We start from the raw sequence: 57,671 nt of genomic DNA on the forward strand, positions 1-57,671 counted from the left end.
TGAGGCGAGCTGGCGCGGGTTATGGTATCTCGTGTCGCGCTCGGGTGAGGGCGTCCTGATCGACGTACTCAGCGTCACGAAGCGGGAGCTTCGGAGCGACTTGCTCGGCGTCCAGGGTGTCGAGGAGAGCGCGCTGTTCGAGAAGATCTATACGGCGCCGCTGGCCTCGGGAGATATCCCGTTCGCGACACTCGTGGGCGATTACGAGTTCGGGTGCGATTATCGGGACCCCCCCGAAGTGCTCAGTCGCCTTGCGCGCGTGGCGGCCGCGGCGCACGCGCCGTTCATCTCGTCGGCGTCGCCGAAGATGTTCCTGGCCGACCGCTTCACCGACCTTGAACGGTATCCCGATCTGACCAAGATCTTCAACGCTGCGTCGTACGCGCCGTGGAAGGCATTTCGGCGGACCGAGGAGGCTCGGTACGTGGCGCTAACGTGCCCGCGCGTGCTGCTGCGCGAGCCGTACGGACGCGACGCCATGGCGGATGGTCGTCCGTACGACGAGGGCATCGACACCGATGATTTGCGCACTTACTTGTGGGGAAACGCGGCGTACGTGCTCGCCGCGTGTATGTCGCGGGCGTTCACGACACACGGCTGGTGTGCGGAGATCTGCGGCGTCGCGCGCAGCGGGCTGGTGGATGGCCTCGCGGTGCACCATGTAGGCGGCAAGACGGGCGAGCCGGCGATAATCGGCCCCACCGACTGGGACGTCTGGGATGGGCGCGTGCGCGATCTACACGAGCTTGGCTTTGCGCTGCTGCAACAGTATGGGCCGGCGCCGCGGGTGCGCTTCTTCAGCGTGCCGTCCACGCAGCACCCAAAGGTGTACCTTGAGCCCGAGGCGACCGCCTTCGCGCGGACCGCAGCCGACCTGCGGTACGTCTTGGCGGTGTCGCGGTACGCGCATATCATCCGAGTGCTGATGCGCGCTCACGGCAGCAAGCTCACGTCAGCCAGCGAGGTCGAGTCGTTCCTGAATGCGTCGCTCCAAGATCACGTGGCCCCTCCGGCCGAGCACGGGGGGGCAAACGCGAGGCGCCCGCTGGCCGAGGCACGCGTCGAAGTGCTCACGATCCCGGATCAGCCCGGCCGGTATCGCGCAGTGGCGTTTCTCAAGCCGATCTTCCAGCTAGCGCCCACAGCGCTTGCGCATCGCGTCGTCGTCGATCTCCCAGCGGTGGGAACTAGCGTGGCAACGGGGGGCTCCCTTGGCCAGTTGCCGTGATTTGGGACTCACACGACTAAGAAACGTCCGCCTGGCGCAGAGGCCGAGCGCTGGTATGCGGCGAGCTCGTAGCACTCGTCCGGTTGGGCGCTGGCTCGTTACAGACGCTGCGTGCGAAGCGTTTCCGCTCCGCCCTGGCAGCCTACCGAGCGTTCGGCAGCACACTGGTGAGTGAATGTCTGCAGACTGGTATGCCACCGCCTCGGGGCGCACCGTGCTCCTCGAGCAGTTCCGCCTCGAGCGCTTCGCGCTCGGGGTGCTCGAGGGGCGGCCCGACATCATCCGCGCGCGCCAGCTCGCCGAGCTCCCGGCACGAATGCGGAAGGCCTTCCCAGGGAACGCCGGTCAGCTGATCCTCGAGCCGCCACCCGCCGACGAGGTCCCGTACCCGCCCTGGGTGCTTGCGGCTTCGCTCCACTCCTCCGAGCCCGTCGGCGCCGACGCCGACTGCTCGGCGCTAGTGGTGGTGTGGTTCGCCACCGACGTGCCAACGGACTTGCGGGCGATGCTCCGCGAGACGCTCCGGCACGTAGCGTGGGAGGCGCACGCCGCCGATGGGTGGTACTAAACGCTGCGAGCCCGCCAAGTCCCACGCGTGTTGCCGAACGTGGCGTTGCAGCTGACATAGAAGCCAGGGAGTTGCCTCGCCTTTGACTCGGCAAGTTGCCTTGCTACGCAGCTGAACTTGCGGTGTCAGGTGCCACCACACTCGTTCGCGGCGTCGTGCTGTCCGCGGCGTACTTCCCTCTCAGGCATACATGCGGCCCTCGACGCTCCGACGTCTCAGCGGGATCCTGGTTCTGCTCTCGGGCGCCTGTGCCCGTCCGTCGCGGCTCCCGGCGACCATCCCGGCGGCCAGCGGCGAGCCCCGCGTCGCGTACGCGCTTCGCATGCTCGACCTCGCGGAACGGCGCGGCGCGGCCGCCGCGCAACTCGAGCGGCAGTACGGGTCGTGCCCAGCGAAGATGGGCGACTATGACGGCTGACGCGGACGCTGCGGCGCAGGTCGGGGCGCTGGTCCGCGTAGCGGAAGGCGGCGACGCTCGCCGCGCTCACCGTCATGCTTCCCGAGTTGCAGGCCACAGCCGCCACGGGCAGTCGCATGCACGCGCTCCACGCGTACGCGACGATTCGCATGCTGATCGGCGACCTAGATGAGCTAGGCGCGAAGGACTGCGAACTGGCTGGCCGTATCACACATCCGGCCGCGCTGGTGAGCGAGAACTTGTTCCGCTCGGATGCGTCCTACCGCGTGCTCGCAGAACTCGAGTCCACCGGGCACTCGATGGCACAGCCCGCGGCCGAGGAGAGCGAGGCACTGCAAACTCTCGCGGGCGCTCACGCGCTCAAGAATCGCTGACATGCGGTTGATGCCAGACTGGCTACGCGTCGACAGACGCGCCCATTGATGGGGCGGCATTTCGCTCTTGGTGGCGTTCGGGCTCGTCTCGACTACCTGTGGGGCACAGGTGCTAGTGCCTCCCCGTGCCTCGCCGCCGACTGCGCCCATCGGCGCACCCGCGCCGGCGAGCCCCGCGCCGGCTCGTGGTCCAGGTGCGGCGGAGGTGCTCGCGAACCATCTGCAGTGGACCACGACGTCGCCGGCGACGCGTGCGCCGTACGCGGACGGCCAGTGCTCCTACGAGCTGGTGCTGCCGGACTCCATCGGACTGGCGATCACGACGAGCCCCAACACCACGGTCCGCGTTGCGGCGGCGGGCGACTGGTGGCCGCGCGAGCTTGTTGCCGCGCGGGACTCGGTCCTCGTGGTACGCGTCCTTGGAGCGCTCTGTAGCGGACCTGACGCGCTGAACGTGAACGCGCAGGTGGCGCCGGCGCTGGTGGTGTTCCAGCACGCGGACCGGTACGGCATGGTGCCGCTGGAGGTCCCGCAGCCGTTCCACCTGCCGCTGCCGGGGCGGGTGCCCGTGGACGGTGGGACGTGGCAGACGCGAGGTGGCCTGTTCCAGGCGCGCCCCGGCGCGACGGCACAGCTGGCGAGTGCCGACACCACCGTCGAGCGCGTACCCGGGGTTCGCGTGCAGTGGGGAAATCCCACCGTAGCGACGGCGCCGGCTGCCGTCCCGCCACAGCCAGCGGGGCGACTGGCCAGGGCCGCCCAAGGACCTCACCGCGTGGGTGGAGGAGATGGCGCGCCGGTGACGGTCACTGCCCTGGCCAGGACGCCCTGATCCGCGCACCGCGGTCGCCGAACGCGCGACGGCCCGCTCTCCACGTGGAGAGCGGGCCGTCGCGCTTCTTCAGAGGCACCGGTCGGAATCGAACCGACGAATAGCAGATTTGCAGTCTGCTGCCTTACCACTTGGCCACGGTGCCGCACGCCCGGTCGGCCGACCCCCTCGGGGCCGCCAGCCGTTCACGGCGGGCATGCAAGATCGCCCGCCCCGCCCCCGCCACACAACCCCCACCGCGCGCACGCGGGTGGCACCGCCCGTGCCTCCCGCACCGGCGATGACCGACCCCGCCCCGCCCGCCGAGCGACGCACGCCGCCCCCGCTGCCGACCGGGCCACTCCGGCCGGTGCTCGTCGGGGCCATGCGGCTCGCCCGCGCGCGCTTCCACGACCTCCGCGCCGCCATCGGGCTCGTCGTCCTCGCCGGCGCCGCCCTGGCCGCGCTCCTCGGCGTCACCTTCGCCTGGGTCGCGCACCGCGTCCGCGCCGGCAGCACGCAGGCGTTCGACGAGGGTGTGCTGCGCTGGGTCGCCGCGCACCGCATCCCGTGGCTCGAGTCCACGCTGCTCGAGCTGACCTTCCTCGGCACCGGCACCGTCGTCGTCACCATCGCCGGCGTCGCGGCGCTCTTCCTCACGCTTACCCGCCAGCGCACCGCCGCCGCGCTGCTCCTCTGGTCCACGCTCGGCGCCATCCTGCTCAACAACGTGCTGAAGGCCGCGTTCGTCCGCCCGCGCCCCGAGCTGTTCACCTGGGGCACGCACGTGCGCACGACGTCGTTCCCGTCGGGCCACGCGATGAGCGCCGCGGCCATCTACGGCACCGTCGCCTTCCTCGCCGCGCGGCTCGCGCCGCAGCGCCGCACGCGGATCGCGATCTACGCCGTCGCGGCCGTCCTCATCGTCCTCGTCGCGGCCAGCCGCGTCTACCTCGGCGTCCACTACCCCACCGACGTCGCCGCGGGCCTGCTGGTCGGCTTCGCGTGGGCGGCGTTCTGCACCGCGGCGCTCGAGGCGGGGCAGTTCCTGGGCGGACGCCGCCGCCGCACCGGCGACGATGGCGGCGAGACCGGCGAACGTCAGCCCGCGGCCAGCACCCGGTCGAACACGCGCTCGAAGTAGGACGCCTCGTCCACCGCGGGCGTCCAGGGCTCGGGGCCTTCCAGGAACGTGGGGTCGGCCTGCCACCGCGCCACCGCGCGCGCGCACGCCGCCTCGTTCTCCACGAACAGGCGCGTCAGCGCGTCCGCGCGGTCGCGCACCAGCGAGTCGCCCGCGCGCGAGTCCTCGTCGGTGCGCGCGGTGATCTCGTCCACCAGCTCGCGCACGGCGGTCACGCTGCCCTGCGTCAGCAGCAGCATCGCCAGCGTCGCGCGCGGCGACAGCTCGCCGTCCAGGCAGCGCAGTAGCGTGCGCCGCGCCGACTCCGGCCCGACGTCGCGCGTCAGCCGCGCCACCAGCTCCGCCTCTAGCCCCTCGCGGCCCGGTTGGTCGCGGCGGAGCGGACGCGTGGTCGCGTGCCCGGGATCGGGGAACGGCGTCGTCATCCGACCGTCCGCTCGCGACCGCGCACGCCGCGCCGCGCCGTCCCACCATGCTGTCGCATCGCCGGCTCCTCGCCCCCTGGGGATGTCCACCCGTACCGATTCCGCGATGCGCGAGCAGGCCGCGTGCCGTGCCGAGCGCGGGATGCGCGCGAGGCCCGGTCGGCAGCTGCCGACCGGGCCTCGCGTCTCCGCGTCACGCCGGGCTCAGAAGCCCTGCAGCGCGTCGTCCGAGTCGTCGTCGTCGAACGGGATCAGGCGCGCCGGGTCGGCGCTCAGCCGGCCGGTGGGCAGCTGCACCTGCGGGGCCTGCGGCGCCGCCGCGGCCGGGCGGGCCGGCGGGACGGGGGCGCTGCCGCGCACGGGCGTCGGACGGGCCGGCGCCGCCGCGCGGCGCGGCGGGGTCGCGGCCTGACGCGCGGCCGGGCGCGCCGGACGGGCCGGACGCGACGCCGGCGGCTCCGCGCTCGGCGCGGCCGGCGCGGCGGCCGGCGCCACGCGGCGCACGGTCGTCTCGGAGAGCTGGAACGTGCCCACCAGCTCGCGCATCGCCTCGGACTGGCTCGACATCTCGATCGCCGCGCTCGACGACTGCTCGGCGCTCGCCGCGACCTGCTGCGTCACCGTGTTCATCGCCTCCAGGCCGCCGTTGATCTGGCCCACGCCCTGGTCCTGCTGCTCGCTCGCCGCCGCGATCTCCGCCATCACCTCGCTCACCTTCGCGACGTCGGCGTTGATGCGCTGCAGGTGGTGGAGCACCTCGGCGTTGAGCGACACGCCCTCGTCCGCGTTGCGCACGCTCTCCTCGATCAGCGCGCCGGTGTTGCGCGCCGCTTCCGCGCTGCGGAGCGCGAGCGCGCGGACCTCTTCCGCCACGACTGCGAAGCCGCGCCCCGCGTCGCCCGCGCGCGCCGCTTCGACGGCGGCGTTGAGCGCGAGCAGGTTCGTCTGGAACGCGATCTCGTCGATCGTCTTCACGATCTTCGCCGTCGAGTCGCTCGACTGCTTGATGCGCGTCACCGCGCCGCTGAGCTTCTCCATGCTCGACACGCCGGCCGCCGCGCCGCTGCGCGCGTTCTCCGCCATGCCGCGCGCCTGCTGCGCGTTCGACGCGTTCTGCTTCGCCGTCGACGCCAGCTCGTGCAGGCTCGCCGACACCTCCTCCAGCGACCCGGCCTGCTGCGACGAGCCCTGCGCGAGCGCCGCGCTGCCCGACGCGATCTCGCCGCTGGCGCCCGCCACCTGCTCGGCCGACGCGGCCACCTGCGACAGCGCGGCGTCGAGGTTCGCGACCGTGCGGTTCAGGCGGCCCTTCAGCGCCTCGAACTCACCCGAGTACGTGCCCGTCATCCGCGCGCGCATGTCGCGCTCGGCCACGCGCTCCAGCACCGCGTTCACCTCGGCCACCGGCGCCGCGACCGCGGCCAGCGTGCCGTTCATCCCCTCGACCAGCTCGCGGTACGCGCCGGCGAACTTCTCCGCGTCGCCGCGCGCCGACAGCTCGCCGCGCTGCGCCGCCGCCACCACCGCGCCGCCCTCCGTGATGAGCGCCTGCAGCGACGTCTGCACCTGCGCGAACGAGTGCGACAGCACGTCCGCGTCGCTGCGCGGCGTGATCGGCACGCTCACGTCGCCGGCCGCCACGCGCTGCGCCGCGCCCGCCAGCTCCACCTGCGCCGCCACGATCTCGCGGAACGACGCGGCCAGCATCCCGACCTCGTCCTTCGTGTCGATCTTCACCTGCTGGTCCGTGTCGCCGAGGGCCAGCAGGCGCATCTTCGCGGTGATCTCGCGCATCGGGCGCGAGATGTCGCGCGACAACCCGAACGCGACGAAGACGCCGAACAGGATGCAGAACGCGACCGCGCCGACGACGCTGCGCTGCGTGACGGTGAACGTCGCCGCGCCGAACGCGACCTGCTTCTTCGAGCCCTCCTCCGCCGCGTCCACGATGCGGCCGAGCGCCGCCGTCGCCGCGTCGAACTGCGACTGCGAGTCGCCGCTCAGCAGCTCCAGCGCCGACGTGTCGGCGTTCGCCTTCGCGAACTCGACGACCTTCGCGCTCGTCTCGCGGTACGCCGCCCAGCTGGTCTTGAAGTCCGCGAACGCCGCCGAGTCGTCCTTCGACGTCAGCGTCGGCCCCAGCTTCTTCAGCTCCGTGTCGATCGTCTCCTGGTACACGCCCATCTCGGCCGTGTAGCCGTCGATGTCGACCGACTCGTGCGAGGCCACCGTCAGCGCCTCGGCGCCGCGGTAGTCGGCCGACGCCTTGCTCACCGCGAGCGAGTAGCGCACGCTCGGCAGCCAGTGCTTGCCGAGATCGACGGCGACGTCGTTGACGCGCGAGGTGCCGCGCAGCGCGAGAACGCCCAGCGCGCCCGTGAGGGCGATCAGGACGGCGAACGACGCGGCGAGCTTCCTCGCCAGGGGCAGGTTGCGGAACCAGCGCATGGGACCGGACGTGAGCAGGGACGGACGACTCGTCGTGCCGGCGGCGGCACGGGCGGGATCTGGCGGGCGATGACCAGCCCACGGGCCAGTATCGACGGCCCGCCCGCGCAGCTTGACGATCCCGTCACGGATCGCCGGCCACACGGTTCGGGCACCAGGGTCGAGTGTCGGCACGACCGTCGCGCGACTCCAACATGACATTCGACTCACAAACGCCCGTCACCGAACGACTTCCGGCATCCGTCCTGCACCCCGGCCGCGCGTGCCCCGCGCCGCGCGCTCCGCCGCCCCCACCGACGACGACCTGCCCCCGCCCGCCCGGCGCCCGTTCGACGTGAACGTGGCGCTGCGGCGCATCGCGCGCGCGGTGCAGCCGTACGCGCCCGCGGCGATGTTCGCGCTGAAGGAGGGCGACGACGCGCACCCGCCCTACGCGACGCTCTTCCAGCAGCTCGTCGCGTGCATCCTCTCGATCCGCACGTACGACGAGGTGAGCCTGCCGCTCGCCCGCCGGCTGTTCGCGCGCGCCGACTCACCGGCGGCGATCGCGGCGCTCTCCATCAAGGAGCTCGACGCGCTGATCGCCGAGTCGACCTTCCACGAGGCGAAGGCGCGGCAGATCCACGCGCTGGCCGCGCGCACGGCCACGGAGTTCGGCGGCACGCTGCCGCCCGACGCCGAGATCCTCACGAGCTTCGCCGGCGTGGGCCCCAAGTGCGCGCACCTCGCCCTCGGCGTCGCGGCGGGCGTCCCGCTCATCAGCGTGGACATCCACGTGCACCGCGTCACCAACCGCTGGGGCTACGTCGCCGCGTCGACGCCCGAGCGCACGCTCGCGGCGCTGGAGGAGGTGCTGCCGAAGCGCCACTGGATCGGGATCAACCGCCTGCTCGTGCCGTTCGGGAAGCACGTGTGCACGGGCGTGCGGCCGAAGTGCTCGACATGCCCGGTGCTGGACATGTGCGCGCGGGTGGGAGTCACGTCGCACCGTTGACCGGAACGGCGGAGGACGGAACGGCGAAAGACGATGGAGCGGAGGACGGAACGGCGTGAAACGGAAAGGCGGACCCTCATGGCTTGAAGCTGCAAGCCGAGAGGTCCGCCCTATCGTTTCACGCCCTTCCGTCCTCCGCCGTTCCGTTCTCCGCCTTATCGGCGCTCGCTGTACTCGACGCAGGCCCTGACGAAGGCCTCGAAGAGTGGCTTCGAGGAGGGATCGTCCGCATCGAACACCTCCGGGTGCCACTGCACGCCCACCACGAAGCCCTCACCCGTTCCCTCGACGGCTTCGACGACGCCGTCCGGCGCGACCGCGGTGATCGCCAGCCCCTCACCGAGGGTCTTCACCGACTGGTGGTGCATGCTGTTCACCTGCACCGACGAGCGCTCCAGCGCCGCCTCCAGGCGCGAGCCCGGCGTCACCGCCACCGGGTGGGCCAGGTGCGTGCGCGTGAAGCCGCGGGTCGGGTAGCAGTCGTGCTGCAGGTGCGTCCCGAGCTGCGCGGGGATGTCCTGGTAGAGCGATCCGCCGCAGGCGACGTTGATGACCTGCGCGCCGCGGCAGAGCCCCAGCACCGGCATCCCGTCGGCGATCGCCCAGCGGGCCAGCTGCAGCTCCACCGCGTCGCGCGCGGCGTCCAGCCGGCCCACCTCGGGGCGCATCGGCTCGCCGTAGTTCACCGGGTCCATGTCCACGCCGCCCGGGATCAGCAGCCCGTCCAGGTGCTCGTAGAGCGCGCGCACGGTCGCCAGGTCGTCCGCGAACAGCGGGATCATGAGCGGCACGCCGCCCACCATCGTCACCGCCCGGAAGTAGCGCTGGTTCATCACCCAGCTCTCCGGCAGCCCGTCGGGGATCCCCTCGATCGCGTGGAGGGTCTGCGTGGTGACGCCGATGACGGGGCGCCGGAGGGCCGGCGACGCCGCCCCATGGGCGGTCCCGAGAGCGGGGGCGTCGAACATCGCGGGGAGCGTGGGAGCGTGCGTCATGACCTGCGACACGGGTACCGCCATATAAGGAGCGGGCCGGCACCGGGTGCCGGCCGCGAGACTACGAGCTGCGAGGCGGGACTGCTGAGGATGGGACAGGGCACGGTCCGCGCCGTCGGGGCGCGACGGCGCCGACGACTCGTATCCTACCCCGTCGGCCCCGCCACTTCCCGTGACACTTTCGTGGAGCGGGACGGAGCGTGACCTCAGGGCTGCGGCCGGGCCTCCGGCGCCGGCCGGGCGGCGGGCGCGACGGGCCCACCGATCCCGCCGTTCCCGTCGGGACGCTCCGGCCGCTCGGCGCGCGAGGCGGCGGCCGCCACCGTCGCCGTCTCCACCGCCACCGGGACCGCGCGCCCGTGGACGCCGTCCTGTCCGGTCCCCGCTCGCCGCCCGGCCGCCGTGGCGTCCGTTGCGGCGGAGTCCGTCTCGGCGGGACGATCCAGGACCTCGTCCGTCACGCCCTCGGCCGTCTCGGCGATCAGCTGGTCGACCACCGCCTCCAGGCTCCCCGTCCGCTCGAAGGTCCGCAGCTGCCGGTCGGCGCTCGAGCCCTCCTCCAGGATGCGGTAGACGTACTCGACCTCCTTCCGCGTCCCCAGCTCGTCCACGACGTCGCCGAGGAACCACTCGACCAGCTCGCGGATGAGGACCGGCGCCGGCTGCTCCACCCCGCGGCCGAAGTCGATCAGCTTCCCGGAGAGCCCGAAGCGCATCGCGCGCCACTTGTTCTCCTCGATCAGCCGCGACGAGTAGTCGCGCCACGCGAGGTTGTCGCGGCGCAGCTTCCACAGCTTGTACGCCAGCGCCTGCACGATGGCGGCGATGCACACCGCCTCGTCCACGCGCGTGCACGCGTCGCAGATGCGGAACTCGATCGTCGGGTACTTGTAGTGCGGCCGGACGTCCCACCAGATCTTCGAGCCGTTCGGGATGCAGCCGGTCTCGGTGAGCGTCTGCACGTACTGATCGAACTCGCTCCACCCCGAGAGCCGCGTCGGGATGCCGGTGCGCGGGAAGCCGCGGAACACCGACGAGCGGTACGACTTGAGCCCCGTGTTGCGCCCGATCCAGAACGGGGAGCTGGTGGAGAGGCAGAGCAGGTGCGGGAGGAAGTAGCGGACGCAGTTGACCAGGTCGATGGCCAGCTCGCGGTCCTCGATCCCCACGTGGATGTGCATCCCGAAGATCAGCAGGCGGTGGGCGAGGTCGCCCATGTCCTGCTTCACGCCCACGTAGCGCTCCAGCGGCGTGATCTCCTGCTCCCACCAGTGCGTGAACGGGTGGCTGCCGGCGCTGGCGATCGCGAGGCCGTCCTTGGCCAGCAGCCGGTTCATCGTCCCGCGCAGGCGCAGCAGCTCGCGGCGCACCTCGGCCGGCGTGCGGCAGACGGGCGTCGCGACCTCCACCATCGACTGGTGCAGCTCGGGCTTGAGCTCCAGCTCGTCGAAGGCCTGGTCCTCCAGCATGCGCCCGATGTGGCTCCGCAGCGCGCGCGACTGCGTGTCCACGATCTGGTATTCCTCTTCGACGCCGAGCGTGAACGACGGCTGCTGCATGCGAGCTCCTGGAGCCCTCTCGGTCCGCGTGTCGCGGGATGTGGCGGGCCCCGGTGGCCCGGCCGGTCTCGGTGCGGTGCTGCGCGCTGGACGTCCGCGGCGCCCCAGGAACGGATGGCGCACGGCCCGTGCCGGGGGCGGCCTAGCGGGGCTCCACGACGAACGCGGGGACCTGCGAGCCGCCACCCGCGGTCACGTTCAGCAGCGCGGCCGTCGAGAGCCGCGTCAGCATCCCGTCCACCGCGGTGCCGTAGGTGACGAACGGCGCGGTGTCGATCATCCGGTCGAGCACCTGCACGCCCCCGTCGGCCCACCCGGGGTACGGCTCGCTCGGGATCGCCACCCGTTCCTGCACAACGTATGGCTCGCGGAGGGCCCGCGCCACGGCGGCCTCCCACGCCTGCTGGTCCACCGTCCACCCCAGCACGATCCCCGCCCCGCCGTAGTCGTCGTTCGGCTTCAGCACGAACCGGTCGCGGTGCTTCACGACCCACGGCACCAGGTCCACGCGCCCGCCCGCGCTCACCGTCTGCCGCTCCTCCACCACCCGCGTCCACGGCACGCACGCCGCGATCGTCGCGCGCGTCTCGGCGTCGAACAGGTGCGCGTTGCGCTCGTCGGTCAGCACGGCGAGGCTCGCCTTCTTGTGCAGCACCTTGCTCGCCGGCGGGTTCACGAGGCACACCGCGCGGTCGCGCCACGCGCGCAGCACCGGCGTGTCGAGCCCCAGCCGCTCCACCAGCTCGTGCAGCAGCACGCGCTTGTACACCAGGTCGATCGGCGCGCCGTCGAGCGTCAGCCGCCCGCCCGCCGCGTACTCGCACCGCGCCGGGTCGCCGATCACGCACTCCAGCCCCTGCGCCCGGAAGTGCTCCTGGAACATCACGAACTCGCGCCGCGTGGGCACGTCGTCCCAGTCGAGGATCGCGATGCGCGGCGCGGAACGCCCGCCCGAGAACTGCTGCCACGCGTCCAGCAGCGCCGCCGTCACGCCGTGCCGCGACGGCATCGGCGCCACCCGCCACGCGCGCGCGAACGCGCGCATCGCCGGCAGCTCCAGGAACACCTCGGTCAGCGCGTCGTTGTACGCGGCGCCCGCGGGCGTCTCGGCGTTGTACTCGGTGAGCGCCATCGAGCCGCCGTCGCCCGCCGGGTCCACGATGAACGCGTCCACGCGCGACGTGGGGCTCGGCGCGTCGAACCCGGCGGCGTGGCCCAGGAGCGACTCCTCCCACTCCAGCATGCGGAACTGCGCGCGCATCGCGGGATCGGCCATCGCCGCCTGGTGCGCGACGCGGAACGCGCGCATCAGCCCCTCGGTGCGCCGCGCCAGCGCGCGGTGCTGCACCACCGAGAGGAAGCGCGGGCGCAGCACGGTGCACAGCGCCCGGTCCCCGAACACCAGCCCGCGCCGCGCCAGCTGCGCCTCCAGCGCCTCGTGCGTGTCGGCCGCCATCCGCTCGCCGGCGCTGCCGGCGAGCAGGGCGTGATACGCCTCGATGGGCGCCTGCGGGGTGACGTCCTCGCGGCGGCTCACCGGCCGCCCCGCCCCACGACGCCGCCGAACAGCGTCCCCCAGCTCGGCTCGCGCGTCGCGCGGCCGCCGTCGCGCGCCTCGGTCGCCAGCCGCACCGCCATGTCGGCCATCGTCTCGACCGCCCACTCGAAGTACGTCGGCGTCAGCGAGTTGACGTCCATGTCGGGCGCGGGGTTCATGAAGTCGATCGCGTACGGCACGCCGCCGCGGATCGCGAACTCCATCGAGTTCATGTCGTAGCCCAGCGCGCGGCACAGCTTGCGCGCGTCGCCCACGATGCGCGTCCCCAGCTCCGCCGTCAGGTGCGCGTGGTCCACCACGTACTTCCGGTTCTTCGGGTCGTACTTCATCGGCAGCACCTCCTCGCGCCCGATCACCAGGCAGCGCACGAAGTGCTCGAACTCGATGAACTCCTGCACGATCATCGTCAGGAGCCCGGAGTGGTTGTAGTGGTGGATGAGCTCCTGCAGCGAGTGGCAGATGTAGACCTCCTTCCACCCGCCGCCGTGCGCGTCCTTCAGCACGCACGGCATCCCGACGTAGTCGGCGATCCCCTGCCAGTCGAGCGGGTACTCCATGTTGCGCAGGCTCTCGCTCGGCACGATGCCGGGGACGTACTCGCGGTTCGGCAGCACGACCGTCTTCGGGCTCGCGACGCCGAGGGCGTGCGCCAGCGACGCGCCGAAGAACTTGTCGTCGGCCGTCCACATGAACGGGTTGTTGACGACCGTCGTGCCGGTGAGCGCGGCCTGCTTCAGGTAGCTGCGGTAGACCGGCACCTCATGCGAGATGCGGTCGATGCACAGGTCGTACGGGCTCGGCTCCTCGAACTTGGGCGCGCCGATCTTCGCCAGCTCCGCCGTCACGCCCGCGTCGCGCCGCTCGACCGCCTGCAGGAACGCCGGCGGGAACGACCACTCGCGCCCGACGAACAGCCCCACGCGCGCGGTGCGCGTGTTGCGCGACACCGCCGGCGCGTCGGTCGTCAGGGTGCTCTCGCCGTACGTCTCCTCGGCGACGGTGCGCGTCGTCGGCACCACGCCCGCGAGCGGATCGCCGTGCGGCGGCGTGATCGCGTCGTGCGCGGCGTGCGCCATGGGCGCCACCTGTGCGGGCTCCAGCCCCGCGCTGTCGCGCGTGTCGTGGCTCGGCGCGGCGATCGGCGCCGGCGGCATGTCGGTCGTCAGCGCCACCACCGCCTCGGCCGCCGACGCGTCCACCGACGCGCGCGACTCCGCGGCGGTCTTGCGCGGCGTCTTGCGGCGGTCGCGCGCCGCGGGCGTCGCGGGAGCGGTCGCGTCGCCCGTCTTCTTGGCGCCCTTCTTCTTGTCGCTCATGGATGTCGGGTCGGGGATCAGTCGTGGCCCTTCACGTACAGGCGCAGCATGCGCTCCCACCACGGCCAGTCGTGGGCGAACCCCTTCCAGACGCGGAGCGCGTTGCCGATGCCCTTGTTCCAGAGCATGCCCGAGAACTCGTGGTTCTGCTCGATGTGGTAGTCCGTCTCCCCGATGGCGAGGATGATGTCCTGCTGCCGCAGCAGCGCGAGCCGCTCGGGGTCGTGCTCGTTGGGGATGAACTCGAACGGGTTCACCTGGTAGACGGTGCCGTCGCTGAAGCCGTTCGTCTGGTTGCGGATGTCGTACATCCCGCTCATGCCGATGATGCGCTTGACGATGTGCGGGTTCCGCAGCCCGAAGACCATCGCGTCGTAGGCGCCGAAGCTGGCGCCCGCGGTGATGAAGAAGTCGTTCGGATTCCGGTGGTAGCTGAGCGGCACCACCTCGTCGCGCAGGTAGGCGTCGTACTGCAGCTGCCGCCAGGCGCGCGCGCCGGGGTGCGCCTGCTTGGTGTACCAGCCGCCGTCGGTGTGCACCTGGTCCACGCAGTACATCTGCAGCCACCCGTTCTCCAGGTGGTCGCGCAGCACGAGGTGCATGCGGCGGTCCGGCCACTCGTGACAGGTGCCGTACGACGTCGGGAAGACGAGGAGCTTCGCGCCCGCGTGCCCGAAGACGAGCGTCTCCATCTCGCGGCCGAGGTTGGGGCTGTGCCAGCGATGGCGTTCGAAGTGCATTCAGGCGCCCAGGAGAAAGGGAATGGCCTTCTTGATCCGGCGGCCCCACGCCGCCTCGTTGTGCGCGGCGCCGACGGCGATCTTCACGCGCAGCGACTCGCCCTCCGCGTAGCCCTTCCGGACCAGCAGGTCGCGCAGCAGCCGCACGTTCATCACCGTGCGCACGCCCTCGTTCGTGCCGACGTCCAGCCAGATGCGCCCCGGCGGCGCCTCCGCCGCCTCCACGAACGGGAGGATCGCGCGCTTCCCGAACCAGAGCGCGGGGCTCAGCACCCCGCACGCCCCGAACGCGTGCGGCGCGCGGAAGAAGGCGTACAGCGACACCAGCCCGCCCATCGACGAGCCGAGGATCCCGGTGGACGCGGGCTCCGGCAGCGTGCGGAACTGCGCGTCGATCATCGGCTTCAGCGTGTGCAGCAGGAAGTCCACGTACAGGTCGGCCGCGCCGCCGCCGCCCACGCTCTCGTCGAAGAACGGCGAGTACTCGTCCAGCCGCGACCCGCCCATGTTCGACACGCCCACCACGATCGCCTCGAAGCCGAGGCGCGCCGCGGTCTGCATCGCGAGGTCCACGCGCCATGCGCCCGAGAAGCTGAGCGCGGGGTCGAACAGGTTCTGCCCGTCGTGCATGTACAGCACGGGATAGCGGCGGTCGCCCGCCGTGCCGTACGACGGCGGCAGGTACACGTAGACGTCGCGGCGGTTGTGCAGCTGCGGGCTGCGCACGTCGCGCAGCACGGCCAGGCTGCCCGGCAGCGCGACCGTGCGGCGGCGCAGGCGCGCCGGCCGCGCGGCCGATGCGGCCGCGCGCGCGACCGCCACGGTGCCGCGCGCGGGCGTGCGGCGCGAGGGCGTGCGAGCGCTCACCCGGCGTAGAGCTGCAGGTCCGTCCCCACCGCGTCCGCGATCGCGAACAGCGTCTCCTTGTCGGGGTGCCGCACGGTCACGTAGCCGTCGGAGATGAGCGTCAGCACCCAGTCGCGCCGCGGCGCGCCCACCGGCAGCAGGTCCACGTTCACGATCGCCGGTCCGAAGCGGCGCCGCAGCTCGTCCAGCCCCTCGATGTGGCGGATGCGCCCCTGCCCCTGCGCGCGCTTGAAGATGTTGGCGACGTAGTACTTCCGCTCCTGCGACTGCGAGAACGTGCCGTGCAGCTCCGCCTCGGCGTAGCCGGCGAACAGGTCGATGTCGCCGTTGAAGTTCATCAGGTCCACCGTGCGCGCGCCGGGCGGCCGCGCGCCGATCTCGCCGAAGACGACCTCGCCGTTGCTCTTGCGGTACCACTCCATGTGCGTGAAGCCGGTGTCGAACTCCAGCGCCTGCAGCACGTCGTGCCCGAGCTTGACGCCGTCCCTCACCCACGGCGTGTCGAGGTCGCGCAGCGACATCGTCTGTGGCGAGATCCACTCCTCCTGCCGCGCGATGAGCGGCCGCGGGCGGTAGTAGCCCACGTGCTCGTAGAGGATCTTCCCGTTCGCGCAGATGGTGTCGTAGGTGAACTCCTCGCCGTCGATGAACTCCTCGACGTTCACCTCGGGCACGTGCTCCATGCGCGCCAGCGCCTGCTCCAGCTCCTTCGCGTCGTCCACGCGGAAGGTGTCCATCGACCCCGCGCCGTCGATCGGCTTGATGATCGCCGGATAGCCGATCGCCTCGACGGCGTCGCGCACCTCCTGCGCGGTGGAGGCGCGGCGGTGGTACGGCACGCGCAGCCCGGCCTGCGCGACGGCCTGCTTCATCAGGTCCTTGTCGCGGAACTTGCGCGCCTGCTCCACGCCCATCCCCGGCACGCCGAGCGCCTCGCGCAGCTTCGCGGCGAGGATGACGCCGGGCTCCCAGAGGCAGATCACGCGGTCGAGCGACGGCGGCCCGCCCGGCCGCCCGACCCACCGCCTCACCGCCTCCACGGTCCCCGCCTCGTCGCGCAGCGACGACTGCAGGTAGCCGTCGAGGTGGCGCCGCGTCATCTCCGGCAGCTCGTGCGCGGCCACGTCGCTGAGGCCGTACACGTGGGCGCCCGCGCGCGCGAGGCCGCGCACGAACAGGGGCATCTCGTCGGGATAGCCGGGAGCCAGGAACAGGACAGTGGTCATGGATCGAGTGAGCGGAGGACGGAACGGGGTCGCGCGATACGACGGAGAACGGAGCGGCGGAGAACGATGAAGCGGAGGACGGAAGGGCGTGAGACAGTGAGGCGTGTGCTGCGAGCTCGAAGCGTCAGGTGAAGGTCCGCCCTTTCGTATCGCGCCCCATCGTCCTCCGCTTCATCGTCCTCCGCCGTTCCGTCCTCCGCATCAGCTCACCTCGACTCTCACGTTCTCGATGATCTCCTGCAGGGCGCGATTGACGATGGAGGTATCAGGGTGCCGGACGAGCACCCACCCATCCCCTTCGTACGTCGAGCGCGGCGGGGCGCCGAGCGGGGGAAGCTGCCAGTCGGTGGCGAGCGACCTCGTGGCGTCGGAGAGGCGGTCGAGACCGTGCACCGCGCGCACCACACCGCTGCCGTTCCCCTGCCCGCGCAGGTAGGCGATGCCCGCCGCGTACTTCCGCGTCGGCGGCGTGAACGTGCCGAACACCATCAGCTCCGCCCACGCGCGCACGAAGTCCGTGTCGGTCGCGCGCGAGACGAGCGTCGTGATCTGCGCGCCCGGCGGCCGCGCGCCCACCTCGCCGATCGCGACCGAGCCGTCGCGGCGGCGGAACCACTCCATGTGCGAGAGGCCCGTCGTCATCCCCAGCGCGCGCAGCGCGTCCGCGCCCACCTGGCGGATGTCGTCGAAGCGCGCGTCGTCCACCTCGCGCGGCAGCACCACGCACCACTGGATCCACGGGTTGCGCAGCACCTCCAGCGGGTTCGGGTAGTAGCGCGTGAGCGAGTGCCACACCGCGCGCCCGCCGATCGAGATCGTCTCCAGCGAGTGCTCGTCGCCGACGACGAACTCCTCCAGCAGCACCGGGCGCTCGGGCGAGGGCGGCGCGGCGTCGAGCGCGGCCGCCAGCTCGTGCGGGTCGTTGGCGCGGAAGGTCGCCTGCGAGCCCGCGCCCGCGGGCGGCTTGACCACCAGCGGGAAGCCCGTCGCCTGCGCGAACGCGTGCGCCTCCGCGGGCGTGCCGGCCAGCCCGTGCCGCGCGCACGGCAGCCCGGCGGCGCGCAGCACCTCCTTCATGCGCGCCTTGTCGCGGAAGTTGCGCGCGGCCTCGCTGCTGAGACCCGGGATGCCGAGCCGCTCGCGCTCCTCCGCCAGCGGGACCTGCAGCTGCTCGTAGGCGCCGAACAGCACGTCCGGGCGGCCGAGGCGCTGGATGAGCGCGTCGATCGCCCAGCGCAGCTGGCCGGGGTCGCACACGTCGTCAATGCGCCAGTGCGCGTGCAGCGCGCGGCGCGTCGCGTCGTCGGCCTGCTCGGCCGGATCCTGCGTGATGACGCCGAGCCGCACGTCGGGCAGGCTGCCGATCGCCCGCACCATGCGCGAGGCCGATTCGGAGAAGAGCGGTGCGGCGAACAGGACCGTGGGCACGTGAGCGAGCGCGGGAGAGACGGACGACCGCGACGCACGCAGCCCTCACCGCGCGCGCCGCGCACCGACTGCTTCGGCCAATGTAACCCGTCCGGCGTTCGCCACAGCCGCCGTCTGGCGGATGCGATGCGGGCTCGGGCGTGCGACGCGGCCGCGGACAAACAGACGCATGCGCCGGGCCCGCGCCCGACGCGGCTCAGAACGTCTTCACGCCGTCGCGTCGGACTCGCCGAGCCAGGCGCGCGTCGAGAAGCCGAGCCGCCACGCGACGGGCGCCAGCCGCTCGCGCACCTCGAGGCCGACGACGCCGCGCACGCGCGCGAGCATCGTCTGCGCGTCGGCCGGCACGCCGTTCCCCGTCGACTCGGCCAGGTCGGCGAGGCCGTGCACGCGCGCCTGCGCCGCCGGCGACGCGTCGAGCGCCAGCCGCTGCACCGCGCGCACGAGCGCCGCCTCCACCAGCGCGGCCAGCGTCGCCTCGCCGGCGGCCAGCAGCGCGCGCTCGTCGGGATCGAGCAGCCGGTGCACGACCGCGCGGCGCAGCGCCAGCTCCACCGCGTGGCGCGCGCGCTCCGGCACGTCCGAGAGCTTCACCGCGATCGCCAGCCCGCTCGGGATGCCGCGCACCTCCAGCGCGTGGCCGCCCTCGGGGCGCACGAGGATCGTGATCGCGCGCGGATCGACGTCCGCCATGCGGAAGGGCGCGCCCTCGGAGGCGCCGTTGTCCGTCGCCTCGCGCGCCGCGGCCGGCGAGCCGGCGGGGCCGGGCACGTCGACGCGCACCGCCAGCCGCGCGGTCGCACCCAGCCGGCGATCGGCGACGGTGACGACGGATTCGGCGAGGTTGCCGCCCGCGTCGTCCTCGACGGCGACGCGCCACGCGTCGGGCACCGCCGCCTCGCCCGCGAGGCCGACGGCGCGCACCGCGGCCCAGCCGGCGGCCACGCGCACGGCGGCCGGCAGCGCGGGGCGCGCGTGGCGCACGTAGAGGTCACCCGCGGTGCCGCCCGCGTTCGCGTCCGCCGCGTCGTCCAGCGGCACGTCGTCGAGCGCCTGCAGGAACGCGCGCTCCGCGGCCGGTCCGTGATGCGGCCCGCCCAGCGCCAGCGCGCGCGCCGCGTGGCGCAGCATCGTGCGCACCTCGGGGCGGTCGAGCAGGTCGCCGAACCACGCGCCGGAGGTGTTGAGGCGCAGCGACTCGCGCGCCATCTCCAGCAGCTCGCGCGCCCACACCGGGTCGCGCGTCTCGGGCACCGCGCCCACGCCGTCGGCCAGGTAGGCGTCGCGGACGGTCCAGGGATCGAGCCCGCGCTCGCCGAACAGCGCGGCGCCGTCGTGCGCGAAGCGCTGGTCGAGGGCGTGCTGCAGCGCGGTCACCGCGGCGCGCAGCGGCGCGCGCCAGCGCTGCGACGTGCTGGCGTCGGCGTGGCAGCCGCAGTCGCGCCGCCACCGCTCCACGCCGTGCGGGCAGCTCCACGAGCTGGGGCCCACGAGCGCGACGTCGTGCGCGGCCGGCCAGCGCGCGAGCAGGCTGGCGAAGTTCTCGACCTGCACGTGCGGGCGCGCGGCCGCGGCCTCCAGCATCGCCGCCAGCGCCATCTCGCCGAACGGATGGTGATGCCCGTACGTCTCGGCCACCGTCGCCACGCTCGCGACGCCGCCGGCATTCTCGCCTGCACCCGTCGCGTCCGCGGTCTCGTCGCCCGCCATGCGCCGCGCCCACGCGCGCCCGTCGCGCAGCAGCGGCCCGAACGCCACCGCGCGCGCCAGCGCGTCGTCGTACGCCATCAGCGCGATCTCGCGTCCGCCCGCGGTGCGGTAGCGCCCCGGCCGGCCGTCGGGCGGCAACGTGGTGAGCTGGTGCGGCGCGACGATCGTGAAGCGCATCCCGTGCTCCGCGAGCACGTCGAGCGTCTCGTCGTCGACGGCGGTCTCGGGGCACCACATGCCGTCGGGATCGCGGCCGAAGCGGCGGCGGAAGTCCGCGATCCCCCAGCGCACCTCGGTCACCTTGTCGCGGCGGGAGAGCAGCGGCAGGATCGCGTGGTCGTACGGATGCGCGAGCGCGTTGCCGAAGCCCAGGCGCGCGCGGCTCGCGCGGTCGGCGGCGACGAGCGCGGCGTAGGTCGCCGGCGCCTGGTCGGCCATCCACGCCAGCAGCGTGGGCGCGGCGTCGAAGCTCGCCTGCGCGAACGTCTCGACCACGCGGCGCACGCGCCCCTCGCCGTCGAGCACGCGCGCGGCGGCCAGCGCGCGGTAGCTCGTGCGCTCCACGCGCGCGGTCCAGTCGTGGTCGGGCGCCGCCTCGGGCTCGCGCTCGATCTCGCCCAGCCACGGGTCCTCGCGCGGCGGCTGGTAGAGGTGCAGGTGGACGACGATGCTGCGCAACGCGGGCCGGGCGTCAGGCCGTGGGGGCGACGACGGGCGCGCCGCCGGCGACCGCGTCCTGCATCACGCGCCGGTAGACCGCGAGGTAGCGCTCCTCGGAGCGCGCCCACCCGAAGTCGCGCGCCATCGCCTCGCGCATCATCGCCTGCCACGCCGCGCGGTCCTGCCAGGTGCGCAGCGCGCGGATCACGCCCGCGACGAACGCGCCCGCGTCGTACGCGCGGAAGATGAAGCCCGTCGCCCCGTGCTCCACCGTGTCGGCCAGCCCGCCGACCGCGCGCACCAGCGGCAGCGTGCCGTAGCGCTGCGCGCGCATCTGCGTCAGCCCGCACGGCTCGTACTGGCAGGGCATCAGCAGCACGTCGCCGCCGGCGATCAGCTGGTGCTCCTTCACGTCCGAGAACGCCGTGTCGACGCGGATGCGCTCGGGCGCGCGGGCCTCGCGCGCGCGCAGCGCGTCCTCGTAGCGCTGCTCGCCCGCGCCCAGGAAGATGAACTGCGCGTCGAGGTCGAAGAAGCCCGTGTCGGCCAGCAGGAGGTCGAGCCCCTTCTGCCACACGAGGCGCGCGCTCATGACGAAGATCGGCACGTCGGGGCGCTCGGGCAGCCGGTACATGCGCTGCAGCGCGAGCCGGCACTCGTGCTTGCCCGAGAGGTCGTCGCGCGAGTAGCGCGCGGCGATGCGCGGATCGCGCTCGGGATCCCAGATGTTCTGGTCGATCCCGTTCACGATCCCCGTGAAGCGGTCGCCGAGGGCGCGGAACGCGTCGTGGAGGCCGAAGCCGCCCGCGGGCGTGCGCAGCTCGGTGGCGTGGTTCGGGCTGACGGTGATGACCGCGTCGCTGAAGGCCAGGCCGCCCTTCAGCAGGTTGAGCTTCCCGTACCACTCCAGCTGCTGCCAGTTGAACACCTCCCACGGCAGGCCCAGATCGGGCACGGTGCCGGGATCGAAGTGGCCCTGGAAGCCCGCGTTGTGCACCGACAGGACGGTCGACACCTCGCGGTAGTACGGATGCGTCGCGTACCAGGTGCGCAGGTACGTCGGCGCGAGCGAGGCGTGCCAGTCGTGCGCGTGCAGCACCAGCGGCCCGATGGCGATGCGCGGCAGCGCCGCCAGCGCGGCGGCGCAGAAGAAGGCGTAGCGGCGCGCGTTGTCGCCGTAGTCGCCGCCCCCCTCGCCGTAGATGCCCGCGCGCTCGAAGTAGTAGTCGTTGGCGACGAAGTAGTGGCGCGGCCGCGTGCGCGTGCGCCGCTCCTCCGCGCCGTCGCGCGTGCTCACCGCGGGCACCGTGTAGAGCTGCGCGAGCTCGCGGCGGAAGCCCACCTGCACCTCGTACGGATCGCCGACGGGCACCAGCTCGGGCACGCGCGCGCGCGCCTGCCGGTAGAGCGGCATGACGATCGACGTCGAGAGCCCGGACGCCGCCTGATGCGCGGCGAGGCTCGCCACGGCCTCGCCGAGTCCACCGGTGCGCGCGTAGGGCGCGAGCTCGCCGGCGAGGTGCACCACGCCGACGGGCCGTCCGTCGCGCGCCTGCAGGGGGAATGCTTCCGGGGGCGCGGCGGCGGACTCCGGGGCGGCGAGCGGCATGGGGCGGCGACTTGAGGACGGGCGCGGCTGACGGGCGCACGCCGACCGCGCGCGCCGCCTGTCGACATTGTACACGACACGTGCCGGGCGCACGAGCGGCGCGCGCCTGCTCGCGCCTGCTCGCGCCCGTTCGTGCCTACTCGCGCGCGAGCCGCTTCAGCGTCACCTCGATCACGCCGTCCGCCGCGCGGGCGGTGCCGTACGTCGTCGTCGCCTGCGTCGGCTGCACGAAGCGCACGACCTGGACGTCCTGCACCGCGAGCGAGCGCAGGACGTCGGGCGCGCCGGCGAAGCTGCCGTCGATGTAGACGCTGAGCTCGGGAGCGCTGCCGTGCACCGCGTTCGGTCCCGGGCGCGGCCGGAAGAACAGCGGCCGCAGGCGCTCGATGGCGTTGAACACCGACGTCGCGTCACGCACCACCGCCAGCTCGCCGGCCCTCAGCTCGGCCATCGACCGCGCGCCGGGCGCGACCCGCCCGCCTCCGGCTCCGGTCGTCGCGCGCGCGCCGCCGCACGCGCCCACGCCCAGCGCGCACGCGGCGCCGAGCACCACTACCGGCCACGGCGCGCCCCGGCGCCTGGCCCCGTTCATCGCGGACATGCTGACCCTCCTGCCTGCCCATGCCGCCGGCGCCGCCCTCCCATCGCGGCGCTGCACGCCCGTGGCAAGGTTCAGGGGGCGGTGGCGGTCGCACGTCGCCGCCCGCGAGCGGACGCGGTGCCGGTCCGCGCCCGCGAGCCTCGGGTGCTTTCCGCGTGCCAGTGCGGCGCGCGACGCGCCGCTTGCCGTCAGGGGGTCGCGGGCGTCTCCGTGGCCGCGGCCTCGGTCGCCGACGGCTCCGCCGCGGGCGTCGCCGGACTCCCGCTCACCGGGATGCCACTCAGCAGATCGGGATCGGGCAGCGTGACGCCGGCCTTCGCGGCGCGGCGCTCCAGCGTCGCGCGGTCGCGCAGGGAGCGCAGCAGCGCGTCGGCCTCGCGGTTCTGCAGGTAGCGACCGCGCTCCCACCCCTCGACCATGCCCTTCGGCACGCCGTACAGCAGCTCGCCCACCTGCGCCGCCGTGAGGCCCAGCGACTCGCGCAGCTGGCGGATCTCCTTCGGGGCGAGCAGCTGGTGCGTGCTGCGGATGTGGTCCAGCGCGGCCTTCTCCGCCGCCTCGCGCTGCTCGACGGTGCGCTGCTCGTCGCCGCACTTGCTGCAGCGGTACATCCCGCGCTCGACCTCCGCGGTCATGCCGCTGAGGCGGATGGTGACGGTCTCGACGGCCTGCTGATAGCGGCCGCCGCAGAAGCGGTGGAGATGGTTGTCGAGCGAAGTGACCGACATGAGGCGGATGGACGACGGCGCGAAAACGGGGCACCGAAAGCTAACGACGGCGGAGGACGATGAGGCGGAGGACGGAACAGCGGGAAACGGAACGGCGTGAAACGGAAGAGCGGACCCTTCGAGCTCGAAGCTTCGAGCGTGGAAGGTCCGCCTTCTCGTCTCACGCCCTTCCGTCCTCCGCCTCATCGTCCTCCGCCGTTCCGTCCTCCCCCTCACTTAATCGCGTCCACTGCCCGCTCCAGCGCGCCGATGTCGGGCAGCCGTCCCTGCGCCAGCCGCGCCGACCCGCCCCCGCGCCCGCCGTGCGCCGCCAGCGCCGCGCGCAGCAGCGCGTTGGCGTCGCGATCCGAGTCCGCGGACGTCGCCACCAGCAGCGCCGCCGCGGGCGTGCGCGCCGCGCCCACGAACAGCGTGCGCGGCAGCGCCGTGATCGCGCGCGCGAGCGCCGTCAGCGACTCGACGCCCGCCCCGTCGTCGGCCCACCGCACCACGCGGCGCACGCCGTCGGCGTCGGGCACGGCGGCGTCCCAGTGCGCGCGCGCCTCGTGCGCCGCCAGCGACTCGCCCAGCAGTTCGACGCGGTCGCGCGCGGCGCGCAGCTGCTCGCCCTGTGCGCGCACGGCGGCCGGCGCCTCGTCCACCGCGGTCGAGAAGCCCGCGGCGACGGCCGACAGCGCGTCGTAGTCGGCGCGCGCGCGGCGCACGGCGCGCAGCCCGCACAGGAACTCGACCCGCGTCGCCTGGCGCACGCGCTCCACGCGGCGCAGCAGCACCGCGCCGATGCCGCCCGTCGCATCCATATGGGTGCCGCCGCACGCGCTCCGGTCCACGCCCGCGATCTCCACGATGCGGATGGTGCCCGTGCGCCCGCTCGGCTTCCGCAGCCCGGTGGCCGCCGCCGCGTCCTCGAACGTCACCTGCACCGGGCGGTTCTCCGCGACGAGCGCGTTGGCGCGCGCCTCGGCCGCCAGCAGCGCCTCGCGCGGCACCCGCTCCGCGCCCAGGTCCAGCGTCGACGACTCGGCGCCGAAGTGCACGCTCAGCGTCTCGTGGCCGAACAGGTCCGCGAAGACGGCCGAGAGGAGGTGCTGGCCGGTGTGCTGCTGCCGGTGGTCGAGGCGACGGGCGGCGTCCACGGTGCCCGCGACCTCGTCCCCCACCGCGGCCGACAGCGGCGCGGCCAGCACGTGCGCCACGCGGTCGTCCTCGTCGACCACGTCCACCACCGGCACGCCCGCGAGCGCGCCGAGGTCGTGCGGCTGGCCGCCGGAGGTCGGGTAGAGGGCCGTGCGATCCAGATACACGCGCCGCCCGTCGTCGGCCAGCTCGGCGACGCGGGCGGTGAACGAGAGCAGCGAGGCGTCCGTGTAGTAGAGGCGAGTGGTCATCCGACGAAACTACGCCGCGGGGGTGCGGGCTGCGGATCCTTACCCCGGAATGCATCGACGCACCCGAGCCGTTCGCCGTTGGGGAGGATACGGATGCTCCGGATCGGAACGGATCGTTCGGATCGCTCCGCGCGGACGCACGGAGCGTCGCCGCCACACGGAGCGATCCGAAGCATCCGCCATCATCCGAAGCATCCGCATCCTCACCAAGAGCCATGAGTGTCCGGCGCGCACAGGGCCCGAACAACGACAAGCCAGGATGACGAAGAGGCTCCGCACCGGCGCATCGAACGTCGCGCCGCGCGGAGCCTCCTGGTTCATCCGGTCTTCTTGCAGTCGTCGTTCAGACCCGCAGCCCGCAGCCGGGGTCAGGCCGCCCGCTTCGGGGAGCGAACCGCGGTGACGGAGGCGACGCGCTCGCGCAGCCGCTGCATCACCTGCCCCACGCCCGCGACGACGCGCGGGTCGCCCTCGCGCAGCAGCGCCGCGAGGATGTGCTTACACAGCGCCTCGCGCCACAGGTGGTCGCCGCAGTCGCAGCGCGGGTGCGCGGCGCTCCACAGGTCCACCCAGTGCTCGTGGGCGCCGCCCTTCACGCGGTAGCGGCCCTGCCCCACCCGCTCGGCCGCCAGCTCCAGCGCGCGCTCCAGGCGGTCGAGGTCCAGTCCGCCCGCGGCGGCGAGGTCGAACATCAGCGCCGGCACGGCGCGGGTCTCCCCCGGAACGGGGGGCAGGACGGGCACGTTCATCCAGGCATTCATCATCCGTATCCCTTCTCTCAAGTCCAATCCGGTCAAGCGTTTTCGTGTCGTTGATACCCCCCGTCCCCGGCCAGGTTCGCGCTCCGGCGGGTCCGGCACAGCCGGGGCACGAGGGGTGCAAGGCCCCGCCGGGCACGCCGGCCCGCGGGGCGTCCCGTCCCCGGCCGCCCCTGGCCCGAGAGGAGCCCGATCCATGCGCACGATTCGTCGTCTCGCCCTCGCTGGCGCCGCCCTCGTGGCCGGCGCCGTTTCCGCGTCCGCCCAGGAGACCCCGACCGGGGTGCAGCCGTACCGTTTCACCGTCGAGGGCTACCTGGCCAACTACTGGCTCGACCGCGGCGGGGACCTCGACCGGGCGAGCGTCGGTGGCTACGGCGTTCGCGCGATGTTCAACCGCAGCACGCCGGCCGCGGTCGCGCGGAGCTTCTTCAACCGCGCCAGCGTCGGCGCCTACGCGACCTTCACCGCCGAGCAGGACCGGGTCTCGACCCAGAACCTCGGCGTCGAGGTGGACGTGGCGCTCTTCCCGACGGCGATCGCGGCCGGTCGCCTCGACCCCTTCGTCTCCCTGGGTGCCGGCGTCCTGCGCAGCAAGGCCGAGCAGGCGAGCGGCGGCGACGTCACGACGACGGACTTCACGATCATCCCCGCCGCCGGCACGCGCATCCCGCTGTTCAGCGGGATCGGCTTCCGCGGCGACCTGCGGCTGCCGGTGGTCTTCTCGGACGGCGACACGCGCCTGCACTTCCTGGCCGAGGGCGGCCTCTACGTCAGCTTCTGAGCGGACGGCATGGATACGGAAGGGCGGGCCGCCTCACGGTGGCCCGCCCTTCGCACGTCCCCACCCCGTCCTCCGGCCGCGCGGCCGCTCCGCGCGCCGGTCCCGTTACTCTTCGGCGCGCCTGGCGGTCGCGCGCCACCTCCGGAGGCCCGCGATGCACCCGCAACCGTCCACGCCGGACCCCGTGCCGGCGGACCCCGCGTCCGCCCAGACGCGCGCCCACCGACCGACCGCCGCCGACTCCGAGCCGCACCCGGCGGACCCGGCGCACGACCTCTCCGACTCGCCCGCCCATGCCCGCTCGCCCGACGCCTACACCGAGGAGCCCGGCAGCCACCGGCGCGGCCCGGATGGCCCCGCCCTCGACGTCGGCGGCTGACGCCCGCTCCCGCGCGGCGGCGCTGGCCCTGGTCGCCGCGCTCTCCACCCTCGCCGGCTGCGCCGACCGCGAGAAGGCGCGGGCCGACTCGGCCGCCATCGCGGCGACGCTGGCCCCGCCGCCGGGCGCCCCGCCCGCGTCCGACTGTCCCAAGGACGGCCGGTGGCGGACCTGCAGCATCACCAAGCGGCTCACGGACGCGGGGCTCATCCCCCACCAGCTCCCGGACACGACGCGCGTCCCCTTCCTGACGCCCGCCGGGGCCAGCTGGACGGTGTCGAAGGTGGACCTCCGCGTCTTCCTGTACGACAGCGTGGCGCAGGCCGACCGCGAAGCGCAGGCGCTCGACCCCATCCGGGTGGCGCCGCGCGGGGGCAGCTACGCCTGGCCGGCGCCGGCGACGCTCGTGCACTCGGGCAACTTGATCGCCGTGCTCCTGTCGGAGAACGCGCGGCAGGTGGAGCGCGTCCAGCTGGCGCTGGAGGCGGGCCCGCCCCAGCCGGAGGGCCCGGCAGTGGCCCAGCCGCTACCCCCGTCGGCGTCCCACTGAGCCCCAGCGGCGCTGAGCGTCCCGAAGTTCGTGCATTTTCTGCACTCGGACGCCCCTGAATGGCACGCTCGACCAGAGGATCGTGCGGAATGCGAGCTCAGGATTGCATTTCTTGCACGGGAATTGGTACGTTACGCGCACAGCGGCCGGGCCGTCCCCCCGGCAGCGCTGTTCCCGCCGCCCACCTGCTCCCGGAGTCCGTTCCCGATGGCTTCGACCCCCGTCACGCCGCGCAAGGTCGCGCTGCGCGAGCTCGCCTCTGCCCGGCCCACCGTCCGCGCCGCCCTGAACGGCGACCACCAGGCGCCCGCGCACACCTCGCAGTACTTCGGCGTGAACACCTTCGGCGCGCGCCAGATGCGCGACAAGCTGCCGAAGAAGGTGTTCCAGAAGCTCCAGGCCACGATCCGGCTGGGCAAGAAGCTCGACGCCGACATCGCGCCCGCGGTGGCCGAGGCGATCCAGGCGTGGGCGCTGTCGCGCGGGGTGACGCACTTCACGCACTGGTTCCAGCCGCAGACCGGGCTCACGGCCGAGAAGCACGACGCCTTCCTCTCGTTCGACGACGAGGGGCAGCCGATCGAGAGCTTCAGCGCCGCGCAGCTGATCCAGAGCGAGCCGGACGCGTCGAGCTTCCCGTCGGGCGGCCTCCGCGCGACGTGGGAGGCGCGCGGCTACACGGCGTGGAACCCGGCCAGCCCGGTGTTCATCGTCGAGGGCCCGGGGACGCGCACGCTCTGCATCCCGTCCGTCTTCATCGGCTACAACGGCGAGGCGCTGGACGAGATGACGCCGCTGCTCCGCAGCTCGGACGTCCTCTCCGAGAAGGCGATCGCGCTGCTCGAGCTGATGGGCGACACGGGCATCCAGCGCGTGATCACGACGCTCGGCGCCGAGCAGGAGTACTTCCTCGTCGACCGCGTGCAGTTCGCGCTGCGCCCCGACCTCGTGATGGCGGGCCGCACGCTGATCGGCGCGCCGCCGCCGCGCGGGCAGCAGCTCGAGGACCACTACTTCGGCGGGATCCCGGAGCGCATCCAGGCCTGCATCGCCGAGGTCGAGCACGAGCTGTACAAGCTCGGCGTGCCGATCGTGACGCGGCACAACGAGGTCGCGCCGTCGCAGTTCGAGATGGCGCCGCGCTTCACCGAGACGGACCTCGCGACGGACCACAACCAGCTCGTGATGGCGGTGCTGCGGAAGGTCGCGCTGCGCCACGGGCTGCAGGCCGTCCTGCACGAGAAGCCGTTCGCCGGCATCAACGGCAGCGGCAAGCACTGCAACTGGTCGCTCTCGATCGCCGCCGACAACGCGGAGATCGACGGCTTCAACCTGCTGAAGCCCGGCAAGACGCCGCACCAGAACGTCCGCTTCCTGATCTTCCTGGCGGCGGTGCTGCAGGCCGTGCACAAGCACCAGGGGCTGCTGCGCGCCGGCATCGCGACCGCGGGCAACGAGCACCGCCTCGGCGCCAACGAGGCGCCGCCGGCGATCATCTCGGTGTTCATGGGTCGGACGCTGACGCAGATGATCGAGGACATCGCCGGCTCCAAGGCCGGCCAGCAGCACGCCGCGCAGGAGCTGATCCAGCTCGGCGTCGCCAAGCTGCCGGAGATCGAGAAGGACAACACGGACCGCAACCGCACGTCGCCGTTCGCGTTCACGGGCAACAAGTTCGAGTTCCGCGCGGTGGGCTCGTCGCAGAGCATCGCCTTCCCGGTGATGCTGCTCAACGCCGCGGTGGCCGAGGCGATCGAGGACCTGACGGGCAAGCTGCGCGCGGAGCTGGCGAAGACGAAGCCGGTGGACGACGCGGTGATGAACGTGGTGCGCGAGTCGTTCAAGGCGTCGAGCACGATCCGCTTCGAGGGCAACGGCTACTCGGACGAGTGGGTGACCGAGGCCGAGGGGCGCGGGCTGAAGAACCTGCGCCGCACGCCCGAGGCGCTGAAGGAGCTGGAGGCGCCGGCGGTGCAGGCGCTCTTCCGCAGCCTCGGCATCCTCAGCGACGCGGAGCTGGAGAGCCGCTACCACGTGCGCGTCGAGCGCTACGTGAAGGACATGCTGATCGAGCTGCACACGCTGGCGCAGATGCTCGACACGATCGTGCTGCCGGCGGGCTACGGCTACGCGAACGCGCTGGCGCAGGGCGCGGCGCACGCGAAGGCGGCGGGGATCGCGCAGGTGCCGCAGGTCGCGGCGGCCGAGCGCGTGGGGAAGGTGCTGGGCGAGCTCGACGCGGCGCGCACGACGCTGCTGGCCGTGATCGATCGGGCGGAGCACTCGCACGGGGATCCGAGCGCGTGCGCGCGCCTGCTGACGGGCGAGGGCGCCGACGCGATGGCGGCGGTGCGCGCGGCGAGCGACGCGCTGGAGCTGCTGGTGCCGGACGACCAGTGGCCGCTGCCGAAGTACCGCGAGATGCTGTTCGCGGTCTGATCGTACGGACGAACCCGGCACGAACGGGAAGGCGGGCTCCGAACACCGGAGCCCGCCTTCGACGTTTCCTGAACACGGTTTCATGCCAACTGTTCGATGCGTGCACGATGCGGCGGCTCCCGATTTGCGAAGGCCCGGCGCCCCGAGCCACGCGCGGTGTGCAGCGTCATGCGCGACGACGCAGGACGCCGCCGATGGCCCGGGCGAGTCTCGTCCCCTGCCGGCAGGCGGTCGCGCGCGGCGTCGCGCGCGGCGCGTGGTGCACGGTCCCGTGCGTGCCCGTCGGCGCCACCCGTACGTGAGGAACCTGGTATGCCTCTGCCCGTTCGTTGGGCTCGGTCGCTGGCGGTGCTCGCCGTCGCCGGCGCGGCCGCCTGCGGCGACCGCAGCGCTGGAGTCACCGATCCGCGCACGCCGTCCGACGCGCCGTCCGCTGCCGTCGTGCCCGGCATCGCGATCGGCGCCGACTCCAATCCCGTCTCCATCGCGCGCGGCGCGTCGGCCACCGTCAACGTGCGCGTCGCCCGCATCTCCGGCTTCACCGGCGCGGTGACGCTCGCCGTCGACACCACGGGCAGCGCGCGCGGCATCCGCGCCACCATCGCCAACGCGACCATCGCCGCCGGCGACACCGCCGCGCGCGCGGTCACCATCACGGTCGACACGACCGCGACCGTCAGCACCACGCCCGCCAGCGTGCGCATCACCGCCAGCGGCACCGGCGTCACGACGCAGACGCTGCTGCTGGGCGTCGTCGTCACGGCCGCGCCGACGGGCGGCGCGTTCACGCTCGGCTTCGCGGGCACGACGACCGGCTCGACCGTCGTCGTCGGCCAGTCGGGCACCGTGCGCGTCGTCGTGCGCCGCACGGGCGGCTTCACGGGCCCGGTGACGTTCACCGCCGACAGCGCCGGCCGTCCCGCCAACGTCACCATCACGCAGGGCGCGACCGTCGGCGACACGGTGACGCTCAACATCGCGGCCGCCTCCGGCGCGACCCCGGGCAACTACACCGTCACGCTGCGCGGCACCGGCACGGGCGTGACCGCCCAGACGCTCGCGCTCCCGCTCACCGTCTCGCCGGTCGGCACGTTCACCGTCGCCGGCCCGACGACCGCCACCAGCGCGACCGCCGGCACCACCGTCAGCATCCCGATCCGCGTCGCGCGCACGGGCGGCTTCGGCTCGCGCGTGGCGTTCACGGCCACGGGCGCGCCCGCCGGCGTGACGCTGACGTTCGACTCCACGGCGCGCGTCGGCACCACCGACACGACGGTCACGCTGCGCGTCACGCTGCCGGCCACGCTGGCCGCGGGCACCTACCCGATCACGGTCAGCGCCGTGACGCCGGGCCTGGCCGCGCAGACGACCACCGTGAACCTGACGGTCGCGGCGGCGGGCGTGGGCTTCACCTTCGGCAGCCCGCTCTTCGTCGGCAACCCGGTGGTGCTCGCCAGCGCGACGAACGTCATCACGCTGCCGATCAACCGCACGGCCGGCTTCACCGATCCGATCGCCTTCTCCAGCACGTCCACGGTCTCCGGCTTCGACGTCAGCGTCAGCCCGGCCACGCGCAACGGCGCCGAGGTGGTGAACGTCGGCATCACCGCGTCGGGCGACCTCGAGGCGGGCGTCTACCCGGTCACGGTCACGGCGACCACCACCGGGGGCCGCACGCTGACGACGACATTCAACGTCACGGTCGTGCGCAACAACCCGTCGTTCGGCTTCCAGTTCGTCGGCCCGACGACCCCGCTCACCGTGCGCGCCGGCGGCACGACGACGGCCACCGTCACGGTGCAGCGCATCTCGATCATCGCGCCGACGGCGTACCTGAACGTCACCAACGTCGCGCGCGGCATCACGGTCACGCTCGACCGCAACACGACGGCCGAGGGCACGGTGACGCTGACCATCACCGCCGACGCCACCGCGCTGCCGGGCGTCTACGCATTCCAGCTGACCGGCGCCACGGAGCGCGGCGTGATCCCGCCGCTCAACATGAGCGTGACGGTCACCGCGGCCGGCACGACGACGACCGGCAACCCCTGAGGGCTGCCCTCTGAACGACACGATGGGCGGGCGCCTCCGGGCGCCCGCCCATCGTGCATTCGTCCCGCATTCATCCCGCATTCGTCCGTGCGCCCACCGGCCGACACGCATACCTTGGCGCGCATGCTCCTCCTGCCCTCCCGCCGCGGGCGCCGCCTGCGCGTCGCGGCCCTCGCGGCCGCGGTCGGCGCATGCGCGAGCGGGATGGCGACCACCGCCTGCACCGACCGCCTGACGACGCTCGGCTCGCTGACGCTGTCGGTCGCGCCCACGGCGCTGCGCGTCGTGGCCGGCCGCGCCGACTCCGTGACCGTGCGCGTGCTGCGCGGCGGCGGCTTCGCCGGCACCGTCGGGCTGTCCGTCGTCGCGCCGGCGAGCGCGCCCGCGGGGCTCGCGGTCACGCTCGACGCGGCGGCGCTCGCGTTTCCCCACGACGTGAGCCTGGTGCGCGTCGCGAGCGCCGCCGGCACGCCGCCCGGCACCTACGTCTACGACGTGCAGGCCGTCGGCGAGGGCGGCGCCATGACCGCGTCGCGGTCGGTCGCGGTGACCGTCGACGCCGTCGCGCGGTAGGGCCCTAGCCGGTCAGGGCGGCCGGCGCATGGGTCGTTCGGCCCTCGCGCGCATGATCGGATCGTCATATGTTCGCCCCCCTTGCTCCTGTTCGCGCAGCAGAAAATCAGATCCGGGAGGTCTTCGTGACATACACGCGTTCGCCGTTCGCCCGCTGGGGACGGCTCGGAGTTGGACTGGCCCTCGCGCTCTCCGCGGCGGCCTGCAGCAGCGACGATGGCGGGGGGACGGTGGAGCCGACGCCGACGATCGGCGTGTCGGTCGCCACGCCCGCGGTGACCGTGGTCGCGGGCCAGAGCGGCACCGCCGCCGTGACGGTCACGCGCGGCGGCGGGTACACGGGCGCGGTGAACCTGACGGTCGAGGGGACGATCCCGGCCGGCTCGGCGACGCCCAACCCGGCGGCGCTCGCGTCGGGCGTCACCGCCAGCACGATCACCATCACGACCGGCTCCGCCACGCCGGCCGGCACGTACAACCTGACGGTGCGCGCCGCGGGCACGGGCGCGGTCGCCGCGGTGACGACGCCGCTCACCGTGACGGTCACGGCGCCGGTCGTCCCGGGCTTCACCATCGCGCCCGCGGCGGCGCTGACCGTGACGCAGGGCGCCGGGGCGCAGACCGCGACCATCAACATCACGCGCACGGGCGGCTTCGCCGGCGCGGTGACGCTGACGACCAGCGGGACGATCCCCGCCGGCCTCACGCTCACGCCCGCCGCCGCCAGCACCGGCAACACCTCGACGATCGCCGTCTCGGCCACGTCGGCGGTGGCGCCGGGCACCTACCCGATCACCGTCAACGCGACGGGCGCGGGCATCACCGGCACGCAGACGACGACGCTCAACGTCACCGTCGCCGCGGCGCAGGCGACGCCCGACTTCTCGATCGCCGCGGGCGCGGCCTCGGTCGCGGCGGGCGGCGCGGCCGGCACCTCGACCGTCACGATCACGCGCTCGGGCGGCTTCACCGGCGCGGTGACGCTGACGACCACGGGCGCACCGGCCGGGCTGACGATCACGGCGCCCGCGGCGACGACGGGCAACACGGCCGACCTCTCGATCACGGCCGCGTCCACGCTGGCCGCGGGCACGTATCCGATCACGGTCAACGCGACCGGCGCGGGCGTCACGGGCACCAAGACGGCGACGTTCAACGTCACCGTCACGCCGGCCGTGCAGGTGGGCGGCTACACGCTCGGCACGACGGGCGCGGTCAGCGTGCAGCAGGGCGCGACCGGGACGACGACGCTGAACGTCACGCGCACCGGCGGCTTCGCGGGCGGCGTGACGATCACGCCCACCGGCGCGCCGAACGGCGTGCAGGTGACCGTGACGCCGAACCCGGTCACGGGCAACACGGCCACGGTCTCCGTCGTCGCCAGCAACACCGCCACGACGGGCACCGCGACGATCACGCTGACCGGCGCGGCCACCGGCCTCGCCAACCAGACGACGACGCTCAGCGTCAACGTCACCGCCCCGAGCACCGGCGGCGGCAACGTGTCGTACGCCTTCTGCGCGCCGGACATCCCCATCTGGTTCGCCTACCAGAACGACAACGGCGCCTGGACGCGCGTGACGGCAGGCGCGAACAACACGTTCGCGTTCAACGTCCCGGCGCGCGGCGGCATCGCCTACGTGACGCAGACGGGCACGAACTACGACCTCACGGTCGTCTACGGCACGGCGGCCGAGCTGATCGCGGGCGGGCAGCAGCGCTGCGCGAGCCTGCCGCGTGGGACCAAGCGGCTCACCGGCAGCGTGGCCGGCGTCAGCGCCACGGACTTCGCGTCGGTGTCGCTCGGCGGCAGCTCGGAGATCCTGGTCGGCGGCCAGACGGCGTTCACGCTCGACAGCGTGCCGGAGGGCTCGCTCAACCTGCTGGCCTCGCGCTCGTCGATCGACCTCGCGACGTTCTCGCTGACGCCGAACCGGCTGATCCTGCGCCGCGGCGTCAACTACGCGAACAACGCGGTCATCCCGACGCTGGACTTCAACGGCTCCGAGTCGTTCGCGCCGGCGACCGCCAACCTGACGATCAACGGCGCCGGGACGGACACGGCGTTCGTCGCCACCTCGTTCTTCACCGGGGCCTTCAACCTGAGCGGCTTCGGGACGGGCGGCGTCTTCTTCAACTTCGGCAGCAGCCCGCTGCGCTACGCCGGCGTGCCGACCGACCGCCTCCAGGCCGGCGACATGCACGCGCTGGTGGCGTTCGCCAACGTGCGCGGCGACTCGACCAGCTCGCGCGGCATCTACTCGTTCGTCCGCACGATCACCGACCGCAGCGTGACGATCGGCCCGGCCCCGTCGGCGGCGACGGTCACGGCGATCACGTCGACGCCGTACCTGCGGCTGCGCGCGACGGCCGCGTCGCAGGCGTCGTACAACGCCGGCGCGTCGGTGAGCTTCACGCAGGCCACGCGCACCGCGAACATCAGCGTGACGCCGGGCTACGTCGGCGGCAGCGCGCCGGCGACGTGGGACCTGTCGGTTCCGGACCTGACGGCCGCCGGCTTCGACGCCAACTGGGGCCTGCGCCCCGCGACGCGCACGGACTGGGGCTTCTCGACCTACGGTGGGAACTTCCTCGCCTTCATCGGCGGCGTCCCGGCCGAGGGCACGACGTTCCAGTTCGCGAACAAGACGGGCACCTTCGCCGGCGCGCTGCGCAGCTTCTCGCGGCAGCCGCTCGCCACGGGCCGCTCGCCGCTCGAGGTGACGCTGCAGCGCGCGTCCGCCCGCTTCCAGCGCCTGCAGCAGGCGATCGTGGGCGCGCGGCGCTGACCGCGGACCGACGGTCGCCGCAGGGAACGACGCGGGGGGCGCCGGCATCGGCGCCCCCCGCGTCGCGCTCGTCGGGGCGCCATCCGGCGAAGGACGATGAAGCGGAGGACGGAACGGCGGAGACCGATGGGGCGTGAAACGGTGAGGCGGACCTCTCGGCTCGAAGCTTCCAGCTGAGAGGTCCGCCTCTTCGTCTCACGCTTCATCGTCCTCCGCCGTTCCGTCCTCCGCCTCCCCGTCCTCCGCCGTTCCGTCCTGATCCCGGCCGACGGCGTGACGTCCGAGGCTCTGCCGTCCGGCGGGCCCGCGCGCCAACTTGGCGGCATGCCGTTCCTCCGACCGGTCACCGGCGCGCTCGCCGCGGCGCTGACGATGGGCGTCGTGCTGGCCTCGGGCCCGTCCGCCGCGGCCGCCCACGACACCTGGCTCGTGCCCGCGCGCGCGACGTCGCCCGCCGGCGTGGACGCGACCTTCGACCTCACGAGCGGACCGTCGTTCCCGACGAACGCCACGGCCATCGCCGCCGCCCGCGTGCGCACGGCGCGCGTGCGCACGGGCGGCCGCACGGAGCCGCTCCCCACGCCCGCCGCGGGCGCACGGGCGCTGCGCTTCCGCGTGCCGCTGCGCCACGCCGGCGTGGCCACGGTCTGGGTCTCGCTCGCGCCACGCGTCCTCACGCTCGACTCGGCGGGCGTCGTCGACTACCTGAGGCGGATCGGCGCCCCCGACAGCGTGCGCGTCGCCTACCTGCGGCAGCTGCCGGTGAACGGCGTGCGCCACTGGCGCGAGCGCTCCGCGCGCCACGCGACGACGCACGTGCTGGTGAGCAGCCCGCTGCGCCCCCGCCCGAGCGGCGACGCGTCGTGGGCGCAGCCGACGGGGATGCCGCTGGAGCTGGTGCCGCTGCGCGATCCGACCACGCTGCGGCCGGGCGACACGCTGGTCGTCCGCCTGCTGCAGCAGGGCCACGCGGTGCCCGCCGCGATGGTGGGCGCGGTGGGCCCCGACGGCCGGGCGCTCCCGCCCCGCCGCACCGATGCCGACGGACGCGTGGCGATCCCGCTGGCGCGCGCGGGCCGCTGGCTGCTGCGCGCCACGCAGCTGCGGCATCCGATCACGGCGCAGTCGGAGTGGGAGAGCGACTTCGCGACGCTCACCATCGCGGTGCGGTAGGTACCTGCGGCGTGCCGCGTGAACGACGAGCTGCTTCAGACAGGATGACGGGATGAACCAGGAGGCTCCACAGAGCGCATGGAACGACGCGCAACGCGGAGCCTCTTCGCCATCCCGTCATCCTGTCCAATGCCGTTCGCTCTTCCAGGTCAGGCGCGCTGGACTCCGTTGCCCTCTGGGAGGATGCGGATGCTCCGGATGGAGACGGATGCGGCGGATCGCTCCTCTCAGTGCATGGGACGTCGCCGCCACGCGGGCCGATCCGTTCGATCCGGTCCCATCCGGAGCATCCGCCCCCCTCCCGCGCAGCTGGTGCGAGCCAGGTGCGACGTCGGACGCCGAGGGCACGGAGCCGCACGCAGCCGGCAGCCCGCAGTCCGCAGCGCCGGTCACGGCGCCGCGGTCGCGAGCCACTCCCGCCACGCCTCCTCGAGGGCGGGCGACGCCGCGTCGCCGCCGGGCAGCGCGGCGACGGCGTCCTCGGTGCTGCGCCCCGCCAGCAGCTCGTCGGCCAGCGCCTGCAGGTACGTCGGCCCGTAGCGCGACACCAGGAACTCGCCGAACGCCGTCGACTCCGCGGCCAGCAGCGGGGGCGGCGTCTGCGCGGTGGGCTCGCTGTACGTGCGCACGACGCCCTCGCGGTGCGCCAGCTCGCTCCAGAAGGGCATCCCGAGCCGCGCCAGCGCGAACAGGCGCCGCAGCGGCATGAGCCGCGGGCGGTTCTGCTTCACGAACGTCACGCCGCGCTCCACCGCGTCCGGGCGCGCGACGCGCGACACCACCGCTTCCGTGAACCAGTGCGGCAGCCGGTCGAGCGCGCGCTCGTGCGTGGGCAGCGTGTCGCCGTGCGCGCGCGCGAGGCCGCGGCTCACCGAGTCCGCGTAGGCCGCGAGGTACAGCTCCGCCAGCCGCGCCGCGAGCAGCCGCTCCTCGACGCCGAGGGTGCCCCCCTTCTGCGCGTCGCGCCCGCGCACGAAGGCGAGCACCTGCACGCGCCGCGCGACGAAGGGCGCGAAGTCGAAGTCGCGGTACGGATCGGCGGGCGCGTCGAACAGCAGCACCGCCACGCGCGGCGCCGGCCCGAAGTGGCGCGCGAACTCGCGCGCCGACGCGTCCAGCTGCTCCTGCAGCGCGGGCAGGTGCGCGGCCGACTCGACGTACAGCTCGTGCGTCGGCGCGACCACGTGGTGGAAGCGGCGCCCGCTCAGCGTCACCGAGTCGCCGCTCCACGCGACGACCGGCGGCAGCAGGCTGCTGCGGATCCGTGGCATTCCGGCGCCGCCACAGCCGATCGTCGCGCACAACGCCATCCCGAGCGCGCCGTGCACTGCGTCCCAGGTCCTGCGCATCACGTCCCTTCGCGTCGCGGCCGCGGCCCCGCTCGTCAGCCCGCCATCAACCCGTCGTGCTGGTCACGCGATGGGCGCGAGTCCGCGGTGCCCGTGCCGGCGCGTGCGGCGCGATCACACAAGGTTCGCGCCAGCACGCACCGATGGGCTTCCGTAGGTCCCCGCGCTCACATCACCGTCGTCGGCCGCGGCGCCGGCGTGACGACCGCGCGCACGCCGCCCTCGCGCGCCAGCCGGTTGAGCTCCGCCACGTCGCGCGCCAGCAGCGCGTCGATCGCCTCGCGCCGCGTGCGCCATTCCACGTCCAGGTCGGCCGCGCGGTCGGTGAGGCCGCGCGTCATCGGCGGATCGGTCGCGTCGGCGGTGCGCGCGACGAACAGGTAGTGGTCGAGCAGCGCCGGCGGGAAGTTGACCACGTCCTGCTGCGTGCGGCGCTTGAGCTGCACGAGCGTCGCCTCCAGCTCGCTCGTGCGCTTCGCGACGTCCGCCGCGCGCGTCGCGAGCGCGGCCAGCGCGGTGCGCGCCGCCGCCGACGTCGTGTCCTCCGCCTTCGCCCGCTCGGCCAGCTTCGTCACTTGGTCGCGCACGTCGCGCAGCTGCAGCACCGCGCTCGTGATCTCGTCCACGCGCGCGGCCATCGCGCGGTTCATCTCCGCGCGGCGCGCGTGCCCCGCGGTGCGCTCGGCCACGGTCCCGGCGCTCGCGTCGCGCGGGTCGTCGCGCACCTCCAGCGGGCGCGCGAGCGTGTCGCTGCCCACGAGCAGGCGCACCGTGTAGCTGCCCGGCGGCACCACCCAGCCCGTGGTCGGGCCATCGTAGACGAGCCCCGGGATCACGCGATGCCCCTCGGTGCGCAGGTTCCACACGAGGCGGTTGTGCCCCGCGACCGGCGCGAAGCCCGGCGCCGCGCCCGGCGGGCCGCCCGTCGCCATGCGGTCGCGCGGCGTCGGGAAGCGGCGCAGGACCGTGCCGCCCTCGCCCACGATCTCCACGCGCACCGGGCGCGCGCTGTCGGGCTTCGCGGCGAGCACGAAGTCGATCGTCGCGCCGCCGGGCGCGTTCTGTCCGCGCGCCGCGCCCGCGGGCACCGGCGCGCCGCCGTCCACCGCGTAGCGGTACGCGGGGCGCGGCGCGAACAGCAGCGGACGCGACGCGTCGCGCAGCGCGTCCGCGCGCTGCCGCAGCGGCGACAGGTCGTCGAGGATCCAGTACGCGCGCCCCTCCGTCGCCGCCACCAGGTCGCCGAGCGTGCTGATACGCAGGTCGGTGACGGGGACGCGCGGGAGGTTGCGCTGCAGCGGCGCCCAGCGGCGGCCGTCGTCGTGCGACATCCACACGCCGCTCTCGTTGCCGACGTACAGCAGCCCCGCGCGCGCGGGATCCTCGCGCACCACGCGCACCGGCAGCTCCGGCAGCCCCGCGTCGATGCGCGACCACGTCTTCCCGTAGTCGCTCGTCTTCAGCACGTACGGGCGGTTGTCGTCGAACTTGTACTTCGTGAAGGCGAGGTACGCCGTGCCCTTCGCGTGCTCCGACAGGTCGAGCGCGTTCGCGAGCCCCTCGCCGAGTCCGGCCGGCGTGACGTTCTGCCAGCTGGCGCCGCCGTCGCGCGTGACCTGCACCAGCCCGTCGTCCGTCGTCACCCACAGGACGTTCGGCTCCTGCGCCGACTCGGCCACGTAGAAGATCGTGCCGTACACCTCGCCGCCCGCGCCCTCGTTCGTGTACGGGCCGCCGCCGGCGCCGACCTTCTTGCGGTCGTTGCGCGTGAGGTCGGGCGAGATCGCCGTCCACGCGTTGCCGCCGTCGGTCGTCTTCAGCAGCACGTTGCCGCCGTGGTAGATGACCTTCGGGTCGTGGCGGCTGACGAGGATCGGCGCGCTCCAGTTGAAGCGGTACTTCTGCTGGTCCGACGGCATCGCGAGGCCCAGCGAGGCGTACGCCATCACGCCGCGCTCGCTGCGCGTCTCGAGGTCGAACGCGTCGATGAGGCCCTGGTAGCAGCCGCCGTAGACGATCTTCGGGTTCTTCGCGTCCACGCCGGGGAACGCGCTCTCGCAGCCGCCCGTCACGAACCAGTCCTTCTCGGTCACGCCGACGTCGGTCGTGCGGCTCATCACCGCGACCGACGTGTTGTCCTGCTGCCCGCCGTAGATCCAGAACGGGAAGCGCTCGTCGAGCGTCGCGCGGTAGAACTGCGCGGTGGGCTGGTTCTCCTGCGTGCTCCACGCGCGCCCGCCGTTGAGCGAGACGTTCGCGCCGCCGTCGTTGGCGTTGATCATCACGTCCGGATTCTGCGGATTGATCCAGAGGTGATGGTTGTCGCCGTGCGGCGTGGGGATCGTCGCGAAGGTGCGCCCGCCGTCGGTGCTCTTCAGGAACGGCGCGTTCATCACGTACACCGTCTCCTGGTTCTTCGGATCGGCGAAGAGGTGGATGTAGTACCACGCGCGCGCGCGCAGCACGCGGTCGCCGTTGATCAGGCGCCAATTCTTGCCCGCGTCGTCGGAGCGATAGAGGCCGCCGCTGTCGGCGGTGCCCTCGATCAGCGCCCACACGCGCTCGCTGTTCGCCGGCGACACCGCGACCGCGGTCTTCCCCATCTCGCTCGGCAGCCCGTTGCCCGAGAGGCGCGTCCACGTCTCGCCACCGTCCGCGGAGCGCCACAGGCTGCTCCCCGGGCCGCCGCTGCGCACGTACCACGGCTGCCGCTGGTGGTCCCAGAACGCGGCGAACAGGATGCGCGGGTTGTTCGCGTCCATCGACAGGTCGCTGGCGCCCGACGTCGCGTTGGGACCCGCGAGCACGTGGCGCCACGTCTTCCCGCCGTCGGTGCTCTTGTAGATGCCGCGATCGGGCGTGCCGCCCCAGCGGCTCCCCTGCGCGGCCACCCACACCGTGTTCTCGTCGCGCGGGTGCACGATCACCTGGCTGATCGTCCGCGTCCGCTCCAGGCCGAGGTGCGTCCAGGTGCGGCCCGCGTCGGTGGAGCGGTAGACGCCGTCGCCGTACGACGACGACATGCCGCGCACCGGCGCCTCGCCCATCCCGACGTACAGCACGTTGGGATCGGAGGGCGCGACCGCGATGCTGCCGACGGAGCCCATCGCGAAGTGGCCGTCGGTGACGTTGCGCCACGAGCCGCCGGCGTCCTCGGTCTTCCACACGCCGCCGCCCGTGGCGCCCATGTAGAAGGTGAGCGGCTGCGCGGGGTGCCCGGCGACCGCGGTGGCGCGGCCGCCGCGGAAGGGGCCGATGTTGCGCCAGCGGAGCCCCTGCACGAGCGCCGTGTCGGCGGGCGAGCCCGGAGTGGCGGGGGTGACCGCGAGCTGGCCGCGGCCGGCCGCGGGGCGCGTGGGGGCCGGGGGCTGGGCGACCGCCGGCAGCGGAACTGCCGGCAGGGCGGTCAGCAGCACGGCGAGGGCGGCGGGCACGAGCGGTCGTGCGGGGCGCGCGAAACGGGGCACCGAGGTCTCCACCGGTGGGCGTGCCCGGCCGCGGCGCCCGGCGGCGCCCGGCAGAGCGCGCGGACGGGGGCGATTTACGCGGGGTCGCAGGGCGACGCCAGGGAGGGCGCGCGGGCCGGTGCCGTCACGCGGCCAGCCGGAATCGCCACGAGATGTGACGGCCGTCATGAACGGATTGCCAGATGACCCATGCGCAGGGGTCCGGGGACCCGCAGCTTCTCCCGGGGGCCGCCCTCCCGGGCCCTCCCCGACCAACCCCGCACCTTCCCTCCATGACCGCTCGCCTGCTCCCGGTGACGTCGCCGACGCGCCGCGCCGCCGCCCTGCTGGTGCCGCTGGCGGTCGGGCTGCTGGCCGCCTGCGCCGCGCCCGACGCTCCGACCGCGACCGCCCCAGAAGCCGCGCTGGCCAAGAAGCCGCGTACGCCCGTCGTTCCGAACGCGCCCACCGGCGTCGTCGCCACCGCGGGCGCCCGGCAGGCGACCGTGTCGTGGCAGGTGCCGCGCTACGACGGCGGCAGCGCGATCCTCAGCTACCGCGTCCAGGCCTCGTCCGGGCAGACGCTGACCGTGAGCGCGCCGACGACCACGGGCACCGTGACCGGGCTCGCCGCGGGCGTCCCGGTGAGCTTCACCGTCGTCGCCACCAACGTCGCGGGCGACAGCCCCGCCTCGAGCCCCTCGGCCGCCGTGACGCCGAGCGACACGACGACGCCCCCGCCGCCGCCCCCGCCGCCGCCGCCGGGCTCGCGCTGGGTGTCGGGCTACTACGCGGGCTACCAGCGGTCGCTGTATCCGGAGAGCGAGGTCGACTTCTCGATCCTCACGCACATCTTCGTCGGCGCGGTGCTGCCGCTCGCGAACGGCGGCGTCGACACGACCTTCTACATCACGAACACGCAGGGCCCCGCGATGGCGCGCGCGCTCGCCTCGCGCGCCCACCAGGCCGGCCGCAAGGCGATCCTCATGCTCGGCGGCGCGGGGACGCACGACGCGATGGCGAGCGCGGCGTCGAGCGCCAACCGCGCGACGTTCGTCGCCAACCTGCTGAAGACGATGGACGCGCTGGGCTACGACGGCATCGACGTCGACTGGGAGCCCATCGACTCCGTCGACCGCCCGAACCTGCTCGCGCTGCTGCAGCAGCTGCGCGCCGCGCGCCCCGGGATGCTGCTGACGATCCCGGTCGGCTGGGTGAACACGAACTTCCCGGGCGAGGTCGACTCCTGGTACATGCAGGTGGCCGGCGTCGTCGACCAGATGAACGTCATGACGTACAGCATGGCCGGCCCGTACGGCGGCTGGCTGAGCTGGCACACGTCGGCGCTGTTCGGCGCCAAGGGCAACACGCCGAGCTCCGTGCAGAGCAGCGTGGACCGCTACGTGGCGGTGGGCGTGCCGGCCGCGAAGCTGGGCATCGGCATCCCGTTCTACGGCGTGTGCTGGCGCGGCGTCACGGGCCCGAACCAGACGTCGTCCACGATGACGATCATCGCCGACGACAACGCGATGAGCTACCGGAACATCATGTCCACGTACTACAGCGCCGGTGCGCGGCAGTGGGACGACGTGGCCAAGATGGGCTACCTGAGCTTCGCGTCGCCGACCGGCCCGCAGGGGTGCCAGTTCGTGTCGTACGACGACGAGCAGTCGATCGCCGCGAAGGGCGCCTACGTGAAGAGCGCGGGGCTGGGCGGCGCGATCATCTGGACGATCAACCAGGGCCACCTGGGCGCCGGGCAGGATCCGGTGCTGCGCGCGACGTACAACGCGATCGTGCCCTGACGCGAAGCGGTGACGCGCGACGCGGCGCGGATCGGCGAGGGGCGGGGCGCGACGTGGCGCTCCGCCCCTCGTCGTTTGCGGGCGCGTATGCGTGCGCGCCGGCACGCCGGCTGCCATGCACGATGGCCCGCTCGTCGTCCCGCACCGCGCCGCCCGTGGCCGCCGCTCCCACCCTCGATCGCCGCGCGTTCGATCCCGACCGGGTGTTCTGGTCGCTGACCGGCCTGCTCGTGCTGCTGGACGCGTGGACCAAGTGGATGGCGCAGTCGGGCCATCCGTGGCTGGCGGCGCTGGGCCAGGGCGCGCTGTCGTTCCCGCTGCGCTACAACCCCGGCGTCGCGTTCTCCCTGCGGGTGGAAGGACTGGACGCGCACGCCGCGTCCGAGCGCTGGCTCTACGTCGCCACGCTGACGTGGGTGCTGGTGTTCCTGTACGCGCTGCACCGGCGTGTGGCGCACGCGTCGCCGACGTCGATGGTGGGGCTGGCGCTGATGCACGGCGGCGGCGCCGGCAACCTGCTCGACCGGCTGCGTCACGAGCGCGGCGTGGTGGACTTCATCCACGTCGACGCGGGCGCGCTGGCGGGCCTCGTGTTCAACGTCGCCGACGTGGCCGCGCTGTGCGGCGGGCTGCTGCTGCTGTGGGCGCTCGCGCGCCGCGAGTGCGCGCCCGATCGGCTGCGGGCCCTCGCGCTGGTGCGCCGCCGCGAGTGACGGGGCGCTGGGCGGAGTACCGCTAGGCGGAGTACCGCTAGGCGGACTCCGGCGCAGGGCGCAGATTGGAGGCTCCGCCCTCCAGCCCCGACATGCGCCTGCCGACCGCCCTCGCCCGCCGCGCGATTCCCGCGCTGTTCGCCGCCCTTCCCGTCGTCGTCGCCGCGCAGCCGCCCGGCGCGTCCCGCGCCACGCGCGTCGAGCCCGGGGCGGCCTGCCCCGCGGGCACGACCGAGATCCGCCCGAACCTCTGCCAGGCGCCCGAGCTGCCGGCGCCGAGCATCCTCGACTACCGCCCGCGCTCGACGCTGGTGACGGCGGAGCACAAGGTGCCGCGCGCGAAGTACGCGGCCGTGGACTTCCACGGGCACCCGACGGGCGGCGCGCTCGACACGCCCGAGGCGCTGGCGCGCCTGGTCGCGCAGATGGACAGCCTCAACCTCGGCGTCATGGTCGCGGCGAACAACGTCAGCGGCGACGCGCTCAAGCGGACGATCGCGAGCATCCAGGCGTCGCCGGTCGCACGGAACCGCGTGCGCGTCCTCACCGGCATCGACTTCCGCAACGTCGGGCCGGGCTGGGCCGAGAAGGCGATCGCGCAGCTCGAGGCCGACGTGGCCGCGGGCGCGGTGGGCGTGGGCGAGATCGGGAAGGGGCTCGGGCTCTCCATCAAGAAGGCCGACGGCTCGCGCCTGCGCATCGACGATCCCGCGCTCGATCCGGTGTGGGCGGCGTGCGCGCGGCTCAAGCTACCGGTGTTCATCCACACGGCCGATCCGCAGGAGTTCTGGCAGCCCATCGACTACCAGAACGAGCGGTGGCTGGAGCTCGCGCTCTTCCCCGGGCGCCGCTATCCGGCGGACCAGTTCCCGAGCTTCGAGGAGCTGATGACGGAGCGCGACGCGATGCTGCGCCGCAACCCGAAGACGACGTTCGTCATCGCCCACATGGGGTGGCACGCCAACGACCTGCCGCGCCTCGCGAAGCTGATGACCGCGCTGCCGAACGTGCACACCGAGGTCGGCGCGGTGCTCTACGACCTGGGGCGGCAGCCGCGCGCGGCGCGCGACTTCCTGGTGCGCTTCCAGGATCGCGTGCTGTTCGGCAAGGACTCGTACCAGCCGGAGGAGTATCCGTACTACTGGCGCGTGTTCGAGACGCGCGACGACTACTTCGACTACTACCGCCCGTACCACGCGTTCTGGAAGCTCTACGGGCTCGACCTGCCCGACGCGACGCTGCGCAAGCTGTACTACGAGAACGCGCAGCGGATCACGCCGGGGCTGCCGCGGACGAAGTAGGGCGAGCGTCGAGCGCCCTCGACGCTCGACGCTCACCGCTCGACGCTCAAGCTCAGTACTTCGCCAGATACTGGTCCAGCTCCCACTGGCTCACCTGCGTCACGTAGTCCCGCCACTCCTGCCGCTTGGCCGCGAGGTAGTGCGTCGCCACGTGCTCGCCGAGCGCGGCCTGGATGACGTCGTCCTTCTCCAGCTCGTCGCACGCCTCGTTGAGGTCCTGCGGCAGGTCGTCGATGCGCAGGCGGCGGCGCTCGCGGTAGCTCATCTCCCAGATGTTCTGGTTGACGGGCTCGCGCCAGTCGGCCTGCGTCTCGACGCCGTCCATCCCGGCGGCCAGCATCACCGCCAGCGCGAGGTACGGATTGGCCGCCGGATCCGGCAGCCGCAGCTCGACGCGCGTGCCGGCGCCGCGCCGGTCGGGGACGCGGATCATCGGGCTGCGGTTGCGCATGCTCCACGCGACGTTCACCGGCGCCTCGTAGCCCGGCACCAGCCGCTTGTAGCTGTTCACGAGCGGGTTGGTGACGGCGCACAGCCCGCGGCCGTGGCGCAGCAGCCCGCCGATGTAGTGCAGCGCGGTGCGTGACAGCCGCCACTCGGCCGCCTCGTCGAGGAAGGCGTTCTGGCCGTCGCGGAAGAGCGACTGGTGCGTGTGCATCCCGCTGCCGTTCTGCCCGAAGATCGGCTTCGGCATGAACGACGCGACGAGCCCGAACTGCCGCGCGACGTGCTTCACGACCCAGCGGAAGGTCGCGAGGTTGTCGGCGGTGGTGAGCGCGTCGGCGTAGCGGAAGTCGATCTCGTGCTGGCCGTGCGCGACCTCGTGGTGCGCGGCCTCGATCTCGAAGCCCATGCGCTGCAGCAGGTCCACCATCGCGCGCCGCGCGTCCTCGCCGAGGTCCACGGGCGCGAGGTCGAAGTAGCCGCCGACGTCGTGCGTCTGCGTGGTGGGGCGGCCGTCAGGCGCGGGGCGGAAGAGGAAGAACTCCGCCTCCATGCCGGCCATCATGGTGTAGCCCGACGCGGCCGCGCGCGCGATCTGGCGCTTGAGCACCGCGCGCGGATCGCCGGCGAACGGCGTCCCGTCGGGCATCGTGATGTCGCAGATCACGCGCGCCACGCGCGCGTCGGGATCGCCCCACGGGAGCACGCGGAAGGTCGCGAGGTCGGGCTGGAGGAGCATGTCGCTCTCCTCGGTGCGCACGAACCCCTCGATCGCGCTGCCGTCGAACATGATGTCGCCGGCCAGCGCCTTGGCGAACTGCGACGCCGGCACCTCGACGTTCTTGTTGACGCCGAGGATGTCGGTGAACTGCAGGCGCAGGAAACGCACGTGCTCAGCGTGGGCGAGCGCGAGCACATCCTGCTGGGTGGTACCGGCGGGATCAGGGGCGGCAGGCATGGGCGGAAGGTAGGCCCGCGCTGGGCCGCGAGGAATCGGCCGTGCCTTCCCGCGTGGGCACCATCCGTGCGGCAGCCGCGCGCACGGGCGCCGGCCGGCCCCGTCTCCGGACGAAAACGGCCGCAGGGTGGGTGGCGGAATGAGGTGAGCTCGACGGGGGAGCGGACCGGTCACACGGTCGGCTCCCCCGTCGGCATTGGGGGCTCCCCCACCGCTGCCCCACCGCTCCACCACCGCTCCACGACCGGCACGCCCATTGCCCCCTCCCTCCGGCTGGCCCGCCCCAACCCAACCGAGGATCAGACGATGAGAGCTCAGGACATCATGACGAAGGACCCGCGCGTGGTGACGCCGGAGACCCCGGTGCAGGAGGCCGCGCGCCTGATGCAGAGCGAGGACACGGGCGTGCTCCCGGTCGTCGAGTCGAACCAGAGCCGCCTCCTGGTCGGCGTCATCACGGACCGCGACCTGGCGCTGCGCGTGGTGGCCGAGGGGAAGACGTCGGCGAGCGTGCGCGACGCGATGTCGAGCGGCGTGAAGACGGCCAAGCCCGACGACAACGTGAAGGACGTGATGGACCTGATGGCCCGCGAGCAGGTGCGCCGCATCCCGATCGTCGACGACCGCGGGATGGTGGTCGGCATCGTCTCGCAGGCCGACGTCGTGCTGGAGGCCGGGAACGACAAGCGGGCGGAGCAGACGATCGAGGAAATCTCGAAGCCCGCCTGACCGCTCCGCTGGCACTCCGCGGAAGCGGAGGACGGAACGGCGGAGAACGGAACGGCGGAAGACGAGAGGACGTGAAACGAGAAGGCGGACGCTTCGAGCTTCGAGCGGAGGTCCGCCTCTTCGTATCACGCCGTTCCGTCCTCCGCTTCTCCGTCCTCCGCCGTTCCGTTCTCCGCCGTCGTTAGGTTTGAGCCCATGTCTGCTCCAGCTACCCAGTCCGTCCCCTGCCCTGCGTGCGGCGCCGCGGGCACCGGACGGTTCTGCTCGACCTGCGGCGCCCCGCGTGACGCCAGCGTCTGCGTCGGCTGCGGCGCGCCGCTGAGCCCCGGCGCCAAGTTCTGCCACCGCTGCGGCCTCGCCGCGGGCAGCGCGCCCACCACCGGCGCCGCGCCGCGCACGGGGGCCGCCGCCGGCGCCGCCAGCGTGCTCCCCTGGGGCGTCGCCTTCGTCGCCCTGCTGGCCGTCGCCGCGATGGCCGCCGGCCGCAACTTCGGCGGCTCGCGCGGCAGCACCCTCGACGCGCCGCTCAACGCGCTCCCGCAGGCCTCCCTCGGCGAGGGCGGTCCGACGGGTGCGCCCGCCGGCCCGTTCGCGGGCGGGGCCGCCGGCGCCCCGGGCGGCGCGCCCGGCACCGGCCGCGCGCCCGACCTCTCGCAGCTGTCGCCGCGCGACATCGCCGACCGGCTCTTCGACCGCATCATGCGCCTGAGCGCCGAGGGGAAGCCCGACAGCGTCGGCTTCTTCTCGGAGATGGCCCTGCAGAACTACGCGCAGATGGGCACCGCGCTCGACGCCGACCTGCGCTACGACATGGGCCGCGTGGCCGAGGTGGCCGGCAAGGACGAGATCGCGCGCGCGCAGGCCGACACGATCCTCCGCCAGCAGCCGAACCACCTCCTCGGCCTCGTGCTGGCGGTGAAGGCGGCGACGATGCGCGGGGACGCCGCCGCCGTCGCGACCCTCAACAAGCGGCTGGTCGCCGCCGCGCCGGCCGAGCGCGCGAAGAACCTCGACGAGTACCAGCGCCACGCCGCGGACATCGACACCGCGCTCCGCCAGGCCGCCACGCCATGACGACCGCCACCACGCCCCGCACGATCCACGTCTCGCACAGCCCCGACTCGGACGACGCGTTCATGTTCTACGCGCTGGCCGAGGAGAAGATCGACACCGAGGGGCTGCGCTACGTCCACGAGCTGCAGGACATCGAGTCGCTGAACCAGCGCGCCCGCCGCGGGGAGCTCGAGGTCACCGCCGTCTCCATCCACGCGTTCGCGTACATCGCCGACCGCTACGCGCTGCTGCCGTCGGGCGCGTCGATCGGCGACCGCTACGGGCCGCGCCTGGTCGCGCGCACGCCGCTCACGCGGGCCGACGTGAAGGGGAAGCGCATCGCCGTCCCGGGGCCGCTCACCAGCGCGTACCTCGCGCTGCGGCTGTACGAGCCGGACTTCGAGCCCGTGTGGACGCCGTTCGACCGCATCGAGGACGTCGTCGAGGCGGGCGAGGTCGACCTCGGCCTCCTGATCCACGAGGGGCAGCTGACGTTCCAGGACCGCGGGCTGCACCTGGTGGCCGACATGGGCGAGTGGTGGTTCGGCGAGACGGGCCTCCCGCTCCCCCTCGGCGGCAACGTCGTGCGGAAGGACCTCGGGCCCGAGCTGACCGAGAAGATCGCGCGCCACCTGCACGCCAGCATCGCGTACAGCCTCACGCACCGGCAGGCCGCGCTCGACCACGCGATGCAGTACGCGCGCGGGCTCGACCCGGCCAAGGCGGACACGTTCGTCGGCATGTACGTCAACGACTGGACGCTGGACTACGGCGCGCGCGGCCGCGAGGCGGTCCGGCTCTTCCTGCGCCGCGGGCACGAAGCGGGCATCCTCCCGCATCCGGTCGACGTGACGTTCGTCGGCGACTGACGCTCCGCCCCGCGGCCGACGTCGGCGCGCCGGACCCGAACGGCACTGGCGAGGATGAGCTCTGACAGGATCGGATAACGACGGATGGCTCCGCGTCGGTGCGATGTGGGTCGCGCCACACCGGAGCCATCCGTCGTTATCAGACGTTATCCGATCTTCATCCTTGCAGATGCGGTTGCCGTTCGGGTCCGCTGCGATGACGGTCGGATCGATGGTCCACGATCTGCCGTCCGGAGCGCCCTGCAGGGCGTGACCGGAGCGCGCGCCCGGGCGTCTCCAGACGTCCCCCTCCCCTCCGACGCGCCCGTGTCCGCCCTCCTCAAGCCCGGCTACCTCGACGCGCCCCGCGCGCTGCCGTCCGCAGCCGCGGCGGCGCTCGCCGTGCTCGGGAGCGCGCTGGACGACGCGGTGTTCGGCCTCGCGGGCGATGGCCGCGTCGTCCTCGCCAACCCGGCGGCCGAGCTGCTGCTGGACCGGCCGGCGGAGGCGCTGGTGGGGCAGCCGCTGGACGCCGCGCTGCGCGGCGCCCGCTTCGGCAGCGCGGTGCTGGCGCTCAGCGAGGCGCTCGCCGCGCCGCTGCCGCCCGGCACGGGCGCCAACCGCCGCTTCACCGTCCACGACGCGCAGGGCCGCCCAGGGAGCGCGTGGCACGTCGTGCGGCTCCCCGCTCCGCTGCCGCTGCACGAGGGCACCCCCGTCGCCGCCGGCAGCCGCGCCGCGCTCGAGACGGTGGTCGTCGTGCGATCGCTGGCCGGCGCGCCGGCAGTCGGGCCGGCGGGCCCCGCGGTCTCGCGCCCCGAGGCGGAGACGCTGGCCGCCGTCGCGCGCGAGCTGGCGCAGGCGGGCGGCGACGTGACCGCGGCGCTGGAGCAGCTCTCCGTCGGCGCGCTCGCGCTGCTGGCGGTGGAGGGTGCGTGCGTCGTGCTGCTGGACGACGGGCAGGGCGTCGTCGGCGCGGCGGCGGGCACGCTGGCACCGCTGCGCGGCCACGCCACCGAGCTGATGGCGCCGCCCTCGCTGTTCGCCGAAGCGGTGACCGAGCGCCGGCTGCTGATCGTGAACGCGGCCACCCGCGACCCGCGCGTCGACCCGCGCTACGGCCACGCGTTCGGGATGCGGCAGGTGCTCGTCGCGCCGCTGCTGATCGAGGGCGAGGTGGCCGCGGTGCTGTGCGCGGTGAACACCGCGCGCGGCGCGTTCAGCGACTCCGACGGCGCGCTCGCGCAGCGCCTCGCCGACCACGGCGCGCTCGCGCTCCGCAACGCGCGCCTCGTGCGCAGTGCCGAGCGCGCGGCGCGGCACGCGCGCCTGCTGGCGGACGCCGGGCGGGCGCTGGCGCAGCACGTCACGCCGCACTCGTTCTTCCCCGCGCTCGCGCAGCTCGTGGGCGACGCGCTGGCGGTGTGCGGCTTCCGCATCCTCATGGCCGACCGCGGCACGCGGCAGGTGGACCACCTGTACGCGGGCGGCACGGGCCACGCGCTCCCCCCCCAGGATGACCCGCGCTTCTGGACCTCGCTCGGCGGGCGCGTGGTGCTCTCGGGCGCGCCCGCGTTCGCGTCGGACCTCGCGGCGGTGGGGCTGCGCCCCGAGGACGCCGAGTACGCCGGCGCCGCGGTGGCCGCGGGCGTGCGCAGCGCGGCGTTCCTGCCGCTGACGATCGACGGCGAGGTGCGGGGGCTGCTGGCGCTGCACTTCCCCGCGCCGCGCCCGTTCGAGGTCGACGAGCGCGCGCTGCTGCTGGACCTCGCGGCGCAGATCGCGGTCGCGGTGCGCAACGTCTCGCTGCTGGACGCGCTGCGCCGCGCGCACGCGCGCGCCGAGGGCGCGGCGGCGGTCGCGCGCGCGGCGCTGTTCGCGCCCGACGGCGCCGAGGGCGCGGCCGCGATCCTCGCCGCGCTGGCGCCGCTGGTGCCGTGCGATGGGCTCGCGGTGAGCGTCGCCGACGCGGAGCGTGGCGCGCTGCGCTGCCTGGGCGCGACGGGCGCGCTGGCGGCGCTGCGCGGCGTCGCGTCGCCGGACGCCCTGCCCGCGGAGCGCGAGGCCGGCGCCGACGCGCCCCTCGCGCTGGCGCAGGCGCGCCCGGCGTGGGTGGCGGCCGGCGCGGCGCCGCTGTCCGCGGTGCTCGTGCCGCTGGTGGCGCACGGCCGCGTGATCGGCGACGTGTGCGCCGTCTCGCCGCCGGGCGTCCCGCTCGGCGACGGCGCGCTGGAGACGCTGCGCTTCCTCGCGCCGACGGCGGCGCTGGCGGTCGACGTGCTGCTGCTCGACGAGCGCGCGCAGCACCAGCACGCCGAGGAGCGCCGCTGGGCCGAGCAGCTGCGACAGGCGGAGAAGCTGGCGGCGCTGGGCGAGCTGGTGGCCGGCGTGGCGCACGAGATCAACAATCCGCTCACCGGCATCTCCGCGTTCGCCGAGCTGCTGCTGGAGGACGGGCTGAGCCCCGAGCAGCGCGAGAGCGCGCGCCTCATCAAGCGCGAGGCCGACCGCGCGGTGGGCGTCGTGCGCGACCTGCTGGCGTTCTCGCGCAAGACGGAGCCCGAGCACCTGCCGCTGCAGCTCGACGCGCTGCTGGAGCACGTGCTGCGCATGCGCGGCTACGCGCTGCGCGCCGGCGGCGTGGCGCTGTCGCTCGACATCGCGCCGCAGCTGCCGCCGGTGCGCGGCGACGAGGCGAAGCTGCAGCAGGTGCTGCTCAACCTCCTGCTGAACGCCGAGTACGCGCTGCGCGACGCGACGGATCCGCGGCTCACGGTGCGCGCGCGCGTCGCCGGCCCGGCCGACGGGCTGGTGGACGAGGGCGTCGTGATCGAGGTCACCGACACCGGCGTCGGCATCCCGCCCGACGCGCTCGCGCGCATCTTCGAGCCGTTCTACACTACGAAGCCGCCCGGCGAGGGCACGGGGCTGGGGCTGAGCGTCAGCTACGGCATCGTGCAGGCGCACGGCGGCGACATCACGGTGCGCAGCGCGCCGGGCGAGGGGACGACCTTCGCCGTGGCGCTGCCGGCCGTGCCGCCCGCGCCCGCGGGCCCCGCCCTGCTCGACTTCCCGGAGGAGGCCCCGGCCTCCGCCCTTGCCGTCCGTTCGCGATGATCGACTCCTCTTCCACCGCGCCTTCCACCGCGCCGGCGCCGAACGCCGCACGCCCGCCCGACGACGCGCGTGGCGCCGTCCGCATCCTCGTCGTCGACGACGAGGAGACGATCCGCCTCGCGCTCGGCCGCTTCCTGCGCGCGCGCGCGTACGAGGTGGAGGCGGTGCCGTCCGGCGCGGCCGCGCTGGCGGCGATCACGCCGGGCCGCTTCGCGCTCATGCTGTGCGACGTGCGCATGCCGGGCGTCAACGGCGTCGAGGTCGTGGCGCAGGCGCGCGCGCTCGACCCGGAGCTCGCGGTCGTGATGCTGAGCGCCGTCAACGACGCGGCCACCGCGCGCGCGGCGTTCGTCGCCGGCGCGGTGGACTACCTGCTCAAGCCCGTCGAGCTGGCGGTGCTGCTGCAGGCCGTCGAGCAGGCGCTGCATCGCCGCGCGCTGGTGGTGAAGCAGCGCGAGATCGAGCGCGCGATCCGCGACGAGGTGGCCAGCGCCACCGAGCAGCTGGAGCGCGACCGCAACGCGCTGCACGCGGTGAGCGTGGAGGTCGCGGAGGCGCTGGTGACGGCGATGGAGGCGAAGGACCCGTTCCTGCGCGGCGCGTCGCAGCGCACGGCGGACCTCGCGTCGTCGATCGCCGTCGAGCTGCGGCTGGACGAGGACGCGACGGAGGCGGTGCGCCTCGCGGGCCGCCTGCACGACGTGGGGATGATCGGCATCCGCGAGAGCGTGCTGCACAAGCCGGGACGCCTGACGCCCGAGGAGTACGCGCACGTGCAGGAGCACGTCCGCATCGGCCTCGACATCCTGGCGCCGCTGCGCCACCTGAGCGAGACGCTGCGCTTCGTGGGCGACCACCACGAGCACTTCGACGGCAAGGGCTATCCGCGCGGGCTGGCCGGCGAGGAGATCTCGATCGGCGGTCGCATCCTCGCCGCGGCGGACGCGTTCGAGGCGATCACGTCCAAGCGCAGCTACCAGCAGCCGATGGAGCCCGCGGCGGCGGTGGCGTATCTGGAGAGCCGCGTGGGGACGCTGCTCGATCCCGCCGTCTATGCGGCGCTGCGGACCGCCGTCGCTCGCGGGCGAGCCCTCACGTTCCTCGAGTAGAGCGCGGTACTGCGGACGACGGAACGGCGGAGAACGGAACGGCGGAGGACGATGGAGCGTGAAACGGAAAGGCGGACCTTTCAGGCTCGAAGCTTCGAGCTCAGAGGGTCCGCCTCATCGTTTCACGCCCTTCCGTCCTCCGCTTCACCGTCCTCCGCCGTTCCGTCCTCCGCCTTTATCGACGCCAGTGTCGCGCCGCGGTCCAAGCGCGCGGATCGAACAGCCGCGGATCGAGGTCCACGTTCGCTTTCACATCAGCGTACTCCTCGAACAGGATCCGCCGCGTGCCGACGAACGCCTCGACCTCCGGCGCGATCCAGCCGCCCTCGAGCGGGCGGTACTTGTTGAAGCGCACGTCGAACGTCTGCGTCGTGTCGCCCGGGAAGGGCTGGAGCAGGCGCACGAACACCAGCCGCTCCCGGTCCACCCAGTACTGGTGCGAGCGCAGGTCGCCGGCGCGGCCGCCCACGACCCACACCGGGCGTCCCTGCCACGTGTCCTCGCGCACCGGCCCGTTCGGGAAGCCGAGCTCGCGCAGGATGGCCGACGTGCGCGCGGCCGGCTGCGCGTAGACGTCGAAGCCGAGCACCAGCAGCACGTTGTGGCCGGCGGCGGCGCGGCGGACGTCGCCGTTGAGCACGAGGAACTGGCTGTCGCGCGCGAACAGCTGGCCGCTGCGCAGCGTCGAGTCGGTGTCGATGCGCAGCCGCCCCGGCGCCTGCATCGCCTCGTACCACGTGCCGTGCCGCTCCGGGCCACCCGTGGGCGCGACCTGCACGGTGCGCTGCGTGAACGTCAGCGTGCGGTACCACTTGCCGTCGTAGCGCTGCCGCATCGCCTCCAGCAGCGCGTCGCCCGACGCGATGGTGGGCGCGGGCACGACGGTGGCCGTGGGCGCGCAGGCGCCGAGCGCGAGGCCGGCGGCGAGAACGAGAAGCTGGCGGGTGCGGCGAAGGCGGGGAAGCGCGACGGGCATGCGATGGGCCTCGGGACGCGGGAGTGCGGCGCGGACGCCCCCAATCTCGCGCATCGCGCGGCGGATCGCATCGGCCCGCGACTGCGGGCTGCGGGCTGCGGGCTGCGGCTGCGGATCCTGTTCTGCTCCGTGCCCTCGGCAGCCGATGTCGCACCCGACGCGCCGCAACTACTCGGGAGGGTTCGGATGCTTGGGATGAGAAGGATCAGTTGGATCCGCTCCGCGCGGCGGCAACGGCCCGTGTGCCGGTGCGGAGGAGATCCGTCTGATCGTTCTCATCCGCTTGATCCGTATCCAGACGCGCAGTTCGCGCACGCCGGGTGCGACGTGGGACGCCGAGGGGACGGAGCAGGACCCGCCGCCCGCCGCCCGATCGTCACGCCGCCGCGCGATCGTCCGCGTGCGGGATCGCGCCCATCTTCCGCAGCGCCGGCACCGCCCACGCGGTCACGCCCACCACCGCCAGCGTCAGCGCGCCGCCCAGCACCACCGACGGCGCCGCGCCGAGCAGCCGGGCCGCGACGCCGCTCTCGAACGCGCCGATCTCGTTCGACGAGCCGATGAAGATCTGGTTCACCGACGACACGCGTCCCAGCAGGTGCTCCGGCACCAGGAGCTGCAGCAGCATCGAGCGGATGTTGACGCTCACCATGTCCACGCCGCCGCTCGCCACCAGCAGCGCCACCGACAGCGCGAAGCTGCGCGACAGCCCGAAGCCGATCATCGTCAGCCCGAACGCCGCGACGACGCCGAGCAGCACCGGGCCGGTGCGCGACACGGGCGGCCGGTGCGCGAGCCAGAGCGACACGAGCACCGCGCCCGCCGCCGGCGCCGCGCGCAGCATGCCGAGCCCCTGCGGGCCGACGCGCAGGATCTCGTTGGCGAAGATCGGCAGCAGCGCGACCGCGCCGCCGAACAGCACCGAGAACAGGTCGAGCGACATCGCGCCCAGCAGCACCGGCTGGCGCCGCACGAAGGCGATCCCTTCGAGCAGGCTGCGGCCCACCGACACCGTAGCGGGCGGGCGCGGCGCGGGCGTGTGCCGCACGCGCACGAACGCCACCAGCGCGATCAGCATCAGCGCGGTGTCCAGCGCGTAGGCGAGCGGCGCGCCCGCGAGCGCGTACAGCACGCCGCCCAGCGCCGGCCCGCCGACGGCGGCCGTCTGCCAGGTCGTGCTGCGCCACGTCAGCGAGTTCGCGAGCAGCGCGCGCGGCACCAGCTCCGTGCTCAGCGCCGTGCGCGCGGGATTGAGGAAGCTGCGCGCGATGCCGCTGACGAAGATGATCGCGTAGATCAGCGCCACGTGCGTGCGCGCCGCCGGCGGCGCCAGCGACAGCGCGAGCAGCGCCGCGGAGCAGAGCGTCAGCACGACGGTGGCGCCGATGGTCAGCTTGCGCCGATCGACGCGGTCCGCCACGTGCCCCGCCCACAGCGCGAACCCGATGAACGGCAGCGCCTCGGCCAATCCGATGAGGCCCAGCGAGAGCGCGTCGTGCGTCACCGCGTACACCTGCCAGGACACCACCACGCCCTGGATCTGCGTGGCGAGGATGAGCGTCAGCAGCCCGGCGATGTAGCGGCGGAACGCGGCGACGCGGAGCGCCGCATACGGATCATGCATGGAGACGATGAAGCGGAGGACGGAACGACGGAGAACGATGAAGCGGAGGACGATGGGGCGTGCAACGCAAAGGGCGGACGCCGCCGGCTCGAAGCTCGGAGCGTCCGCCCTTCCGTTTCACGCCGTATCGTCTTCCGCCCTTCCGTCCTCCGCCGTGCCGTCCTCCGCTCTATCGGCGAAGTGCAGGGGGCAGGTCCTCGGGTCCGTCGTCCGGCGCCCCCACCAGCGACTTCGGCGTGCGGCCCAGCGCGCGCATCGCCAGCGCCCACAGCGCGCTCACGCCCGCGATGCTCCCCGAGACGCCCACCAGGAGGCTCAGCGCGTCGAGGATCCAGCTGCCGCCGATCGGCATGCCTTCGACCCGGGCGAGCAGCCGGAAGAAGCCCTTGTATGCGAGGATCCCCCACACGGCGAACGCCAGGAGCGACACCAGCACCTCGATGGTGCGGCGCTTCCAGTTCGCCGGCGCGATGGTTCGGGCCGCGCGCATGGGGGTGATGGCTGGCGCACGCAAGGTCACGTCGCCGATCATGGTGCACTCCTGGTGGTGGGCAGGGGCAGACCCCCGCGCCCAGAGTCCCGCGCGTTGCGGGACTCCGCAGAATTGCTACTACCGGACGCGGTGTGGCACAACCCTGGCCCGCCGGTGATGCTGCCGTGACAGGGCGCACACCGGCGTGCAGGATGGGAGGGACGGGTCCCGGCCGGCTTGGGGGGAGGGAGCCGCAGGACGGGCAGCGGTGAGCGCGGCCGGGACGCGAGGTGGGATGCTGGAGCGGCCGATACGCTACACGCCCGCACGCGCGCGCGCCATGGGTCGAGCGTGACGATCCTGGTGGACGCGCCCGCGCGCGGTGCTAGTGCGCGCTCGCCCCGGCCTGGAAGGTCGGCGGGCGCCGCAGCCGGGTCGCCTGCTCGAACGCGTACGCGTAGCGCAGCAGCCGCGCGTCCGACCACGCCCCCGCGAAGAACGACAGCCCCACCGGCAGCCCCGCCACGAACCCCGCCGGCACCGTCACGTGGGGGTAGCCCGCCACCGCCGACGCGGACGAGAACCCGCCGCCGAAGTGGTCGCCGTTCAGCAGGTCGATCACCCAGGCCGGCCCGCCCGTCGGCGCGACGACGACGTCCAGCCGGTGCGCCGCGAGCATCGCGTCGATCCCCTGGACCCCCGCCTGACGGCGGATGCGCGCCAGCGTCGTGCGGTACTTCGGGTCGGTGAGCGGCGTCTTGGCCTGCGCGCGCACCATCAGCTCCTGCCCGAACCAGGGCATCTCGCGCGCGCGCTCCCTCTCATTGAAGGCGATGACGTCGGCCAGCGTGCGCACGCCCGCGGTCGGGCCGCGCGCGGCCAGGTAGGCGTTCAGGTCCGCCTTGAACTCCCACAGCAGCACCTCGAACTCGCCCGCGTCGAACTTCCCGCGCGTCGGCAGCCGCACGTCGTCCACCAGCACCGCGCCGGCCGCGCGGATCGCCCGCAGCGCCTCCTCCAGCACCTCGTCCACCTGCGGGTGGAAGCCGAAGAACTCGCGCGCCACGCCCACGCGCGCGCCCTTGAGCGCGCCGGCGTCCAGCCCCTGCGCGTAGTCCGCGAGCACGTGCCGCTGCGCCGCGACCGTGGCCGCGTCGCGCGGGTCGGCGCCCCCGGACGCGAGGACACCCAGCAGGAGCGCCGCGTCGCGGACCGTGCGGGTCATCGGGCCGGCGGTGTCCTGCGAGTGCGCGATGGGGACGATCCCGCTCCGGCTCACCAGCCCGAGCGTCGGCTTGAGCCCCACGATCCCGCAGGACGACGACGGGCAGACGATCGAGCCGTCCGTCTCGGTGCCCACCGCCAGCGTCGCGAAGCTGGCCGCGATCGCCGCCCCCGACCCCGAGCTGGAGCCGCACGGCGTCCGATCGAGCGC

The 57,671-nt window shown here is 73.6% G+C and carries 44 protein-coding genes, 1 tRNA gene and 1 pseudogene (2 of these 46 cut by a window edge); 22 read left to right on the forward strand and 24 right to left on the reverse strand.

What is annotated here, in order from left to right; genetic code table 11:
* The 4 genes from tssC to rosag_RS10145 all read left to right on the forward strand — a co-directional run.
* On the forward strand, positions 1-1,228 hold the end of the coding sequence (gene tssC, locus rosag_RS10130; protein WP_284349991.1) for a type VI secretion system contractile sheath large subunit. It extends 1,331 nt beyond the left edge of the window; only the last 1,228 of its 2,559 coding nucleotides appear in the window; its start codon lies off the left edge, out of view; the stop codon is at positions 1,226-1,228.
* A 175-nt stretch (positions 1,229-1,403) separates the two neighbouring features.
* Positions 1,404-1,796: a hypothetical protein gene (locus tag rosag_RS10135; protein WP_284349992.1), complete on the forward strand. Its 393-nt coding sequence runs from the start codon at positions 1,404-1,406 to the stop codon at positions 1,794-1,796.
* A gap of 492 nt (positions 1,797-2,288) precedes the next feature.
* Positions 2,289-2,588 (forward strand): hypothetical protein, encoded by a 300-nt coding sequence (locus rosag_RS10140; protein ID WP_284349994.1) that lies wholly within the window; start codon positions 2,289-2,291, stop codon positions 2,586-2,588.
* A gap of 205 nt (positions 2,589-2,793) precedes the next feature.
* A complete protein-coding gene (locus tag rosag_RS10145) occupies positions 2,794-3,420 on the forward strand; it encodes a hypothetical protein (protein WP_284349995.1) in 627 nt (208 codons plus the stop codon).
* 73 nt (positions 3,421-3,493) lie between these two features.
* Here the strand turns inward: rosag_RS10145 and rosag_RS10150 are convergent.
* Positions 3,494-3,565 (reverse strand) — tRNA-Cys (locus tag rosag_RS10150).
* A gap of 135 nt (positions 3,566-3,700) precedes the next feature.
* Here rosag_RS10150 and rosag_RS10155 point away from each other — a divergent pair.
* Positions 3,701-4,543, forward strand: a complete 843-nt coding sequence (locus tag rosag_RS10155; RefSeq protein ID WP_284349996.1) for a phosphatase PAP2 family protein — start codon at positions 3,701-3,703, stop codon at positions 4,541-4,543.
* On the opposite strand, the gene rosag_RS10160 is transcribed toward rosag_RS10155, so the two are convergent.
* Together rosag_RS10160 and rosag_RS10165 are read right to left on the reverse strand one after the other, a co-directional pair.
* The gene (locus rosag_RS10160) at positions 4,501-4,968 is read right to left on the reverse strand and encodes a hypothetical protein (protein ID WP_284349997.1); all 468 of its coding nucleotides are present in this window, start codon (positions 4,966-4,968) and stop codon (positions 4,501-4,503) included. The two genes, rosag_RS10155 and rosag_RS10160, sit on opposite strands and share 43 nt — an antisense overlap.
* 204 nt (positions 4,969-5,172) lie before the next feature.
* Positions 5,173-7,416 (reverse strand): HAMP domain-containing methyl-accepting chemotaxis protein, encoded by a 2,244-nt coding sequence (locus rosag_RS10165; RefSeq protein WP_284349998.1) that lies wholly within the window; start codon positions 7,414-7,416, stop codon positions 5,173-5,175.
* Between the two features lie 262 nt (positions 7,417-7,678).
* Between rosag_RS10165 and rosag_RS10170 the strand changes: the two genes are divergently transcribed.
* Positions 7,679-8,410 (forward strand): endonuclease III domain-containing protein, encoded by a 732-nt coding sequence (locus rosag_RS10170; protein WP_284349999.1) that lies wholly within the window; start codon positions 7,679-7,681, stop codon positions 8,408-8,410.
* Between the two features lie 155 nt (positions 8,411-8,565).
* Here rosag_RS10170 and rosag_RS10175 read toward each other — a convergent pair whose 3' ends face one another.
* The 14 genes and pseudogenes from rosag_RS10175 to rosag_RS10240 all read right to left on the reverse strand — a co-directional run bounded on the left by rosag_RS10175 (position 8,566) and on the right by rosag_RS10240 (position 25,538).
* Positions 8,566-9,405: a gamma-glutamyl-gamma-aminobutyrate hydrolase family protein gene (locus rosag_RS10175; protein ID WP_284350000.1), complete on the reverse strand. Its 840-nt coding sequence runs from the start codon at positions 9,403-9,405 to the stop codon at positions 8,566-8,568.
* Between the two features lie 416 nt (positions 9,406-9,821).
* Positions 9,822-10,964: pseudogene (locus tag rosag_RS10180) on the reverse strand (carboxylate-amine ligase); the annotation flags it as partial.
* Between the two features lie 142 nt (positions 10,965-11,106).
* Positions 11,107-12,501, reverse strand: coding sequence for an ATP-grasp domain-containing protein (locus rosag_RS10185; protein WP_284350002.1), 1,395 nt, complete (start codon positions 12,499-12,501; stop codon positions 11,107-11,109).
* Positions 12,498-13,838, reverse strand: coding sequence for an ATP-grasp domain-containing protein (locus rosag_RS10190; protein ID WP_284350003.1), 1,341 nt, complete (start codon positions 13,836-13,838; stop codon positions 12,498-12,500). Before rosag_RS10190 ends, rosag_RS10185 begins: the two co-directional genes overlap by 4 nt.
* 17 nt (positions 13,839-13,855) lie before the next feature.
* Complete coding sequence (locus rosag_RS10195; protein ID WP_284350004.1) at positions 13,856-14,578, reverse strand: esterase family protein; 723 nt, start codon at positions 14,576-14,578, stop codon at positions 13,856-13,858.
* Positions 14,579-15,445, reverse strand: a complete 867-nt coding sequence (locus rosag_RS10200) for an alpha/beta hydrolase (RefSeq protein ID WP_284350005.1) — start codon at positions 15,443-15,445, stop codon at positions 14,579-14,581. It lies immediately after the preceding gene.
* Positions 15,442-16,671, reverse strand: a complete 1,230-nt coding sequence (locus tag rosag_RS10205) for an ATP-grasp domain-containing protein (RefSeq protein ID WP_284350006.1) — start codon at positions 16,669-16,671, stop codon at positions 15,442-15,444. The genes rosag_RS10200 and rosag_RS10205 overlap by 4 nt, the downstream gene beginning before the upstream one ends.
* Before the next feature lie 201 nt (positions 16,672-16,872).
* Positions 16,873-18,099 carry an ATP-grasp domain-containing protein gene (locus rosag_RS10210; protein ID WP_284350007.1) on the reverse strand — a complete coding sequence of 409 codons (1,227 nt, stop codon included), beginning with the start codon at positions 18,097-18,099 and terminating at the stop codon, positions 16,873-16,875.
* Between the two features lie 207 nt (positions 18,100-18,306).
* Entirely contained in the window at positions 18,307-20,487 is a 2,181-nt protein-coding gene (locus rosag_RS10215; RefSeq protein ID WP_284350009.1) for a DUF3536 domain-containing protein, read from the reverse strand.
* Between the two features lie 13 nt (positions 20,488-20,500).
* On the reverse strand, positions 20,501-22,078 hold the full coding sequence (locus rosag_RS10220) for a glycogen synthase (RefSeq protein ID WP_284350010.1): 1,578 nt from the start codon (positions 22,076-22,078) through the stop codon (positions 20,501-20,503).
* A gap of 136 nt (positions 22,079-22,214) precedes the next feature.
* Entirely contained in the window at positions 22,215-22,679 is a 465-nt protein-coding gene (locus rosag_RS10225) for a hypothetical protein (RefSeq protein ID WP_284350011.1), read from the reverse strand.
* Positions 22,680-22,867: 188 nt separating this feature from the next.
* Positions 22,868-23,407, reverse strand: coding sequence for a type II TA system antitoxin MqsA family protein (locus tag rosag_RS10230; RefSeq protein ID WP_284350012.1), 540 nt, complete (start codon positions 23,405-23,407; stop codon positions 22,868-22,870).
* A 212-nt stretch (positions 23,408-23,619) separates the two neighbouring features.
* Positions 23,620-24,795 carry a DHHA1 domain-containing protein gene (locus tag rosag_RS10235; RefSeq protein ID WP_284350013.1) on the reverse strand — a complete coding sequence of 392 codons (1,176 nt, stop codon included), beginning with the start codon at positions 24,793-24,795 and terminating at the stop codon, positions 23,620-23,622.
* A gap of 368 nt (positions 24,796-25,163) precedes the next feature.
* A complete protein-coding gene (locus rosag_RS10240) occupies positions 25,164-25,538 on the reverse strand; it encodes an SWIM zinc finger family protein (RefSeq protein WP_284350014.1) in 375 nt (124 codons plus the stop codon).
* Positions 25,539-25,749: 211 nt separating this feature from the next.
* Between rosag_RS10240 and rosag_RS10245 the strand changes: the two genes are divergently transcribed.
* The 8 genes from rosag_RS10245 to rosag_RS10280 all read left to right on the forward strand — a co-directional run bounded on the left by rosag_RS10245 (position 25,750) and on the right by rosag_RS10280 (position 36,292).
* Positions 25,750-26,337: a hypothetical protein gene (locus rosag_RS10245; protein WP_284350015.1), complete on the forward strand. Its 588-nt coding sequence runs from the start codon at positions 25,750-25,752 to the stop codon at positions 26,335-26,337.
* A gap of 154 nt (positions 26,338-26,491) precedes the next feature.
* Complete coding sequence (locus tag rosag_RS10250) at positions 26,492-26,716, forward strand: hypothetical protein (RefSeq protein WP_284350016.1); 225 nt, start codon at positions 26,492-26,494, stop codon at positions 26,714-26,716.
* Positions 26,688-27,266 carry a hypothetical protein gene (locus tag rosag_RS10255; protein WP_284350017.1) on the forward strand — a complete coding sequence of 193 codons (579 nt, stop codon included), beginning with the start codon at positions 26,688-26,690 and terminating at the stop codon, positions 27,264-27,266. Before rosag_RS10250 ends, rosag_RS10255 begins: the two co-directional genes overlap by 29 nt.
* Before the next feature lie 207 nt (positions 27,267-27,473).
* Positions 27,474-29,705 carry a glutamine synthetase III family protein gene (locus rosag_RS10260; protein WP_284350018.1) on the forward strand — a complete coding sequence of 744 codons (2,232 nt, stop codon included), beginning with the start codon at positions 27,474-27,476 and terminating at the stop codon, positions 29,703-29,705.
* Between the two features lie 312 nt (positions 29,706-30,017).
* Positions 30,018-31,757 carry a hypothetical protein gene (locus rosag_RS10265; protein WP_284350019.1) on the forward strand — a complete coding sequence of 580 codons (1,740 nt, stop codon included), beginning with the start codon at positions 30,018-30,020 and terminating at the stop codon, positions 31,755-31,757.
* A gap of 123 nt (positions 31,758-31,880) precedes the next feature.
* Positions 31,881-32,330: a hypothetical protein gene (locus rosag_RS10270; RefSeq protein ID WP_284350020.1), complete on the forward strand. Its 450-nt coding sequence runs from the start codon at positions 31,881-31,883 to the stop codon at positions 32,328-32,330.
* A gap of 125 nt (positions 32,331-32,455) precedes the next feature.
* Entirely contained in the window at positions 32,456-35,119 is a 2,664-nt protein-coding gene (locus rosag_RS10275) for a beta strand repeat-containing protein (protein ID WP_284350021.1), read from the forward strand.
* A 324-nt stretch (positions 35,120-35,443) separates the two neighbouring features.
* Positions 35,444-36,292 carry a DUF4198 domain-containing protein gene (locus rosag_RS10280; RefSeq protein ID WP_284350022.1) on the forward strand — a complete coding sequence of 283 codons (849 nt, stop codon included), beginning with the start codon at positions 35,444-35,446 and terminating at the stop codon, positions 36,290-36,292.
* Between the two features lie 389 nt (positions 36,293-36,681).
* Here the strand turns inward: rosag_RS10280 and rosag_RS10285 are convergent, their stop codons facing one another.
* On the reverse strand, positions 36,682-37,563 hold the full coding sequence (locus rosag_RS10285) for a hypothetical protein (RefSeq protein WP_284350023.1): 882 nt from the start codon (positions 37,561-37,563) through the stop codon (positions 36,682-36,684).
* Between the two features lie 245 nt (positions 37,564-37,808).
* The gene (locus rosag_RS10290; RefSeq protein WP_284350024.1) at positions 37,809-41,075 is read right to left on the reverse strand and encodes a VPS10 domain-containing protein; all 3,267 of its coding nucleotides are present in this window, start codon (positions 41,073-41,075) and stop codon (positions 37,809-37,811) included.
* A gap of 305 nt (positions 41,076-41,380) precedes the next feature.
* On the opposite strand from rosag_RS10290, the gene rosag_RS10295 reads away from it, so the two are divergent.
* The 3 genes from rosag_RS10295 to rosag_RS10305 all read left to right on the forward strand — a co-directional run bounded on the left by rosag_RS10295 (position 41,381) and on the right by rosag_RS10305 (position 44,906).
* Entirely contained in the window at positions 41,381-42,892 is a 1,512-nt protein-coding gene (locus tag rosag_RS10295; RefSeq protein ID WP_284350025.1) for a glycosyl hydrolase family 18 protein, read from the forward strand.
* Positions 42,893-43,047: 155 nt separating this feature from the next.
* Positions 43,048-43,605 carry a signal peptidase II gene (locus rosag_RS10300; protein WP_284350026.1) on the forward strand — a complete coding sequence of 186 codons (558 nt, stop codon included), beginning with the start codon at positions 43,048-43,050 and terminating at the stop codon, positions 43,603-43,605.
* A 92-nt stretch (positions 43,606-43,697) separates the two neighbouring features.
* Positions 43,698-44,906: an amidohydrolase family protein gene (locus rosag_RS10305; protein WP_284350027.1), complete on the forward strand. Its 1,209-nt coding sequence runs from the start codon at positions 43,698-43,700 to the stop codon at positions 44,904-44,906.
* A gap of 52 nt (positions 44,907-44,958) precedes the next feature.
* Here the strand turns inward: rosag_RS10305 and rosag_RS10310 are convergent, their stop codons facing one another.
* Entirely contained in the window at positions 44,959-46,308 is a 1,350-nt protein-coding gene (locus rosag_RS10310) for a glutamine synthetase family protein (protein ID WP_284350028.1), read from the reverse strand.
* Between the two features lie 324 nt (positions 46,309-46,632).
* Here rosag_RS10310 and rosag_RS10315 point away from each other — a divergent pair, with 324 nt between their 5' ends.
* The 5 genes from rosag_RS10315 to rosag_RS10335 all read left to right on the forward strand — a co-directional run bounded on the left by rosag_RS10315 (position 46,633) and on the right by rosag_RS10335 (position 53,164).
* Positions 46,633-47,037 (forward strand): CBS domain-containing protein, encoded by a 405-nt coding sequence (locus tag rosag_RS10315; RefSeq protein ID WP_284350029.1) that lies wholly within the window; start codon positions 46,633-46,635, stop codon positions 47,035-47,037.
* 195 nt (positions 47,038-47,232) lie between these two features.
* A complete protein-coding gene (locus rosag_RS10320; protein ID WP_284350030.1) occupies positions 47,233-48,111 on the forward strand; it encodes a zinc ribbon domain-containing protein in 879 nt (292 codons plus the stop codon).
* A complete protein-coding gene (locus tag rosag_RS10325; RefSeq protein ID WP_284350031.1) occupies positions 48,108-48,959 on the forward strand; it encodes a menaquinone biosynthesis family protein in 852 nt (283 codons plus the stop codon). Before rosag_RS10320 ends, rosag_RS10325 begins: the two co-directional genes overlap by 4 nt.
* 306 nt (positions 48,960-49,265) lie before the next feature.
* Positions 49,266-52,055 carry an ATP-binding protein gene (locus tag rosag_RS10330; protein ID WP_284350032.1) on the forward strand — a complete coding sequence of 930 codons (2,790 nt, stop codon included), beginning with the start codon at positions 49,266-49,268 and terminating at the stop codon, positions 52,053-52,055.
* Positions 52,052-53,164 (forward strand): HD domain-containing phosphohydrolase, encoded by a 1,113-nt coding sequence (locus rosag_RS10335; protein WP_284350033.1) that lies wholly within the window; start codon positions 52,052-52,054, stop codon positions 53,162-53,164. The genes rosag_RS10330 and rosag_RS10335 overlap by 4 nt, the downstream gene beginning before the upstream one ends.
* 175 nt (positions 53,165-53,339) lie before the next feature.
* Here rosag_RS10335 and rosag_RS10340 read toward each other — a convergent pair whose 3' ends face one another.
* The 4 genes from rosag_RS10340 to rosag_RS10355 all read right to left on the reverse strand — a co-directional run.
* Complete coding sequence (locus rosag_RS10340; protein ID WP_284350034.1) at positions 53,340-54,140, reverse strand: LolA-like protein; 801 nt, start codon at positions 54,138-54,140, stop codon at positions 53,340-53,342.
* Between the two features lie 376 nt (positions 54,141-54,516).
* Complete coding sequence (locus rosag_RS10345) at positions 54,517-55,764, reverse strand: MFS transporter (RefSeq protein ID WP_284350035.1); 1,248 nt, start codon at positions 55,762-55,764, stop codon at positions 54,517-54,519.
* A 169-nt stretch (positions 55,765-55,933) separates the two neighbouring features.
* Positions 55,934-56,254: a hypothetical protein gene (locus rosag_RS10350; protein ID WP_284350036.1), complete on the reverse strand. Its 321-nt coding sequence runs from the start codon at positions 56,252-56,254 to the stop codon at positions 55,934-55,936.
* Positions 56,255-56,621: 367 nt separating this feature from the next.
* Positions 56,622-57,671, reverse strand: the 3' portion of a protein-coding gene (locus rosag_RS10355) for an amidase (protein ID WP_284350038.1). The gene runs 597 nt beyond the window's last position; only the last 1,050 of its 1,647 coding nucleotides appear in the window; its start codon lies off the right edge, out of view; the stop codon is at positions 56,622-56,624.

Origin of the sequence: Roseisolibacter agri, from assembly GCF_030159095.1 — a bacterium.
Lineage (GTDB): Bacteria > Gemmatimonadota > Gemmatimonadetes > Gemmatimonadales > Gemmatimonadaceae > Roseisolibacter > Roseisolibacter agri.

Bases quoted from the DNA above. Each gene is read 5' to 3' on its own strand.
- rosag_RS10135 (WP_284349992.1), top strand. From the start codon at position 1,404: ATGTCTGCAGACTGGTATGCCACCGCCTCGGGGCGCACCGTGCTCCTC.
- rosag_RS10140 (WP_284349994.1), top strand. From the start codon at position 2,289: ATGCTTCCCGAGTTGCAGGCCACAGCCGCCACGGGCAGTCGCATGCAC.
- rosag_RS10155 (WP_284349996.1), top strand. From the start codon at position 3,701: ATGACCGACCCCGCCCCGCCCGCCGAGCGACGCACGCCGCCCCCGCTG.
- rosag_RS10160 (WP_284349997.1), bottom strand. From the start codon at position 4,968: ATGACGACGCCGTTCCCCGATCCCGGGCACGCGACCACGCGTCCGCTC.
- rosag_RS10165 (WP_284349998.1), bottom strand. From the start codon at position 7,416: ATGCGCTGGTTCCGCAACCTGCCCCTGGCGAGGAAGCTCGCCGCGTCG.
- rosag_RS10175 (WP_284350000.1), bottom strand. From the start codon at position 9,405: ATGACGCACGCTCCCACGCTCCCCGCGATGTTCGACGCCCCCGCTCTC.
- rosag_RS10190 (WP_284350003.1), bottom strand. From the start codon at position 13,838: ATGAGCGACAAGAAGAAGGGCGCCAAGAAGACGGGCGACGCGACCGCT.
- rosag_RS10195 (WP_284350004.1), bottom strand. From the start codon at position 14,578: ATGCACTTCGAACGCCATCGCTGGCACAGCCCCAACCTCGGCCGCGAG.
- rosag_RS10205 (WP_284350006.1), bottom strand. From the start codon at position 16,671: ATGACCACTGTCCTGTTCCTGGCTCCCGGCTATCCCGACGAGATGCCC.
- rosag_RS10220 (WP_284350010.1), bottom strand. From the start codon at position 22,078: ATGCCGCTCGCCGCCCCGGAGTCCGCCGCCGCGCCCCCGGAAGCATTC.
- rosag_RS10225 (WP_284350011.1), bottom strand. From the start codon at position 22,679: ATGTCCGCGATGAACGGGGCCAGGCGCCGGGGCGCGCCGTGGCCGGTA.
- rosag_RS10230 (WP_284350012.1), bottom strand. From the start codon at position 23,407: ATGTCGGTCACTTCGCTCGACAACCATCTCCACCGCTTCTGCGGCGGC.
- rosag_RS10235 (WP_284350013.1), bottom strand. From the start codon at position 24,795: ATGACCACTCGCCTCTACTACACGGACGCCTCGCTGCTCTCGTTCACC.
- rosag_RS10245 (WP_284350015.1), top strand. From the start codon at position 25,750: ATGCGCACGATTCGTCGTCTCGCCCTCGCTGGCGCCGCCCTCGTGGCC.
- rosag_RS10250 (WP_284350016.1), top strand. From the start codon at position 26,492: ATGCACCCGCAACCGTCCACGCCGGACCCCGTGCCGGCGGACCCCGCG.
- rosag_RS10255 (WP_284350017.1), top strand. From the start codon at position 26,688: ATGGCCCCGCCCTCGACGTCGGCGGCTGACGCCCGCTCCCGCGCGGCG.
- rosag_RS10260 (WP_284350018.1), top strand. From the start codon at position 27,474: ATGGCTTCGACCCCCGTCACGCCGCGCAAGGTCGCGCTGCGCGAGCTC.
- rosag_RS10265 (WP_284350019.1), top strand. From the start codon at position 30,018: ATGCCTCTGCCCGTTCGTTGGGCTCGGTCGCTGGCGGTGCTCGCCGTC.
- rosag_RS10270 (WP_284350020.1), top strand. From the start codon at position 31,881: ATGCTCCTCCTGCCCTCCCGCCGCGGGCGCCGCCTGCGCGTCGCGGCC.
- rosag_RS10280 (WP_284350022.1), top strand. From the start codon at position 35,444: ATGCCGTTCCTCCGACCGGTCACCGGCGCGCTCGCCGCGGCGCTGACG.
- rosag_RS10285 (WP_284350023.1), bottom strand. From the start codon at position 37,563: ATGCCACGGATCCGCAGCAGCCTGCTGCCGCCGGTCGTCGCGTGGAGC.
- rosag_RS10295 (WP_284350025.1), top strand. From the start codon at position 41,381: ATGACCGCTCGCCTGCTCCCGGTGACGTCGCCGACGCGCCGCGCCGCC.
- rosag_RS10305 (WP_284350027.1), top strand. From the start codon at position 43,698: ATGCGCCTGCCGACCGCCCTCGCCCGCCGCGCGATTCCCGCGCTGTTC.
- rosag_RS10310 (WP_284350028.1), bottom strand. From the start codon at position 46,308: ATGCCTGCCGCCCCTGATCCCGCCGGTACCACCCAGCAGGATGTGCTC.
- rosag_RS10315 (WP_284350029.1), top strand. From the start codon at position 46,633: ATGACGAAGGACCCGCGCGTGGTGACGCCGGAGACCCCGGTGCAGGAG.
- rosag_RS10320 (WP_284350030.1), top strand. From the start codon at position 47,233: ATGTCTGCTCCAGCTACCCAGTCCGTCCCCTGCCCTGCGTGCGGCGCC.
- rosag_RS10325 (WP_284350031.1), top strand. From the start codon at position 48,108: ATGACGACCGCCACCACGCCCCGCACGATCCACGTCTCGCACAGCCCC.
- rosag_RS10335 (WP_284350033.1), top strand. From the start codon at position 52,052: ATGATCGACTCCTCTTCCACCGCGCCTTCCACCGCGCCGGCGCCGAAC.
- rosag_RS10340 (WP_284350034.1), bottom strand. From the start codon at position 54,140: ATGCCCGTCGCGCTTCCCCGCCTTCGCCGCACCCGCCAGCTTCTCGTT.
- rosag_RS10345 (WP_284350035.1), bottom strand. From the start codon at position 55,764: ATGCATGATCCGTATGCGGCGCTCCGCGTCGCCGCGTTCCGCCGCTAC.
- rosag_RS10350 (WP_284350036.1), bottom strand. From the start codon at position 56,254: ATGCGCGCGGCCCGAACCATCGCGCCGGCGAACTGGAAGCGCCGCACC.